Here is a 56788-nt window from a genome sequence, read left to right as displayed (position 1 = left end):
AAGCTCGACCAGGTGGGCCTCGAGGTGCTCGGCACCGCCCGCCGCGTGACGGTGGACAAGGACACCACCACGATCGTCGACGGCGGCGGCACGCAGCAGGCCATCGGCGACCGCGTCGCGCAGATCCGGCGCGAGATCGAGGACACCGACTCCGACTGGGACCGCGAGAAGCTGCAGGAGCGGCTGGCCAAGCTGGCCGGCGGCATCGGCGTCATCCGGGTCGGCGCGGCCACCGAGGTGGAGCTCAAGGAGCGCAAGCACCGCATCGAGGACGCCATCGCCGCCACCCGCGCCGCGGTGGAGGAGGGCGTCGTCCCCGGGGGTGGCTCGGCGCTCGTGCACGCCGCCGCCGCGATCGACGCGCTGGAGCTCTCCGGTGACGAGCTGACCGGCGCCCGCGCCGTGCAGCGCGCGCTGGACGCCCCGCTCGCCCGCATCGCCGACAACGCCGGCTTCGAGGGCCGCGTCGTCGTCAGCAAGGTCCGCGACCTCGGCGTCGGCCAGGGCTTCAACGCCGCCACCGGCGAGTACGGCGACCTGGCCGCCCAGGGCGTCATCGACCCGGTCAAGGTCACCAAGGCCGCGCTGGGCAACGCCGCGTCGATCGCCGCGATGGTGCTGACCACCGACTCCGCCGTCGTCGAGGCGCCGGAGGAGGAGGACCACGCGGGGGCCGGGCACCACACCCACGGCCACTCGCACGGCCACGGCCACAGCCACTGAGGTCGCCCGCGCGACGGTGACGGGACGGCCTCCCTGCAGGGTCCCGCCGCGAGCGTGCGAGCGGTGGGGGGCAGGGAGGTCCTTCCGCTGATCGTGGCGCGTCCCACCCGACGGTGCACGGTCGGGTGGGACGCGCTGCGGTGCGGGAGGACGCCTCGCGCGGTGTCGCCCGGGAGAACGCCGAGAGGGCCGGTCCAGCAGCTGCTGGACCGGCCCTCTCGGCGTCTCTGTGGTGCTCAGACCCCCGCGGCGACGGCGGCGGGCTCCGCGGCGATCAGCCGGGCCCGCTCCTCCTCGCTCATCCCGCCCCAGACCCCGTAGGGCTCGCGGACGCTGAGCGCGTGCTTGAGGCAGGCGTCGACCACCGGGCACTGGGCGCACACGGCCTTGGCGGCTGCCTGGCGGCGGGCCCGGGCCGGGCCCCGCTCGCCGTCCGGGTGGAAGAACAGGGCGGTGCTCTCACCACGGCACGCGCCGTGCAGCTGCCAGTCCCACACCTCGGCCACGGGTGTCGGCAGTCGGCGGATGTCAGCCATCTGTGTCCTCCTCGGCTCGGCGAGCCGGAGGGGGCGGTCCGGCTGCACGGGAGCCGGTGCCCGAGGGTCCCGGGGGCCAAACACAGTGGGGCCCGACATTTTCCCGCCCACCGTCTCCCCCCGCAGGGTGAGCACGGCTGTTGCCGCCCCGGGCGGTCGCTCATGGTGGCTGCAGGCCGCGCCGTTACCCGGGTCGAGTGACCCCACGCCCGCACGGCCGGGGGAGGACAGGAGCTGCAGTGATCGACGACAGGATGCGCGGTCCCGGCCACGGTGCCACGACCGTGTGGGTGTACGACGAGCGCCGCCGTGTCCGCGACGACGTCGCCGCCCGCCTGGTGGCCCTGCCGTTCGTCGGCCGGGTCGAGGTCGTCGGTGACGCCACCGCGCTGGTCCAGCGGCTGGCCACCCGCCAGCCCGACGTGCTGCTGGTCGGCACGCAGCGCGCGGTCGACACCGGGCTGACCGTGGCCACCCAGGTGCTGCGCACCCACCCGACCGTGCCGGTGCTGCTGCTCGGCGCGCCCGACGACGCCGAGACGGTGCGAGCCGCCGTCGCCGTCGGTGCCCGCGGGTACCTCCGCTGGGACGCCAGCGCCCTCGAGATGGGCCTGGGCCTGTCGCGGGTGGGGCTGCGCGCCGACGGCCGGCCCCCGCAGCCGGCCGCACCGGTGCCGCTGGCCTCGGTGGGCGCCCCGGCCCCGTCGTGGGCGGCGCCGCTCAACGGCGCGGGCCCCCGGGCGGTGAGCACGACGGTGCGCGAGAGCGCCCCGCCGGTCGCTCTGTCCATGCGCGAGATGCAGGTGCTCACCGGCATGAGCCAGGGCAAGAGCAACGCCCAGATCGGCCGCGAGCTCTACCTGTCCGAGGACACCATCAAGACCCACGCGCGCCGGCTGTTCCGCAAGCTCGGCGCCAAGGACCGCGCCGAGGCGGTGGCCACCGGCTTCCGCCGCGGCATGATGACCTGACCGACGAGAACGCGCTGAGGGGCCCCTCCCGGATCCGGGAGGGGCCCCTCAGCGCGTTCTCGCCCCGTCGACACGGACGGCACCGAGGTGCGCCGCCCCTGCTCGGGACGGCGTGGCAGGGCTCCGCGCACGCCGGGACGGCACGTGGTCGCGGTGTCGGCCGGTAGGCCGACGGGGTGCTCAGTCGTCGCGGGCGTGCCGGCCGCCGCGGGAGGCGCCGCCGGGCTCCTCGCGCTCGGCCATCGCGGCGATCCCGTCGGCGTAGCCGCTGGCGTAGTCCCAGCTGACGTAGTCGGCCGGGTCGGGGTCGAACGGCGGCTCGTGCCGGCCGGTCTGCCCCTCCTCGAGCAGCTGGCGCAGGTTGGCCTGCATCAGCGCCCAGTCGACGTGGTGCTCCTCGTCGCAGTCGGGGCAGTCGACCACGATGCCCTTGATCCCGGTGGGCTCGAGCAGGGTGCGGAAGACCTCGAGCTCGGCCAGGTCGTCCAGGACGCCGGCCCGCTCCTCCATCGACAGCGGCGGGGGCGGGTCGGACGCCCCGAAGTCGGACCCCGGGGACTCGTCGAAGGAACTCACGGGACCCTCCTCCCACGCGCCGGTGGCGCTGTCGCTGCCGTCCGGACGCACGAACCCGCGCGTCCGGGGGACCACGGTAGTCGCCCGCGCCGACCGATCCCACGCGCAGCGGAGACGGCGTCCCGGCCACCGAGGGCCCCGGCCTACGATCGAGGACGGTTCCCGCGCGCCCGGCCGGGGCTGAGCCGATGGAGAGGGTGGCGGCCACCATGCAGCCCGACGACCACGCCCCTGACGGGTACCGCCCCGAGCTGCCGGCGAAGTTCGCCCCGCTCGGCCTGACCTACGACGACGTCCTGCTCATCCCCGGGGAGTCCGACGTCGTCCCGGCCGAGGTGGACACCAGCAGCCGGCTGACCCGCGGGATCCGGATCGCCGTCCCCCTGCTGTCCAGCGCGATGGACACCGTCACCGAGGCCCGCATGGCGATCGCGATGGCGCGGGTCGGTGGCGTCGGCGTGCTGCACCGCAACCTCGCCGCCGAGGAGCAGGCCGGCCAGGTCGACCTGGTCAAGCGCTCCGAGGCCGGCATGGTCACCAACCCGGTCACCTGCTCGCCGGACAACACCCTCGCCGAGGTCGACGCGCTCTCCGGCCGCTACCGCATCTCCGGCGCCCCGGTGGTCGACGACGAGGGCGTGCTCATCGGCATCGTCACCAACCGCGACATGCGCTTCGAGACCGACCCGAACCGGCTGGTCCGCGACGTCATGACGAGGATGCCGCTGGTCACCGCCCCGGTCGGCGTCGACCCCGACACGGCGCTCCGACTGCTGTCCCAGCACAAGATCGAGAAGCTGCCGATCGTCGACGACGCCGGGCGGCTGCGCGGACTGATCACCGTCAAGGACTTCGTCAAGCGCGACCAGTACCCCGACTCCACCAAGGACGCCGACGGCCGGCTGGTCGTGGGGGCGGCGCTCGGCGTCGGCGAGGACGCCTTCAAGCGCGCCGGGCTGCTGGTCGACGCCGGCGTCGACGTGCTCGTCGTCGACACCGCGCACGGCCACCAGCGGGCGGTGCTCGACATGGTCGCGCGGGTGCGGAAGGAGTTCGGCGGCGACGGCGGCGTGCAGGTGGTCGGCGGCAACGTCGCCACCCGGGCCGGCGCGCAGGCGCTGGTCGACGCGGGCGCCGACGCGGTCAAGGTCGGCGTCGGCCCGGGCTCGATCTGCACCACCCGTGTGGTCGCCGGCGTCGGCGTCCCGCAGATCAGCGCGATCTACGAGGCGAGCCTGGCGTGCAAGCCGGCCGGCGTCCCGGTCATCGCCGACGGCGGCCTGCAGTACTCCGGTGACATCGCCAAGGCGCTGGTCGCCGGCGCCGACACGGTGATGATCGGCGGCCTGTTCGCCGGGGTCGAGGAGGCCCCGGGCGAGCTGGTGTTCATGAACGGCAAGCAGTTCAAGACCTACCGCGGCATGGGCTCGCTGGGCGCCATGCAGAAGCGCGGCAACCAGTCCTTCAGCCGCGACCGCTACTTCGCCGACGACGTCCTCTCCGACGACAAGCTCGTCCCCGAGGGCATCGAGGGCCAGGTGCCCTACCGCGGCCTGCTCGCCACCGTCGCCCACCAGCTCGTCGGCGGCCTGCGCGCGTCGATGGGCTACGCGGGTGCGGCCACGGTCGCCGACCTGCAGGAGCGCGGCCAACTGACCCGCATCACCTCCGCGGGCCTGACCGAGAGCCACCCGCACGACATCCAGATGACGGTCGAGGCCCCCAACTACCGAGGACGCTGACGATGCCCGCCCGCGACACCGTCGAGATCGGCCTCAACCGCTTCGCCCGCCGCGGCTACGACCTGGACGAGGTCTCGATCGTCCCGTCGCGCCGCACCCGCGACGTCGACGACGTCTCCACGGCCTGGCAGATCGACGCCTTCCGGTTCGACATCCCGCTGGTCACCAGCCCCAGCGACGCCGTGGTCAGCCCGGCGACGGCGATCGCCGTCGGCCAGGCCGGCGGACTCGGCGTGCTCAACGCCGAGGGGCTGTGGACCCGTTACGACGACCCGCTGCCGGTGTACCGCCGGCTGCGCGACGCCGCGGCCGAGGCGCCGCCGCCGGTGTCGCTGCTGCAGCAGGTCTACGCGCAGCCGGTGGAGCCCGACCTGATCGGCGCCCGGATCAAGGAGATGCGGGACGCCGGGGTGACGACGGCGGTGCGCGTCTCGCCGCAGCACACGCTGCAGCTGGCCCCCGCGGTGCTCGCCGCCGGGGTGGACCTGCTGGTCATCCAGGGCACCATCGTCTCCGCCGAGCACGTCACCACCCAGGGCGGGGCGCTCAACCTCAAGGAGTTCATCGCCGACCTCGACGTCCCGGTGGTCGTGGGCGGCGCGGCGAACTACCAGACGGCGCTGCACCTCATGCGCACCGGCGCGGCCGGCGTGATCGTCGGCGTGGGCGCCGACAGCTACTCCACCGGCGACGCCGTCATGGGCGTCCGGGTGCCGCTGGCCAGCGCGATCGCCGACGCCGCGGCCGCCCGCCGCGACTACCTCGACGAGACCGGCGGCCGGTACGTGCACGTCATCGCCAACGGCCGGATCGAGACCAGCGGCGCGATCGCGCGGGCGCTGGCCTGCGGCGCCGACGCGGTCCAGATCGGCGAGCCGCTGCGCGCCGCGCGGGAGGCACCGGCCGGGGGCGTCTGGTGGGACTCGGTGGCGGCCCACCCGCGGCTGCCGCGCGGCGGGACGTCGGCCCCGGTGCCGGCGGCCGGGACGCTGGAGCAGGTGCTGCTCGGCCCGGCCGAGACCGCCGACGGGCGCACCAACCTCTTCGGGGCGCTGCGCCGCACGATGGCCAAGACCGGCTACCGCGACCTCAAGGAGTTCCAGCGGGTCGACCTCGTGATCGGCGGTCGACCCGACTGATGGACTTCCCGACCGTCCTCGTCGTCGACTTCGGCGCGCAGTACGCCCAGCTCATCGCCCGGCGCATCCGCGAGGCCGGCGTCTACTCCGAGATCGTCCCGTCGTCGGTGTCCGCGGAGGAGGTCCTCGCGCGCGAGCCCGCGGCGATCGTGCTCTCCGGCGGCCCGTCCAGCGTCTACGCCGAGGACGCCCCGCAGATCGACCCGGCACTGTTCGAGGGCGGGGTACCGGCCTTCGGCATCTGCTACGGCTTCCAGGCGATGGCCGCCTCGCTCGGCGGCACGGTGGCGCGCACCGGCGACCGCGAGTACGGCGGCACGCCGCTGACGGTCACCACGGGCGGGCGGTTGTTCGGGGCGCTGCCGGTCGAGCAGTCGGTGTGGATGAGCCACGGGGACGCCGTCAGCGCGGCGCCGCCCGGGTTCACCGTCACCGCCACCTCCACCGGCGCGCCGGTCGCCGCCTTCGAGGACGTCGACCGGCGGCTGGCCGGGGTGCAGTTCCACCCCGAGGTGCGGCACACCGCCCACGGACAGACGGTGCTCGAGCACTTCCTGTTCGACATCGCCGGCCTCGAGCCCACCTGGACGATGAGCAACGTCGTCGACGAGCAGGTCGAGCGCATCCGCGAGCAGATCGGCGACCGGCGGGCGCTGTGCGCGCTGTCCGGCGGCGTCGACTCCGCGGTGGCCGCCGCGCTCGTGCAGCGGGCCATCGGCGACCGGCTGACCTGCGTGTACGTCGACCACGGGCTCATGCGCCAGGGCGAGACCGAGCAGATCGAGCGCGACTTCGCCGAGGTCACCGGCGCCGACCTGCGGGTGGTCGACGCGAGCGAGCAGTTCCTGGCGGCGCTGGCGGGCGTCAGCGACCCGGAGCAGAAGCGCAAGACCATCGGCCGCGAGTTCATCCGGGTGTTCGAGCAGGCGGCCACCGACGTCGTCGCCGACGCGCAGGCGCACGGGGAGACCGTCGACTTCCTCGTGCAGGGGACGCTCTACCCCGACGTCGTGGAGTCCGGCGGCGGCACCGGCACGGCCAACATCAAGAGCCACCACAACGTCGGCGGCCTGCCCGAGGACCTGCAGTTCACCCTCGTCGAGCCGCTGCGGACGCTGTTCAAGGACGAGGTGCGCGAGGTGGGCCGGCAGCTCGGCCTGCCCGACCGGCTCGTGCAGCGCCAGCCGTTCCCCGGCCCGGGGCTGGGCATCCGCATCGTCGGCGAGGTGACCCGCGACCGGCTCGACGTGCTGCGCCGGGCCGACGCGATCGCCCGCGAGGAGCTCAGCGCGGCGGCGCTCGACTCGGAGATCTGGCAGTGCCCGGTGGTGCTGCTGGCCGACGTCCGCTCGGTGGGCGTGCAGGGCGACGGGCGCACCTACGGCCACCCGGTGGTGCTGCGCCCGGTGTCCAGCGAGGACGCCATGACCGCCGACTGGACCCGGCTGCCCTACGACGTGCTCGCCCGGATCTCCACCCGCATCACCAACGAGGTGCCCGAGGTCAACCGGGTCGTCCTCGACGTCACGAGCAAGCCGCCCGGCACCATCGAGTGGGAGTAGGCGGGGGGACCGCCGCACGCCGGAGGGCCCGGGGAGCGTGTGCTCCCCGGGCCCTCCGCGTCTCCGCCCCCGCGGTGTCAGCCGCGCCTGCGGCGCGTCCTCCGCAGCTCGGTCACCAGCAGCGCGACGCCGGCGCCCACCAGCAGCAGCCAGAGCAGGCCGCCGTCGGCCACGAGGTCCAGCGGCAGGGCGACCCCGGCCAGGACCACCAGTGCCAGGACGACGAAGACGACGCCCGGCACGAGGGTCACCGGGTCCGGCCGGCGCCGCGGCGGCGGGGTGGGGCTGGGCTCCAGCGCGGTCGGGTAGTGCCACTGGTCGGCCAGCGCGCGCTCCTGCCAGCCGGTGGGGGTGGTGGGGAACTCGCTGTAGTCAGGCACGGGACACCTCCACGTCTCCGAAGCCGGAGTTGATGGTCAGGACGAGGTCGACGTCGCCGTCGCCGTCCTCGCCGCGGAACAGGCCGCTGTCGGACCCCTCGTCGAACAGGTCGACGTCGCCGACGCCGTGCTCGACGTCCACGCGGACGTCGAAGTCGTCGGGCACGGTCACGTCCAGGTCGCCCATGCCGTGGTCGATGCGCACCTCGAGCGGCGTGTCGACCTCGTCGACGTCGAGCCGGGAGAGGTCGAGGTCGAGGTCGCCGGCGCCGACGTGGTAGGCGCTGCGCACGTCGGCCACCGTGGTCGGCCGGTAGCTCTGGTCGCCGATGCCGCCGGTCTCGTCGTCGAACTCGGGGACGGCCGAGGAGAACAGCACCGCCAGGGACAGCACGCCGCCGACGGCGATCAGCCCGCCGCGCGGCGAGCGGCCGCGGCTGAAGCTCGAGGCGACGAGCCCCAGGCCCACGACCAGCAGGGCGGAGGCCAGGAACCCGGGTGCGCCGGGGTCGAGGTCGGTGTAGCGGGTGACCAGGACCAGCAGCCCGACGAGGATCAGCAGGCCCGCCACGGTGAACGCGGCGACGGGGGAGCGGGGGCCGGGCGGCTCGGCCGGGGCGCCGTCGGCGCGCCGGCGCGGCCCGCCGGGCATGAGCAGCCACAGCAGCGCGTAGACGATGACGCCGGAGCCGCCGGCGAGGGTGAGGGCGACGAAGCCGACCCGCCACAGCAGCGGGTCGATGCCGCTGTACTCGGCGAGCCCGCCGGCGACACCGCCGGCGATCTTGTCGGTGCGGCTGCGCCGGAGCGCGGGACGGGTGGCCGGAGGGGGGTCGGCCGGCGGGGCGGGAGGGGGTGCGGCGGTCATGGCAGGGAGCGTGCCGACCGGACCGCCCGGCCGGTATCGGGGAAGGCCCCCATCCGACCCTGGTCCGCCTCCTCCGGGGGCTTCCCGGTACCGGGACGGGGGCGCGCGGTGCGACGATCGTCGCCGTGACGAGGACGGCGACGACCCCCGAGGGCGCACCCGCGCCCCCGGCCGCACCGCCTCCGGCCGTACCAGCTCCTGCGGCCCCGGCGCCGGTCGCGGTCGCCACGGTGGAGCGGCCCCCGCTGGTCCGGCCCCGCTCGGGCCGGTTGCTGGCCGGCGTCGCGGCGGGGACGGCGGCGCACCTGCGCACCGAGCCGCTGGTCGTCCGGGTGGTCCTCGTCGCGCTGGCCACCACCGGCGTGGGCGTGGTCGTCTACGCGCTGCTGTGGTTCTTCGTCCCGCAGGGCGAGGCCGTCCCGGTGCCCGCGGACGCCCAGCCCAGCCGCCGGCAGACCATCGGCCTGGTCCTCACCGGGCTGGGCGCGCTGGTGCTGCTGGGCAACCTGGCCACCTGGGGCGGCGGCGACCTCGTCGCGCCGCTGCTGCTGCTCGGCGGCGGCCTGGCCGTCATCTGGCGCCAGCTCGACACCGACCGCACGCTGACCCGGCCCGGCGTCCCGTGGGTGCTGGCCGGCGGCGCGGTGCTCGCCGCGGCCGGCGTGGTGCTGCTGCTGGCCACCACCGGTCAGCTGGCCAACGCCCGCAACGGGTTCACCGCCACGCTGGTCATCCTCGCCGGCCTGGTGCTGGCCACCGCCCCGCTGTGGCGCCGGCTGCTGGACTCCCGCGCCGCCGAGCGCACCGCCCGCATCCGGTCGGAGGAGCGGGCCGCCGTCGCCGCGCACCTGCACGACTCGGTGCTGCAGACCCTCGCGCTCATCCAGCGGCACGCCGGCGACCAGCAGGCCGTGGCCCGGCTGGCCCGCAGCCAGGAGCGCGAGCTGCGCAGCTGGCTCTACGAGCCGGCGACCGCGGCCGGCGGCACGTGGGCGGGACTGGTGTCGCAGATGGTCGCCGAGGTCGAGGCCGACCACGCGCTGACCGTCGACCCGGTCGTGGTCGGCGACGCGCCGGTCGACGACGCGCTGGCCGCGCTCGGGGCGGCCACCCGGGAGGCGCTGGTCAACGCGGCCAAGCACGCCGGCGTGACCTCGGCCGACCTCTACACCGAGGTGACCGCGCAGTCGGTGTCGGTGTTCGTCCGCGACCGCGGTGCCGGCTTCGAGCCGGGCACGGTGCCCGGCGACCGGCGCGGGCTGCGCGACTCGGTGACCGGGCGGGTGTCCCGCATCGGCGGGACGGCGACGGTCCGGTCGGCCCCGGGCGAGGGCACCGAGGTGGAGCTGGTGCTGCCGCGCGAGGTCGCCGCGTGAGCGCTCCCGAGCGGCCCCGCGTCTACCTCGTCGACGACCACGCGATGGTCCGCGCCGGGGTGCGCTCCGAGCTGGGGGACGCGGTGACCGTGGTGGGCGAGGCCGCCGACGTCGACTCCGCCGTCGCCGGCATCCGGGCCGCCGTCCCCGACGTGGTGCTGCTCGACGTCCACCTGCCCGGCGGCGACGGGCGGGCGGTGCTCGAGGCGCTGCGGGCGGAGCTGCCCGGGACCCGCTGGCTGGCGCTGTCGGTGTCCGACGCCGCCGAGGACGTCATCGCGGTCATCCGCGCCGGCGCCCGCGGCTACGTCACCAAGACCATCTCCGGGCCGGAGCTGCGCGCCGCGGTGCAGCGGGTGGCCGAGGGTGACGTCGTCTTCAGCCCCCGGCTCGCCGGGTTCGTGCTCGACGCTTTCGCCGCCACCTCGCCGTCGGCCCCCCGGTCCGAGGACCCGGCGACCGACCCGGGCCTGGACCTGCTCAGCGCCCGCGAGCGCGAGGTCATGCAGCTGCTGGCCCGCGGCTACACCTACCGGGAGATCGGCTCGCGCCTGTTCATCTCGGTGAAGACGGTGGAGTCGCACGCCTCGAACGTGCTGCGCAAGCTGCAGCTGTCCAACCGCAACGAGCTCACCCGCTGGGCCGCCACCAACCGATTGCTCTGACGTCCTACCGGACGTCACCGCGGCCAGGTGCCGTCCCCCTGGTGCGCGGAGCCCTGCCCGTCACTCGATCGCGGAGGCCTCCGGCCCCCACTCCTCGCGACGCCTCGCAGGGCGGGGTCACCTTCCCCTCACGCCGTGAACACCACGTGGAAGGCCTCGGCGAGGCGGCCGGGGGGCAGGTCGAAGCGGCGGGCGGTCTGCGCCATCCAGCCACCGACGAACCCCTCGAGGTCGTCGACGTGGCTGACCTGCGTCACGTGGCTCTTCAGCGCGGCGAACTTCAGCTCCACGACGTCGGTGACGTCGACGGCGTGGTCGGCGCGCGGGCTGGCGCCCAGCCACACCTCGCTGACCGTCCACGCGTCGAGCCCCTCGTCGGCGAGCAGCTCGGGGAACGCGAAGGGGTTGCGGGCGTCGGGGTACACCGCCCGCAGGGTCGACTCGCCCACGGTCATGTGGTCGGGGTGGCTGGCGCCGATCCGCTCGTACCAGCGCTCCGGCGAGCTGGTGAGCACCCGCTGCGGGCGCACCTGGCGGATGACGCGGGAGATGTCGCGGCGCAGGTCGAGGGTGAGCTCGAGCCGGCCGTCGGGGTAGCCGAGGAAGCGGACGTCGGTGACGCCCACGGCGGCGGCCGCGGCGCGCTGCTCCTCCCGCCGCAGCGGGCCCATCCGGTCCCGCGGGGTCTCGTCGAAGCCGCCGGCGTCGCCGTCGGTGACGATGCAGTAGGTGACCTCGGTGCCGGCCGCCGTCCAGGTCGCCACCGTGCCCGCGCTGCCGAAGTCGACGTCGTCGGGGTGGGCGAGCACGCACAGCGCCCGCTCGACGTGCTCGGCGGGCGTGCGGGGCGGGGGCGCGGTCACCCGGCGGAGCCTAGGCGTGGGCCCGGCAGCTCACCTCCGCAGTCCGGCCAGCTTGTCGGGGTTGAGCACGACCAGCACCTGCTGCACCCGCCCGTCGGTGACCACCAGCGAGACCGCGACGTAGGGGCCCTCGTCGGTCCACGCGGCCACCCCGGGCCGGCCGTTGACCTCGGCCAGGCCGATCCGCAGCCCCGGCAGCGACGCCCCGCCGGAGACGACGGCGCTCAGGAAGCGGGCCACCTTGTCGGCCCCGGTGATCGGCCGCAGGGCCGCCTTCGCCCGCCCGCCGCCGTCGGTCACCAGCACCGCGTCCGGGGCGAGCGCGGCCACCAGCGCGTCGACGTCGCCGCCCAGGCAGGCGGCCAGGAACCGCTCGGTGACCTCCCGGTGCACCCGCCGGTCGACGACGGAGCGCGGCCGGCGGGCGGCCACGTGCTCGCGCGCCCGGTGCCCGATCTGCCGGACCGCCGCCTCCGACCGGCCCAGGACGGCGGCGACCTCCGCGGCGGGCACCCCGAACACCTCGCGCAGCACGAACACCGCCCGCTCGGCGGGGGAGAGGCTCTCCAGGACGACGAGCAGCGCCAGCGAGACCTCGTCGCCGAGCACCGCCTCGTCGGCGGGGTCGCCGCCGCGGTCGGTGAGCAGCGGCTCGGGCAGCCACGGGCCGACGTAGGTCTCCCGGCGCGCCCGCGCGGAGGTCAGCCGGTCCAGCGCCAGCCGGGTCGTCGTCCGCACCAGCCAGGCCCGGGGGTCGGCGACGTCGTCGCGGTCGGCCGCCGACCAGCGCAGCCAGGCGTCCTGCACGGCGTCCTCGGCGTCGGTGACGCTGCCCAGCATCTGGTACGCGACGGTGAACAGCAGCCGCCGGTGCGCCTCGAAGGCCGGCAGGAGCCCGGTCACGCGCGGGCCGGGAGCTCGCAGCGGTCGCGGAAGCCCTGGCTGGGCAGGCCCAGCGCGCTGTTCGTGCGGGCCCGGGCGTTCTCCACGGCGACCATGGTGGTCAGCTCGACGAGGGCGGCGTCGTCGAGGTCGCGCCGCAGCGCGGCGACCATCTCGTCGGTGACCCCCATCGGCGTGGTGCTCATCGCCTCGGCGTACTCCACGACCCGCCGCTCGAGGTCGGTGAGCACGTCGCTGTCGCGCCAGGCGGGCACGGCGCGCAGCTTGGCGGGGTCGGTGCCCTCCTGGCTGGTGACCCACCACCCGAAGTCGACGCACCAGGAGCAGCCGACGGTGACCGCCGCGGACATGACCGCCAGCGACTTCAGCGTCGGGTCGAGCCGGTCCCACCGGGCGAGCGCGCGCTCGTGGCGGAGCTGGGTGACCAGCAGCCGGGGGTGGTGGCCCATCGCGGCGGCCGGGGCGAGCGTGGCCCCGTAGACGCGGCGGGAGTAGCGGTCGACGGCGCGGGTGAGCAGGGTGCGCGGCGGGTCGAGCGGGATGCGGGCGGTGGTGGCGGTCATGGCGGCGTCCTCTCCGACGGGGTGTGTCCTGGAGACGACGCGGCCGCCCCGGACGTGACACGCGGCCCGGGGTTCCGGAGAGGACCGCTCGCGCGGACCCTGACCGTCCACGGGAGCGCGACGGGCCGGCCGGGCCCGCCGGGGGAGGAGCCGAGGTGGACCCTGCGCTGTCCCGCGCGATGGCACGGGTCGCCGACGGTCTCGCCGCGATGGGGGCCGGCGACCCCGGTCCGTACGCGAGCTGCTGGGCGGACTCGCCCGACGTCACGCTGTTCGGCGCCTGGGGCCCGGTCGAGAAGGGCCACCACGCCGTCACGAGGACCGTCGAGTGGGTGGGCAGCCGGTTCAGCGACGGCCGGCTCGTCCCGCGCTACGACGTCGTCGACGTCAGCGGGGACCTCGCCTACACCGTCGGCGTCGAGCGGGGGACCGTGCGCGTCGACGGCGGGGAGCCGCAGGAGATGACCCTCCGGGTCACGCACGTGTACCGGCGGGTCGAGGGCGACTGGTGGCTGGTGCACCGGCACGCCGACGTGCCGCCCGCCGACCCGCGGCGCTGACCTTCACAGGCGGCCGCGGCCCTGGCGGAGCAGCATCATGCCCAGCGCGGCGCCGTCGGGACCGAGCGCGTCCTGGAAGCGGGCGATGACCTGCTGCTCGCGGGCCAGCGACAGCCGGGTGCCGCCGGACTCCCGGCGCAGCCGGCCGATCTCGTGCGAGACGGCCAGCCGGCGCTGGACGAGCCGGATGAGCTCGGCGTCGCAGGCGTCGATCTCCTCGCGCAGCTCGGCGATGCGGCCGTCGGCGTCGGTGGGCGGCAGGGTGGCGGTCATCGGGTTCCTCCGGGTGGGACGGTGGCCGTCGGGACCCCGGGAACGAGAAACGCCCCGGGCTCCTCGGGCCCGGGGCGTTCGTTGCGGCGGCTGCTCAGCCAGCGGCGACGGACACCGGGACCCGGTGCCCGTAGGAAAAGCCGACGGTGGCGAGCAGCACGGCGGGGAGTCTGCCACACCGGTCCCGGAGGGCGCCACGACCGGTCCGGCGCCGGGCGGGGCCGTCGCCGGTGCGAACTACAGTGGTGTGGCTATGAGCAGCGTGCAGCAGGCCCTCCCCGGTACCGCCGCGCTCCAGCGTTCCGCTCCCGGCTCGGCCGGCCGGGAACTGGACCGCATGCTGGCCGGCCTCAACGGTCCCCAGCGTCAGGCCGTCGTCCACGAGGGCGGCCCGCTGCTCATCGTCGCCGGTGCCGGCTCGGGCAAGACCCGCGTGCTCACCCACCGCGTCGCCTACCTGCTCGGCGCCCGCGGTGTGCAGCCCGGCGAGGTCCTGGCGATCACCTTCACCAACAAGGCCGCCGGCGAGATGAAGCAGCGCGTCGCCCAGCTGGTCGGGCCGCGTGCCCGCGCGATGTGGGTGTCGACGTTCCACTCCATGTGCGTGCGCATCCTGCGCGCCGAGGCGGCCAAGCTGGGCCTGAAGTCGTCGTTCACGATCTACGACCAGGGCGACTCGGTGCGGCTGATGACGATGGTCGCCCGCGACCTCGACCTCGACGCCAAGCGCTACCCCGGCCGCAGCCTCGCCGCGCAGGTGTCGAACCTGAAGAACGAGCTGGTCGACGAGGAGTCCTACGACCCCCAGACGGCGCCTGAGAAGGTGCTCAAGGAGGCGTACACGCTCTACCAGCGGCGGCTGCGCGAGGCGCACGCGCTGGACTTCGACGACCTGATCATGACGACGGTCAACCTGCTGCAGGCCTTCCCCGACGTCGCCGAGCACTACCGCCGCCGCTTCCGGCACGTGCTGGTCGACGAGTACCAGGACACCAACCACGCGCAGTACGTGCTGGTCCGCGAGCTGGTCGGTACCGGCGAGGGGCCGGTGCCCCCGGCCGAGCTCTGCGTCGTCGGCGACGCCGACCAGTCGATCTACGCCTTCCGCGGCGCGACGATCCGCAACATCGACGAGTTCGAGCGCGACTACCCGCAGGCGACGACGATCCTGCTCGAGCAGAACTACCGCTCCACGCAGCGGATCCTCCGGGCGGCCAACACCGTCATCGCCAGGAACACCGGCCGCCGTCCCAAGGACCTGTGGACCGACGCCGGCGACGGCGAGCTGATCGAGGGCTACGTCGCCGAGAACGAGCACGACGAGGCGGCCTGGGTCGCCGAGCAGATCGACGCGCTGGTCGACGCCGGGAAGACCCGGCCCGCCGACATCGCCGTCTTCTACCGGACCAACAACGCCTCCCGCGTCTTCGAGGAGGTGTTCATCCGCGTCGGCATGCCCTACAAGGTCGTCGGCGGGGTGCGCTTCTACGAGCGCAAGGAGGTCCGCGACGCCATCGCCTACCTCAAGGTGGTGGCCAACCCCGCCGACGTGGTGAGCCTGCGCCGCGTGCTCAACACGCCCAAGCGCGGCATCGGCGACAAGGCCGAGTCCTGCATCGAGCAGTTCGCCGACCGCGAGCGGATCGCGTTCGCCTCCGCGCTGCGCCGCTGCCCGGAGATCACCACGCTCGCGCCGCGCTCGCTCAAGGCCGTGCAGGAGTTCGTGACGCTGCTCGAGGAGTTCGAGCAGCTGGTCGAGTCCGGGTCGGGTCCGGCCGCGCTGCTGGAGAGCGTCCTCGACCGCACCGGCTACCTGGCCGAGCTCGAGGCCAGCACCGACCCGCAGGACGAGGGCCGCGTCGACAACCTCAACGAGCTGATCTCGGTGGCCGCGGAGTTCGAGGCGGCCAACCCCGGCGGCACGGTGACCGACTTCCTCGAGCAGGTCTCGCTGGTGGCCGACGCCGACCAGATCCCGGTGTCCGGGGACGAGGCCGGCGTGGTCACCCTGATGACGCTGCACACCGCCAAGGGCCTGGAGTTCCCGGTGGTGTTCCTCACCGGCCTGGAGGACGGCGTCTTCCCGCACCTGCGGGCGCTGGGCGACCCGAAGGAGCTGGAGGAGGAGCGGCGGCTGGCCTACGTGGGCATCACCCGCGCCCAGCAGCGGCTGTTCCTCTCCCGCGCCACGGTGCGCACCAGCTGGGGGCAGCCGGCCTACAACCCGCCCTCGCGCTTCCTCGACGAGCTGCCCTCCGACACGGTGCACTGGGCCCGGCTCGACCCCACCCCGGCGCCGAGCACCGGCTCCTCGGCGCAGCAGCGGGTGGCGGCCACCGGGCTGTCCACCGGGGGGCTGCGCGGCGGCCGCGGCAACCGTGCGGTCATCAGCGTCGAGGTCGGCGACCGGGTCAGCCACGACGCGTTCGGCCTGGGCACGGTGGTCGAGGTCACCGGCGCCGGCGACCGCGCGCAGGCGACCGTCGACTTCGGCTCGGGCGGTACCAAGCGCCTCGTCCTGCGCTACGCCCCGCTCGTCAAGCTCTAGGGCGGTCGCCGGCGTGTCGGGCGACGGACGCCTCACGGTCGTCGCCGTCCTCGACGTGCCGCCCGGCGCGCTGGCGGCGTTCCGGCGCTACGAGGACCTCGTGCTCCCGCTGCTGGCCCGCCACGAGGGTGTGCTGGAGCGCAGGCTGCGGAGTGCGGACGGCGCGACGGAGGTGCACGTCCTGTCGTTCGCCTCCGACGCCGCCTACCGGGGCTACCTGGCAGACCCCGAGCGGCTCGCCCACCGGGCCGTGCTCGCCGGGACCCCGGTGCAGCAGCGGGTCCTCGAGGGGGTCGTCGAGGTCTCCTGACGCGGCGTGGCGCTGAGCGGGCGCCGCTCCGGGGGTGTTCCTCGTGCTCTGCGGGTGCTGCAGGACCCCAGGAGCGCGAGGAACACCCCCGGGGTGGGCGTCAGACGGCCACGCCGTGCTCGGCGAGCCACTCCTCGGGGTCCATGGGGCGGCCGGTCATGCTGCCGCGGTTGATCTGGTAGTGCAGGTGGGGGCCGGTCGACTGACCCTCGTTGCCGATCTTGGCGATCTGGTCGCCGGCGTGCACGATGTCGCCGGCCCGCACGTCGTAGTAGCGCATGTGGCCGTAGACGTGCACGTTCCCGTCGGCGTCCTGCACGTAGACGGCGTTGCCGTAGCCCGAGGCGGCCCCGGCGCGCAGCACGACGCCGTCCGTGGCCGAGTAGATCGGCGTCCCGAGCGGGCCGGCGAGGTCGATGCCGTAGTGCATCTGGCCCCAGCGCATGCAGAAGCAGGTGGTCATGCGTCCCTGCGCCGGCAGCACCACCTGCGGCTCGCGGGCGGCGCGGGAGGCGGCGAGCTCGGACAGCCGCTGCTGGGCCTCGGCCTCGGAGATGCCGCGGCGGGCCTCGGCGTCCTCCACGGCCCCGGTCAGCCCGAGGTCGGCCGCGCCGAGCCCGTAGTCGGCGGCGCTGACGGTGGTCGGCGCCGGGGTGCCCCCGGTGAAGGCCGGAACGGCGGCGACGACGGCGCCGGCGACGACCGCGGCCAGCCACAGCGGGCCGCGCCGGCCGGGCGGACGGCGGACGCTGCGGCGCGCGGCCGGCTCGGCGGCGGGGACCGCACCGGTCCCGGCGGGAGCGGGGACGTCGTCCGCGGCCGCGCGCGGGGACGGGACCAGGGGCCGCGCCGGCGCGGCAGCGACGCGCGGGAGGCCGCTCGTCGGGCGCTCGAGCAGCCCTGGAGCACTCTGCCGGGTCACGGGACACCCTTCGTCCACGCTCCCGGGCCGGCTGGAGGGAGCAGCCCGTCGGGGGAGCGACGGCGGTGGAGGCGCCCGGGGGACGCCCGCCGGTGGGTACCGGCGCCGTGATCGGACCGTAACGATCCGTCAGGCCGTTGCCGTGGAGGCGACGGTGCGTGTCGCCATGTCTGCCCTGCGTGACGAGGACTCCGCGGGTCGTGCCGGTGCGCAGCGCGGCGTGCGGGCGCGGGTGCCCAGCGTCCGGAGCGCGCCGGGGGCCCGGCCGACGCTCACGGGGTCCTGGCCGGCCTCCCCGGCTCCTGCTGCACTCGCCGGACGCGTGGTGCCGCCCGAGGAGGTCGGTGATGCCGAGGTTCGTCGTGTTCTTCGCCTACAAGCCGGAGACCTGGGCCCGCCTGGTGGACCAGCCGGGGGACCGGACCGCCGCCGTGCGGGCGACGGCCGAGGCGGCGGGCGGGCGGCTGGAGGCCCTGTACTGGATGACCGGCGGCCAGGACGGGCTGGTCATCCTCGAGGCGCCGGACGCCGAGACCGCGCTCGCCGTCGGCGTCACGTCGATGAGCAGCGGGGCGATCGAGCACGTCGCGACGCACCAGCTGCTGGACCAGGACCAGCTGCTGGCGGTCCTCGGCACGGCCAGGCGGGTCCGCGACACCTTCCGACCGCCGGGGACCTAGCGGCCGGTCAGGCGACCGCGGCCGGCGCCAGCCGGGCGGCCGGGGCGGTGCGGAGCCCGGCGAGGGTGGCGGCGACCTCGTCGACGACGCCGCGGTGGAAGGGCAGGGTCATGTGCCCGGCGCCGCGGACGAGCACGTTGCGCGCCCGGAGGTCGGGGTGGTCGCAGCGCCCCGCGCGGGTGGGGACGACGACCTGGTCGAGGTCGCTGTAGACCGCGGTCAGCGGCGTCGACCAGCCGGGTGCGGGCTCGGCGAGCTCCCGCAGCACCGCCGACCCCGGCCGCAGCTGGCGGACCATCGGGGTGGGCAGCAGGTGGGCCAGCACCGACCCGCCGTGCGGCGTGCCCAGGGTGACCAGCGACCGCACCCGCTCGCCGCCGCCCTGGCGCTGGACGTGGTAGCGGGCGATGAGCCCGCCCAGGCTGTGCCCGACGACGTGCACCTGGTCGTGCCCGGTCTGGGCGCAGAGCCGCTCGACGTGCGCGCCGAGGTCGCGGGCGCCCGTGGCGACGTCGCCGAGGAACGGGCTGTAGTTCCAGGTGCACACCTGGGCGAAGCCCCGCCGGCGCAGGCCGCGGCGCATGACGGTGAAGATCGAGCGGTTGTCGATGAGCCCGTGCACCAGCAGCACGGGGATGCGGGCGGCCAGCGGGTCGGCGGCGAACAGCGCGCGGACGGCGGGGGACTGCTCGCCCGGCCGGACGCGGGGGTCGAGCCGCAGCGCCTCGGTGCGCGCACCCAGCGGGTAGAGCAGCGCGTGGGCGCCGACCCAGGCCAGCTCGGTCAGCCCGCCGGCGACCCCGGCGGGGGAGGCCAGCGCCCGGAGCAGGTCCCGTGGCGCGCCCGGGAGGACCTCGTCGGTGTGCGACTCTGGACGGCGCCCGGCCTCGTCGGTCGCTCGCATGAGGTCCTCCCCGTTCACGGGCCGCCGTCGTGGTCCCGGGAGCCGAGAACCCGTCGGTGACCGGAGCGCCGCTGTCGTGCTCCGTTCACAGGACGGTAATGCCCACGTGTGGCGACGGTCACACGAGACGGCGCCGGATCTCGACGACATCGAGACCGGTTCGGAACACTTCTCGACGAAGGGGGACCCGTGGCCGGCCGGGACCGCTCTGTCCGCGACGACCGGGCCCGCGACGACCGGGCCCGCGACGACCGGATCCGCGGCGGCACCGCCCGGCGCACCCGTCCGGCCGCCGCGGAGGCCCGTCGCCCGGCGTCCGGCCGGCGCGGGCCGGCCACCGGAGGGCGGACGGCGACGGTGGACCGCTCCCGCGCCGCGTCCGACGGCCTGGTGGTCGGCGACGTCCCCGCGGGCGCCCGGGTCGCCGGGGTGCTCCTCGTCCTGGCCGGGCTGGCCGGCGCGGCCGCGCTGTTCCCCCGGTACCTGGTGGTCGGCGGTGAGCAGCTCACCCTCGGCGGGGGCCCCGGCGCCGTCCTGGCCGGCCTGCTCGTCCCGCTCCTCTCCGTCGCGGTGGGTGCGGGGCTGGCGGCCGGCCGCGTCCCGCGCTTCGGGCTGGCCTTCGCCGCGGTGGGCGGGGCGCTCGCACTCGGCGGGCTGCTCCTCGAGCTCTACCGGGGCAGCTCCTCGACGGTGCGCCCCGGTGTCGAGGTGCTGGCCGGCGAACCCGTGCTCACCAGCTCGGTCGAGACCGGCCCCGGGTGGCTGCTGCAGGTCGCCGCGCTGGGCCTGGCCGTGCTCGCCGGTGGCTGCGCCGCCCTGGTGTGGGGCCGCACGCGCATGGAGGACCGCGGCGCCCTCGACCCGGCGCGGCCCGGGCTCGCCGGCGCCGCGGTGCTGCTCGGCGTGCTGACCGTGCTCTGCCTGGCGCTGCCCGCCGCCGACGTCCCCGACCGGCTCGTCGCCGACCCGGCCACCGGTCTCCAGGTCGTCGTGGAGCAGGAGGGCCCGCAGGGGCTGCTCGAGCGGCCGGGGCTGGCGCTGCTCGGCGGGCTGCTGCTGGCCGGTGCGGTGCTGCTGGTCGCCGTCCTCGCGCCGTCGCTGCGCCCGCGGCTGGCCGCCGTCGGCGGGCTGCTCGCGCTCGCCGCGACCGTGCTCGCCGCCGGGCTGGGCGGCCTGCGCGACGCGGTGGCCTCCCCGGACCTGGAGTGGACCGTCCCCGGTGCCGGCCTGCTCGCCGCGGGCCTGGGCTACGCGCTGCTCACCGTGCTCACCTGGCGGCTGCGGCGGACGGTCGGCGGGTGAGCGGGGAGCGGCTGCGCGTCGTCGTGGCCGGACCCGGGGGAGCCGGCGACCCACGCGCCGTCGCGCTGGCCCGCGCGCTGCGCGACGCCGGCGCCGAGGTGGTGCTCACCGGCGTCCCGGCCTCGGCCGGCCAGCTCGCCGCGACCGTCGTCCAGGAGGACGCCGACGCCGTCGGGCTGGCCGGCGCGCCACCGGGGCTGCTCGCAGAGGTGCTCGAGCGGCTGGCCGCGGTGGGCGCGGACGACGTCGTCCCCTTCGTCCTCGGGGGTGCCGACGGCGTCCCGGACGGCGTCCGCACCTTCCCCGACGGCACCCCGCCCGAGGCCGTGGCCGCCGCGCTGCACCGTGACCAGGGCGGTCCCGGATCCGCCCGCGAGGCGGTGCGGTGACCCTCCCCACACGGCCCCCGCCGGTGACGCGGGCCCGGAACGCGGGAGCTACGGTGCTCGTTCGTGGATCTCTTCGAGTACCAGGCGCGTGACCTGCTGGCCTCGCACGGCGTGCCCGTGCTGCCCGGCGGCGTGGCCGAGACACCCGACCAGGCCGAGGCGATCGCGCGGGAGATCGGCTCGCGCGTCGTCGTCAAGGCGCAGGTGAAGACCGGTGGGCGCGGCAAGGCCGGCGGCGTGAAGCTGGCCGACGACGCCGACGAGGCGCGCGCCCGGGCCCAGGACATCCTCGGCCTGGACATCAAGGGCCACATCACCCACCGCGTCATGGTGGCCCAGGCCAGCGACATCGCCGAGGAGTACTACTTCTCCTACCTCCTCGACCGCGCCAACCGCACCTTCCTGGCCATGGCCAGCGTCGAGGGCGGCATGGAGATCGAGCAGCTCGCCGTCGAGCGCCCCGAGGCGCTGGCGCGGGTCCCGGTCGACGCCACGGTCGGCGTCGACACCGCCAAGGCCGCCGAGATCGTGGACGCCGCCGGGTTCGCCCCCGAGGTGCGCGACCAGGTCATCGCCATCGCCGTGCAGCTGTGGGACACCTTCGCCAAGGAGGACGCCACCCTCGTCGAGGTCAACCCGCTGGCCAAGGCGCCCGACGGCACCGTGCTGGCGCTCGACGCCAAGGTGACCCTCGACGAGAACGCCGCCTTCCGCCACGAGAGCCACGCGGCGCTCGAGGACTCCGCCTCCGCCGACCCGCTCGAGGCGCGCGCCAAGGAGAAGGACCTCAACTACGTCAAGCTCGACGGCGAGGTCGGCATCATCGGCAACGGCGCCGGCCTGGTCATGAGCACGCTGGACGTGGTGGCCTACGCCGGCGAGGAGTTCGGTGGCGTGAAGCCGGCCAACTTCCTCGACATCGGCGGCGGCGCCTCGGCCGAGGTCATGGCCAACGGCCTGGAGATCATCCTCTCCGACCCGGCCGTGAAGAGCGTCTTCGTCAACGTCTTCGGCGGGATCACCGCCTGCGACGCCGTCGCCAACGGCATCGTCTCCGCCCTGGGCATCCTGGGCGACGAGGCCACCAAGCCGCTGGTGGTCCGGCTCGACGGCAACAACGTCGAGGAGGGTCGCCGGATCCTCGCCGAGGCGAACCACCCGCTGGTGACCGTGGTGGACACGATGGACGGCGCCGCGCGCCGGGCCGCCGAGCTCGCCGCCCGCTGAACGCCCTCAACGACAGGACCTGAAGAGATGTCGATCTTCCTCAACGAGAACAGCAAGGTCATCGTCCAGGGCATGACCGGCTCGGAGGGGCGCAAGCACACCCAGCGCATGCTCGCCTCCGGCACGGCCATCGTCGGCGGCGTCAACCCCAAGAAGGCCGGCACGGACGTCGACTTCGAGGGTGCCAGCGTGCCGGTGTTCGGCAGCGTGTCCGAGGCGATGAAGGAGACCGGCGCCGACGTCAGCGTCATCTTCGTGCCGCCGGCCGGCGCCAGGGGCGCGGTCATCGAGGCCGTCGACGCCCAGATCGGGCTCGCCGTCGTCATCACCGAGGGCATCCCGGTGCACGACTCGACCTACTTCTGGGCGCACGCCCAGGGCGGCGCCACCCGGATCATCGGCCCGAACTGCCCCGGCCTGATCAGCCCCGGGCGCTCCAACGCCGGCATCATCCCGGCCAACATCACCCAGCAGGGCAGGATCGGGCTGGTCAGCAAGTCGGGCACGCTGACCTACCAGATGATGTACGAGCTCCGCGACATCGGCTTCTCCACCGCCATCGGCATCGGCGGCGACCCGGTCATCGGCACCACGCACATCGACGCGCTGCAGGCCTTCCAGGACGACCCGGAGACCGAGGCCATCGTGATGATCGGCGAGATCGGCGGCGACGCCGAGGAGCGGGCCGCCGACTTCATCAAGGCCAACGTCACCAAGCCCGTCGTCGGCTACGTCGCCGGGTTCACCGCGCCCGAGGGCAAGACGATGGGCCACGCCGGCGCCATCGTGTCCGGCTCGGCCGGCACCGCGCAGGCGAAGAAGGAGGCCCTCGAGGCCGCCGGCGTCCGCGTGGGCAAGACCCCGTCGGAGACCGCCCGCCTCATGCGGGAGCTCGTCGGCGCCTGAGTCCGGCACCGCCCGAGGGGGCGCCCGCCCGGTCCGCGGACCGGGCGGGCGCCCCCTCGGCGTCTCCGGGGGACGGCCAGGGCCGGTGCCGGTCCCGCCCTCCCGGGGAGGAGGCTGTGTGTCGTGGTTGCACCCCGGTGGGCCGGGGGAGAGCATCCGCGTCGCGCCGCACCGATGTGACGAGAGGTAGTCCACGCATGACGTCCAGTCAGCCGCCCTCGCAGCCCGGGGTGCCCGGGCAGCCGGACCCGGGCGGCCAGCCGGCACACGGGCAGCCTCCCGCCTCCCCGTACGGCCAGCCGCAGCCGCCTGCCCAGGACCAGCAGCCGCAGGCCCCGGGGTCGGTCTGGGGCCCGGCCCCCCACGGCGCTCCGCACGCCCAGCAGCCGCCGTCCGGCCCCGGGCCGGGGCGCCCCGGCGGTGGCTTCGACCTCAAGCGGTTGCGGATCGCCGACCACCTCGTCGCCGCGGGTGCCCTCGTCTACCTGGTGCTGGCGCTCCTGCCGTGGGTCACCTACACCAGCGACGACTTCGGCATCCCCGGCTTCGACGTGCCGACGGTGAGCTACAGCTTCACCGGCTTCGACGTCAGCGGCCTGGTGCCGTTCGCCTTCGTGCTGCTGCTGCTCGCGGCGGTGTGGTCGCTGCTGCCGGCCGTCGTCGACCTGCGGCCGGGCTTCCCGCGCAGCTGGGTGACCGTCGGCCTCGCCGGGCTCGCGACGCTGCTCACGCTCGTCGCCTGGGTGCAGGCGCTCGACCTCGAGTTCTCCCTCGTCGGGCTGCTCGCGCTGCTGGTCGCCGCCGCCGTCACCGCCGTCGCCGTCCTGCGGCTGCTGCCCGAGCTGCGCGACCGGCCCGCGCCGCCCGGCGGCCCGGTCGGTGGCGGCTGGCCGGGCCACCCCGGACAGCCGACGCCCGGCCGGCCGTGGGCCCAGCAGTACGGGCAGCCCGCCTACGGGCAGCAGCCGTACGGCCAGCCCGGCCACGACCCGCAGTACGGCCAGCAGTACGGCCAGCCCGCGTGGGGCCAGCAGTACGGGGAGCAGTACGGCGCGCAGCAGTACGGCCAGCCGCAGTACACCCAGCCGCAGTACGGCCAGCAGCCGTACGGGGAGCCCCCGTACGGTCAGCAGCCGTACGGGGAGCCCCCGTACGGTCAGCAGCCCTCCGGGGAGCAGTACGGGCAGTCGGGGCACGGCCAGTACGGCCAGCAGTACGGGCAACCGCAGTACGGCCCTGAGTACGGGCAGCCGCAGTACGGCCCTGAGTACGGGCAGCCGCAGTACGGGCAGCCGCAGTACGGGCAGCCGCCGTACGGCCAGCCGGCCACGCCGTCGCCGGCCACCGACCCCGGCGCCGAGCGTCCCGGTCCGCCCGGCGGCTCCAGCGCCTCGGGGCAGGGCTCGTCCTGACCTGACGACCACGGGCTCGGCGAGGGCCGGATGGCCGCCCGGCGCGTGCGGCGCCCGTCCGGTCCCGGGCCTTGGGAGAGTGGAGCCGTGGTCTCCCTGCTGGCGCGTCTGCCCCTCCCCGGGCAGGCCGACCCCGACGCCCGCCGGCCCTGGTACCCCGCCGCCCTCGCGGCCGCCGCCACCCTCGCGGTCAGCGTGCTCGGCCTCGTCGGCCTCGGCCTGGCCGTCGTGGTCGTGCAGGCCCTCGACCCCTCCGGCGGCCTGCCGGTCGGCGGGTCGGCGCAGGTGGCCGGCCGGCTGTGGCTGCTCGCCCAGTTCGGCGGGCTGCACCTGCCGTCCGGGCCGCTGGTGCTGGCGCCCCTCGTGCTCACCCTCGCCGTCGCGTGGGGGCTCTCGCGTGCCGCGCGCGGGGTGACGCGCGTGACCGAGCCCGGGGACGCCCGGGCGGCCGCCGTCGTCGTGGCGGCGGTCGTCGCCGTCCACGCGCTGCTCTGCGTGCTGCTCGCCTGGGCCGTCGACGGCCCGGGCGCGCGCACCGACCTGCTGCGCTGCAGCGCCGGGCCCGCGGCGCTGGCGGCGGTCGCGGCGGTCTGGGGGGTGCTGCGCGAGAGCGACCTGGCCGGCGCCGCGGGTGGCCGGCTGCCCGGGCCCGCCCGCGCCGTGCCGCCCGCCGTGCTCGCCGGCCTGCTCACCGCCCTCGGGCTGGGGCTGGCGGTCGTCGCGGTCGCCGTGGCCGCCGACGCCGCGGGCTACGCCGCCGTCTCCGGTGCGCTGGGCGGCTCGGGCGCCGGCGCGCTCGGCCTGCTGGCGCTCGGCGCGCTGCTGCTGCCCAACGCCGCCGCGGCCGCGCTCGGGGTGGCGGCCGGCCCCGGTTTCTCGCTCGGCACCGCGACCGTCGTCTCGGTGCACGGCGTGAGCCTCGGCCCGGTGCCGGCGCTGCCGCTGCTGGCCGCGCTGCCCGACACGCAGGCCGTGCCGCTGCTGGCCTTCGCCTCGCAGGTGGTGCCGGCCCTGGCGGGCCTGGTCGCGGGCACCACGCTGGGCCGCCGCCTGGCCGACGACGACGGCGGCTCGGTGGTCGCCGGCCTGTGGGGCGTGCTCACCGGCGCGCTGCTCGGGCTCGCCGCCGGGGTCGTCGTCGCCCTGGCCGGCGGGACCCTCGGCGACGGCGCCCTCGCCGACGTCGGCGCCCCGCCGCTGGCCACGGCGCTCTCGATCGGCGCCCAGGCCGGCATCGCCGCCGCGGTCGCCGCCGCCGTCGCCCGCTGGCGGTCCCGCGACTGAGGAGATGCCGGCCCGGCCGGTGCACGGGGGAGGCGGGGGGACGCGGCGGCCCTCCTAGGATCGCGGTCGTGCCCGCCGCCGCCCCGACCCCGCGGGCGCGCGTCGTCGTCCTGCTCTCGGGCACCGGGTCGCTGTGCGCCGCGCTGCTCGAGGCGGCCGAGGACCCCGGCTACCCCGCCGAGGTGGTCGCCGTCGGCGCCGACCGCGACGCGCCCGGCCTCGCGCACGCCCGCCGCCGCGGCCTGCCGACCTTCACCGTGGCCCTGCGCGACCACCCCGACCGGGCCGCCTGGGACGCCGCGCTGGCCGGCGCGATCGCCGCGCACGAGCCCGACTGGGTGGTGTCGGCCGGGTTCATGAAGATCGTCGGTCCCGCCGTCCTGGCCCGCTACGAGGGCCGGCTGGTCAACACCCACCCCGCGCTGCTGCCGGCCTTCCCCGGCGCGCACGCCGTCCGCGACGCGCTCGCCGCCGGGGTCGCGGTCACCGGCAGCACCGTGCACCTGGTCGACGCGGGCGTGGACACCGGGCCGGTGCTGGCCCGTCGCGAGGTCGCGGTGCTCCCCGGCGACGACGAGGAGCGCCTGCACGAACGGATCAAGGCCGTGGAGCGCACGCTCCTGGTGGAGACGGTGGCGCGACTCGTCACCGGGACGACGGAGGAGAGCCCCCAGTGACCGAGACCGACGCCCGCACGCCCGTCCGCAGGGCCCTGCTGGGCGTGTACGACAAGGCCGGCATCGAGGAGCTCGCCCGCGGCCTGGCCGACGCGGGCGTCGAGCTGGTCAGCACCGGCGCCACCGCCCGCCGGATCGCCGACGCCGGCGTGCCGGTGACGCCGGTGGAGCAGGTCACCGGCTTCCCCGAGTGCCTCGACGGGCGGGTCAAGACGCTGCACCCCGCCGTGCACGCCGGCATCCTCGCCGACCGGCGCAGGCCCGAGCACGTCGCGCAGCTCGACGAGCTCGGCATCGCCGCCTTCGACCTCGTGGTCGTGAACCTCTACCCGTTCACCGAGACCGTGGCCTCCGGCGCGACGCCGGACGAGTGCGTCGAGCAGATCGACATCGGCGGCCCGGCGATGGTGCGCGCGGCCGCGAAGAACCACCCGTCGGTCGCCGTCGTCGTCGACCCCGCGCGCTACGGCGAGGTGCTCGCCGCGGTCACCGCGGGCGGCTTCACCCTCGAGCAGCGGCGGTCGCTGGCCGCCGCGGCGTTCCGGCACACCGCCACCTACGACATCGCCGTCGCCTCGTGGATGGGCAACGTCCTCGCTCCCGACGACGAGTCGGGCTTCCCCACCTGGGTGGCCGCCAGCTGGGAGCGCGCCGACGTGCTGCGCTACGGGGAGAACCCGCACCAGCGGGCGGCGCTCTACCGCAGCGGCGAGCCGGGGCTGGCGCACGCCGAGCAGCTGCACGGCAAGGAGATGTCCTACAACAACTACGTCGACACCGACGCCGCCTGGCGGGCCGCGCACGACCACGCCGACCCCTGCGTGGCGATCATCAAGCACGCCAACCCGTGCGGGATCGCCGTCGGCACCGACATCGCCGCGGCCCACCGCAAGGCGCACGCCTGCGACCCGGTCTCGGCCTTCGGCGGCGTGATCGCGGCCAACCGCGAGGTGGACCTCGCGATGGCCGAGCAGGTGGCCGGGGTGTTCACCGAGGTCGTCGCCGCCCCCTCCTTCACCGAGGACGCCGTGGAGGTGCTGACGGCGAAGAAGAACATCCGGCTGCTGCGGCTGCCGCACGCCGGCCGCCCGGCGGTCGAGCTGCGCCCGGTCGGCGGCGGGCTGCTGCTGCAGAGCGCCGACCGCATCGACGCCGACGGCGACGACCCCACCACCTGGACGCTGGCCTGCGGCGAGCCCCTGGACGCCGCCGGCCTCGACGACCTGGTCTTCGCCTGGCGGGCGGTGCGCGCGGTGAAGAGCAACGCCATCCTGCTGGCCCACGACAAGGCGACCGTCGGCGTCGGCATGGGCCAGGTGAACCGGGTGGACTCCGCGCGGCTGGCGGTGGCCCGGGCGGGGGAGCGGGCCGCGGGGGCGGTGGCCGCCTCCGACGCGTTCTTCCCCTTCGCCGACGGGCTGCAGGTGCTGCTCGACGCCGGGGTGCGGGCGGTGGTGCAGCCGGGCGGCTCGGTGCGGGACGAGGAGGTCGTCGCCGCGGCCCGCGCGGCCGGCGTCCCGCTCTACCTCACCGGCACCCGCCACTTCGCGCATTGAGGGGCCGGCCGCACGTCGGCCCGCCGGGGCCGGGGGAGGAGCTCGAGGGCGCCGACCTCGCGCGGGTCGACTGGTGGGGCGCCGAGCTCGAGCGCGTCACCTTCACCCGCTGCCGCTTCGACGACGCCGACCTCACCGAGCTGGTCACCCGGCGCTGCGTGTTCGACTCCTGCGTCCTCACCGGCGTGCGGCTGAGCGGCTCGCGGCACCACGGGAGCGCCTTCCTGTCCTGCCGCTTCGACCGGGCCCGCCTCTTCGACGCGGTGTGGGACGGCTGCAAGCTCACCGGCTCGCAGTTCCCGGGCGCGGTGCTGCGGCCGCTGACCACCACCGACTCCGACTGGAGCTGGACGTCGCTGCGCGGCGTGGACCTCTCCGGCAGCGACCTGTCCGGCCAGCGGTTCCGCGAGGCCGACCTGACCGACGCGGACCTCCGCGAGTGCGACCTCACCGGCGCCGACCTCGACCGCGCCCGTGTCCAGCGCGGCACCCTGCTGCGGGGCAGCGACCTGCGCGGCGCGAGCACCGAGGCGCTGGCGTGGCGGTCGCTGGAGCTCACCGGCGTCCGCCTCGACGTCGGCCAGGCCGTCCAGGTCGCCCTCGCCCACGGCGCCCTCGTCGACGGCTGAGGCTCAGCGCCGGGCGTACCGCCGGCCGGTGAGCATCGCCTTGAGCGCGCCGAGCAGGCCCAGGACGCCGACGGCGCAGGCGAACCAGAAGCCCAGCCGGAACGCGCCGGGGTCGAAGTCCTCCGAGGCCAGCGGCACCAGCACCGCGGCGACGGCGAGGAGGCTGACGAACAGCGCCAGCACGCCCAGGGCGCGGTGCGTGCGCGCCGGCAGCCACATGAGCAGGCCCAGCAGGAGCAGCACCCCGCCACCGAGGACGACGGCCGGCGGCTGCCAGAAGCCGGAGTCGACCACCTCCCCGAAGCCGCCGCCGAGCTCGTCGAGGCCGCGGGTGAGGAGGTCCCAGCCGATGTCGCCCGGCTCGCGCAGCCAGCTCAGCGCCAGGCTCACCGCGGCGGCGATCCCGGCGAGGATGCACAGCAGGCCGCCGAGCGAGTCCGGCCCGCGGACGGCGACGGGCTCGGTCGGGTAGGTCGGCGCCGTGTAGTAGCTCTCGCCCGTGCCGGGGTAGCCGTGCCCGCCGGTCCCCGCCGGGGACGCCCCGCCACCCACCGGGGACAGGCCCGGCGTCGTGTGCTCCCGCCAGTCGGCCTGCTCGCCGGCGCCGACCTGGCGGGTGGACGGGTCGCGCTCGGTCATCTGCTCTCCTGACGTGGCCGGCGGTGCGGGGGCTCGGCTGCGAGGGTAGGGCCGGCAGGGCCGCCCCGGGCACGCCTCCGGCACACTGTCCGGGTGCCCGCGACGATCCTCGACGGCAAGGCGACCGCTGCGACCATCCGGCAGGAGCTGACCTCACGGGTCGCCGCGCTGACCGCGGCCGGCCACCGCCCGGGCCTGGGCACGCTGCTCGTCGGCGACGACCCGGGCAGCCGCTGGTACGTCGACGCCAAGCACTCCGACTGCGCCCAGGTCGGCATCGCCAGCATCCAGCGGGAGCTGCTGGCGACGGCCACGCAGGCCGACGTCCTCGAGGTCGTCGCCGAGCTCAACGCCGACCCGGCGTGCACCGGCTACATCGTCCAGCTCCCCCTACCGCGGCAGGTCGACGAGTACGCCGTCCTCGAGGCGATGGACCCGGCCAAGGACGCCGACGGCCTGCACCCGGTCAACCTCGGCCGGCTCGTCCTCGGCGTCGACGGGCCGCTGCCGTGCACCCCGGTCGGCATCGTGGAGCTGCTGCGGCGCTTCGGCGTCCCGGTCGCCGGCGCGGAGGTCGTCGTCGTCGGCCGCGGCATCACCGTGGGCCGCCCGCTGGGCCTGCTGCTCACCCGCCGCACCGAGAACGCGACGGTGACGCTGTGCCACACGGGCACCCGCGACCTGGGCGCGCACCTGCGCACCGCCGACGTCGTCGTCGCCGCGGCCGGCGTGCCGGGGCTGGTGAGCGCCGACGTGGTCAAGCCCGGTGCCGCGGTGCTCGACGTCGGCGTGAGCCGGGTGGACGGGAGGATCGCCGGCGACGTCGCGGCGGACGTCCGCGAGGTGGCCGGTTTCGTGGCGCCCAACCCGGGCGGCGTCGGGCCGATGACCCGGGCGATGCTGCTGCAGAACGTCGTCCTGGCCGCCGAGCGGGTCGCCGGCATCGAGGCGCTGTCGGCGTGAGCCGCCCGCCGCTCTACACGCGCCGGCCGTTCCTGGCCGGCCTGCTGCGCCAGCTGCCGCTGCTCGCGGTGCTGGTGGCGGTCGCGGTGGGGCTGGCGATGGTCGCGCTGGAGCACTGGCGGCGCGGGCTGCTCGTCGTCGGGCTGGCGCTGGTCGGGGCCGCGGGCCTGCGGCTGGTCCTGCCGCTGCGCCGGGTCGGCTTCCTCGCCGTCCGCAGCCGGCCGGTCGACGTCGTCCTCATGGCGGGGACCGGCGTCCTGCTGACGGCGCTGACCCTCACGGTGCGGGACAGCTGAGTGCGACCGACCGCGGAGCGCGCCGCCCGGCCCGCGGGGCTAGGTTGACGCCCATGGCAGAGCAGCCCAGGAACGGCAAGGTCACCGTCGTCGGTGCCGGCTTCTACGGCTCCACCACCGCCCTGCGACTCGCCGAGTACGACGTCTTCGAGACCGTCGTGCTCACCGACATCGTCGAGGGCAAGCCCGAGGGCCTGGCCCTCGACATGAACCAGTCCCGCCCCATCGAGGGCTTCGAGACGCGCGTCGTCGGGGTCGGCGGCGGTTCCTACGAGGGCACCGAGGGGTCCGACGTCGTGGTGATCACGGCCGGCCTGCCCCGCAAGCCCGGCATGAGCCGCATGGACCTCATCGAGACCAACGCGAAGATCGTCCGCCAGGTCGCCGAGAACGTCGCGCAGACCTCGCCGGACGCCGTCGTCATCGTGGTGTCCAACCCCCTGGACGAGATGACCGCCCTGGCGCAGCTGGCCACCGGGTTCCCGAAGAACCGGGTCATGGGCCAGGCCGGGATGCTCGACACCGCCCGGTTCACCAACAACGTCGCCGAGGAGCTCGGCGTCCCGGTGTCCTCGGTGCGCACCCTGACCCTCGGCTCGCACGGCGACACGATGGTGCCGGTGCCCTCGCGCTGCACCGTCGACGGCAAGCCGCTGGCCGACGTGCTCGCCGCCGACCGCGTCGAGCACCTCGTCGACCGCACCCGCAACGGCGGCGCCGAGGTCGTCGCGCTGCTCAAGACCGGGTCGGCGTACTACGCGCCGTCGGCGGCCGCGGCCCGCATGGCCCGCGCCGTCATCGAGGACTCCGGCGCCGTCATGCCCGTGTGCGCGTGGGTCGACGGCGAGTACGGGATCTCCGGCGTCTACCTCGGCGTGGAGGCCGAGATCGGGCGCGAGGGTGTGCGCCGGGTGGTCGAGGGGGACCTGTCCGAGAGCGAGCTGGCCGGGCTGCGCGAGGCGGCCGAGGCGGTGCGCGCCAAGCAGGCCGACGTGGCCGACCTGTGACGGCCGGCCGGTGACCGACTTCCGGCCCGACGGGCCGGAGCTGTAGAGAGGGAATGCCTGACGTGAGCAAGATCAAGGTCGAGGGCACCGTCGTCGAGCTCGACGGCGACGAGATGACCCGGATCATCTGGCAGTTCATCAAGGACCAGCTGATCCTGCCCTACCTCGACGTGGACCTGGAGTACTACGACCTGGGCATCGAGCACCGCGACGCCACCGACGACCAGGTCACCGTCGACTCCGCCAACGCCATCAAGAAGCACGGCGTGGGCGTCAAGTGCGCCACCATCACCCCGGACGAGGCGCGGGTCGAGGAGTTCGGCCTGAAGAAGATGTGGCGCTCCCCGAACGGGACGATCCGCAACATCCTCGGCGGCGTCATCTTCCGCGAGCCGATCATCATGCAGAACGTGCCGCGGCTGGTGCCCGGGTGGACCAAGCCGATCGTCGTCGGCCGTCACGCCTTCGGCGACCAGTACCGCGCCACCGACTTCAAGTTCCCCGGCGAGGGCACGCTGACGATCAGCTTCCAGCCCGCGGACGGCTCGGCGCCGATCGAGCACGAGGTCTTCCAGTCGCCCGGCGGCGGTGTCGCGATGGCGATGTACAACCTCGACGACTCGATCCGCGACTTCGCCCGCGCCTCGATGAACTACGGGCTCAACCGGCAGTACCCGGTGTACCTGTCGACCAAGAACACGATCCTCAAGGCCTACGACGGCCGGTTCAAGGACCTGTTCCAGGAGGTCTTCGAGGCCGAGTTCAAGGACAAGTTCGACTCCGCCGGCATCACCTACGAGCACCGGCTGATCGACGACATGGTCGCGGCGTCCCTGAAGTGGGAGGGCGGCTACGTCTGGGCGTGCAAGAACTACGACGGCGACGTCCAGTCCGACACCGTGGCGCAGGGCTTCGGCTCGCTCGGCCTGATGACCTCGGTGCTCATGTCGCCCGACGGCCGCACGGTCGAGGCCGAGGCCGCCCACGGCACGGTGACCCGCCACTACCGGCAGCACCAGCAGGGCAAGGAGACCTCGACCAACCCGATCGCGTCGATCTTCGCCTGGACCCGGGGCCTGGCCCACCGCGGCAAGCTCGACGGGACCCCCGAGGTCACCCGGTTCGCCGAGACCCTGGAGAAGGTCTGCATCGACACCGTCGAGGGCGGCCAGATGACCAAGGACCTCGCGCTGCTGATCAGCAAGGACCAGCCGTGGCTGACCACCCAGGACTTCCTGGCGGCCATCGACACCAACCTGCAGAAGGCCATGGCCTGACGCGATGGCCTGACGCGATGGCCTGACGCAGCGGTCTCGCGGCCCCCTCGCCCCCGGGTGAGGGGGCCGTGCTGCGTCCCGGGAGGGTGATCACGTCGGGTCCAGCGGGCCCTCGCGCGCTCTGAGGGCCCTCCCGACCCGAGGTGATCAGGCCTGTGGACGGCGGGAGCGGCGGTCGGCCGGCGACCGGCAGGCTCCCTCGGTGCCCGTCCCTCCCCACCGACCGCCGCCTCTGCACGGGCGGGTCCCCCGCGGCACCTGGGCCGTGGGCGCCGGCCTCCTCACCCGCGACCAGTTGCGCAGCAGCGCCTGGCGCCGGTTGCGTCAGGACGTCTACGCCGACGCCGCGTCCCCCGTCGACCACCGGCTCCTGGCGAGGGGCGTGAGCCTGGTGATGCCGCGGCCGGCCGCGCTGGGTGGACTCACGGCGGCCGCGCTGTGGGGCGCGGCCGCCCTGGCCAGGGCGGAGGACCCGGTGGAGGTCGTCGTCCCTCCGGGCGTGCGCTGGACCCCCGGTCCCGGCGTCGTCGTCCGCAGCGCTCCGCTGGACGGCGACGTCGTGCGGGACGGCCCCTGGCTGCGCTGGACCGGTCGCGTGCGCACGGCCGTGGACCTGGTCCGGCGTGACGGGACGGACGAGGCCGTCGTGCTGCTCGACCGCCTGGTGTGGGCGCGGGTGGTCGGCCTCGCCGCGGTGCGGTCCGCGGTCGACGCGCTGCCCAGACGCCGAGGCAGCGCCCACGCCCGCCGGGCGGCGGCGCTCGCGGACGGGCTCGCGGAGTCCCCGCCGGAGACGCGACTGCGGCTGCTGCTGCACCGGTCGGGGTTGCCGCTCCCCGTGGCCCAGTACGAGGTGCGCAGCGTCGGGGAGTTCGTGGCGCGGGTCGACTTCGCTCGGCCGGGACACCGCCTGGCGGTGGAGTACGACGGCGCCTGGCACGGGGCGCCCGGTCAGCTGGGACGGGACCGGCGGCGGCTCAACGGACTCACGGCAGCCGGGTGGCGGGTGGTCTTCGTGACCGCTGCCGACCTGGCGCGACCCGGAGGCCGTGGTCGCCCGCGTCACCCGGGCGCTCGCGCGGTGAGGCCTCAGGCGCCGAAGAGCTTGGTCCACCAGGGGCCGCGGGAGCCCTCGGCGACGCCCACGCCCAGCTTCGTCAGCGAGCAGTTCACGATGTTGGCGCGGTGCCCGGCGCTCCCCATCCACGCCGCCATCACCGCGGCCGCGTCGCTCTGCCCCTGGGCGATGTTCTCCGCCCGCGCGTAGGTCACCCCGGCGGCGCGGGCCCGGTCGAAGGGGTCGAGGCCCTCGGGGGTGTCGTGCGAGAAGTAGCCGCGGTCGCGCATGTCGGCGCTGTGCGCCCGGGCGACGGCGGCCAGCGCCGCGTCGGCCACCACGGGGGCGCACCCGGCGGCGGCACGCTCACGGTTGACCAGCGTCAGCACCGCGGCCTCCGTGGCCGACCCCGCCGGGACGGCCGCCTGCGCCACCGCACCGCCCGGCGCGGAGGGCGCGCTCGAGGTGCCCGGCGCCGCGGTGGAGCCGCCTGCCGGCGCCGCGGAGCCGCTCGACGGGGTCGACGCCGCCGTGCCGCCCGCGGCCGGCTGGGACGGGGTCCCACCGGACGGCGCGCCGGCGGCTGACGGCGACCCCGCGGACGGCGATCCCGCGGGGGAGGCGGCCGGCGCGGACCCCGCCGGTGACGACCCCGGGGTCGTCGCCGGGGCGGTGGTGTCCGGTGCCGTGGTGTCCGGCGCGGTGGCGTCTGCCGCGGCGGTGCCCGGCGCGGTCGTCCCCGCCGCGGGGGCCCCCGGTGCTGAGGCCTCGGGCGCGGTGGTCCCCGGCGCCGTGGTCCCCGGGGTGGTGGTCCCCGGCGCGGTGGTCCCCGGGGTGGTGCTCTCCGGCGCGGTCGTCTCCCCGTCGACGCCCAGCTCGACCACGCCGGTCAGCGGCTCGTCCGCGGTGGGCACCCCGGCCGAGGTCGCCGCCGACTCGGCCGCGGTCAGCCCGCCCCGGCCGGCGGCCAGCAGCGGGACGAGCAGGACGACCCCGGCGACGACCAGGACGACCAGCAGCAGTCGCCAGAGGCCGCGGCCGCGGGAGCGCCGCAGCGGGGTCGGGCGGGCGGCGCGACGGCCGGCGCGGCGGGGCGGCGGCGGGGAGACGGAGCGGTGGCGCACGAGGGGGAAGTCCTCACGGGTGTCGACAAGTCACCTTGTGTGACTTCGTGGAGACTAGCCGTAGCCGAACCGTGATCGCCAGGGTCGCGTTCCGAACCCCCTCCGCAGGCGCCGGTGTGGGCACGCCGGACCGGCCCCGGCAGCATGGACACCGGCGTCGACCCCAGGCGCCGTCCCCGAGCACCGAGGAGCACGCCGCCGGTGAGCGACGTCTGGCTCGACACCGTCATGGTCGTCGTCTTCGTCCTGGTCGGCGGGTTCTTCGCCGGCGCGGAGATCGCCCTGGTCTCGCTGCGCGAGTCGCAGGTCCGGACGCTGGCCGAGCGGGGCCGCCGGGGCCGGGCCGTGCAGCGCCTGCTCAGCGACCCCAACCGCTTCCTGTCCGCGGTCCAGGTGGGGGTCACGCTGGCCGGGTTCTTCTCCGCGGCCTTCGGTGCCAGCACCCTGTCCCAGCCGTTCGCCGACTGGCTGGTCGAGCGGGGCCTGCAGGAGGGCCTGGCCGGCACCCTGGCCTTCGTCCTGGTCACCGTCGCGATCAGCTACCTGTCGCTGGTGGTCGGCGAGCTGACCCCCAAGCGGCTGGCGCTGCAGCGCGCCGAGGGCTTCTCGCTGCTCGTGGCGCGCCCGCTGAACACCGTCGCGCGGCTCTCCCGCCCGGTCATCTGGCTGCTGTCGGCGTCGACGAACGTGCTGGTGCGCCTGCTCGGCGGCGACCCGAAGGCCAGCGGCGAGGCGATCAGCCAGGAGGAGCTGCGCGACCTGGTCGCGGCGCACGAGTCGCTGACCACCGACGAGCGCCGGCTCATCGACGAGGTCTTCCGCGCCGGCGACCGCGAGGTCCGGGAGGTGATGACCCCGCGCACCGAGGTCGAGTTCCTCGAGGCGTCGACGACGGTCAGCCGCGCGGCGCGGCAGGTCGCGGAGTCGGGCCGGTCGCGCTACCCGGTCACCGGCCGCGACCAGGACGACGTCGTCGGCTTCGTGCACGTGCGCGACCTGCTGCTGCCCGGCCACCCGGCCGGCCGCGCGGCGACGGTCGGCGACCTGGCCCGCGAGGTCAAGCGGCTCCCCGGCACCGCGGGCGTGCTCACCGCGCTCTCGGAGATGCGCCGGGAGAACCACCACCTGGCGGTCGTGGTCGACGAGTACGGCGGCACCGACGGCATCGTCACCCTCGAGGACCTCATCGAGGAGGTCATCGGGGAGATCTACGACGAGTACGACGCGGAGGTCGTCCCCGAGGGTGAGGAGGAGCCCGGCGGGCCGCACGAGGTCGACGGGCTGCTCAACCTCGACGACTTCGCCGAGGTCACCGGCGTGCGGCTGCCGGAGGGGCCCTACGAGACCGTCGCCGGGTACGTGCTCGCCGAGCTGGGCCGGCTGCCCGACGTCGGGGACGCGGTGGAGGCCGAGGGCCGCACGCTCACGGTGCAGGAGCTCGACGGACGGCGGATCGCCCGCCTCTCGGTCACCCGGGCGCCCGACCCGGAGCCGGCCGCCGCCGATCCCGAGGGCGGCTGACGGCCCCTCCGGCTCCGGCCCTACGCCTGGGCGGCGGCGCGCTGCTGGGCGACCTCCCAGGCGTCGCGCACGATGCCGGCCAGGTCGGTGTGCCGCGGCGTCCAGCCCAGGTCGGCGCGGATCCGGTCGCTGGCGGCCACCAGCTGCGCCGGGTCGCCGGCCCGCCGGGGACCGACCTCGACCGGTACCGGGTGCCCGGTCACCTCGCGGACGGCGTCGACCACCTGCTGCACGGAGAACCCGGTGCCGTTGCCCAGGTTGTAGACCCGGTGCTCGCCCGGCTCCGGGGCGGTGAGCGCCAGCAGGTGCGCGTCGGCGAGGTCGGAGACGTGGATGTAGTCGCGGATGCAGGTGCCGTCGGGGGTCGGGTAGTCCTCGCCGTAGACGGTGATCGACTCCCGCCGGCCCGCCGCGACCTGCAGCGCGATCGGGATGAGGTGGGTCTCGGTCGTGTGCCGCTCGCCGAGGCCGTGGGCGGCGCCGGCCACGTTGAAGTAGCGCAGGCTCACCGCGGCGAAGTCGTACGCCGCCGCGTAGCTGGTGAGCATGGCGTCGACGGCGAGCTTGGTGGCGCCGTAGGTGTTGGTGGGCCGGGTCGACGCGTCCTCGCGGATCGGCACCTGCTCGGGCTCGCCGTAGGTGGCCGCGGTGGAGGAGAAGACGATCCGCCGGCAGTCGACCGCCCGCATCGCCTCGAGCAGCGCCAGCGACCCGCCGACGTTGTGCTCCCAGTAGATCTCCGGCTTCACCTGCGACTCGCCGACGAGGCTCTTGGCCGCGAAGTGCAGCACCGCCTCCGGCCGGACGTCGGCCAGCACCGGCGCCGACTCCTGCAGCCTGGCCTGCACGAACCGGGCGCCGTCGGGCACCGCGTCGGCGTGCCCGGTCGACAGGTCGTCGAGCACCGTGACCTCGTGGCCGCCCTCCAGGAGGACGGCGGTGACTACGCTGCCGATGTAGCCGGCCCCACCGGCGACGAGTACGCGCACGGGGCCACCTTAGAAGTCGTCGCGCGGGAGGACCCGTCCGTGGTGAGCGCACGTCCGGCGGTGCAGGCGCTGCCGGCCTACAAGCCGGGGCGCAACCCCGCCGACCTCGCCCGCGAGCTCGGCGTCGAGCGCGCCGTGAAGCTGGCGAGCAACGAGGTGCCCTTCCCGCCGCTGCCGGCCGTCGTGCAGGCGCTGGCGGCGACGGCGGGGGAGACCCACCGCTACCCCGACAACGGCGCCGCGGTGCTCACCGCTGCCCTGGCCGAGCGCTACGGCGTCGCGCCCGAGCAGGTGGTGCCCGGCTGCGGCGCGGTGATGCTGTGCCAGCAGCTGGCCCAGTCGTTCAACGACCCCGGCACCGGGCTGGCCTTCGCCTGGCGGTCCTTCGAGATGTACCCGCTGCTCGCCCAGGTGGCCGGGGCCCGCAGCACGCAGGTGCCGCTGGTCCCCTCCACCCCCGGCGGCGCGCCCGACACGCACGACCTCGACGCGCTCGCCGCCGCCGTCGACGACACGACCCGGCTGGTCTTCGTCTGCAACCCGAACAACCCCACGGGGACGGCGGTGCGGCGGGCCGCCCTCGAGCGGTTCCTCGACCGGGTGCCCGCGACGGCGCTGGTCGTGCTCGACGAGGCCTACCGCGAGTTCGTCACCGACCCCGACGTCCCCGACGGTCTGGAGCTGATGCGCGGCCGCCCCAACGTCGCCGTGCTGCGGACGTTCTCCAAGGCGTGGGGGCTGGCCGGGCTGCGGGTGGGCTACCTGGTGACCGAGCACCCCGCCGTCGCCGACGCCGTCCGCCGCACGCACGTCCCCTTCAGCGTGTCGAGCCTCGCCCAGGCCGCCGCCGTCGCCGCGCTCGCCAGCGCCGACGAGGTCGCCCGCCGGGTCACCGCCGTCGTCACCGAGCGCGACCGGCTCACCGCCGCGCTGCGCGAGCGGGGCCTGGAGGTGCCCGACAGCCAGGCGAACTTCGTGTGGCTGCCGCTGGGGGAGGCGAGCGCGCCGACCGCCGCGGCCCTGGAGGCGCGCGGGGTGATCACCCGGCCGTTCGCCGGCGAGGGGATCCGGGTGACGGTCGGCACCCCGGAGGAGGACGACGTGTTCCTCAGCGCCCTCGACGCCGTCCTCGACGCCGCCCGCGACGACGTGCGCACCGGCACGCCGGTCGCCTGAGCCCCGCTGGTTTGATGGCCGACGTGCCTCTTCCCCGTGTGCTCTCCGGCATCCAGCCGACGGCGGGCTCGTTCCACCTCGGCAACTACCTGGGTGCGCTGCGGCAGTGGGTGGCGATGCAGGAGACCGCCGAGGCCTTCTACTGCGTGGTCGACCTGCACGCGATCACCATGGACTGGGACCCCGAGGAGCTGCGCCGCAACACCCTCACCGCGGCCGCCCAGCTGCTCGCCCTCGGCGTCGACCCCGGGCGCAGCACGCTGTTCGTGCAGAGCCACGTCCCCGAGCACGTGCGGTTGTCGTGGGTGCTCGAGTGCGTCGCGCGCTTCGGCGAGGCCAGCCGGATGACGCAGTTCAAGGACAAGAGCCAGCGCGAGGGGACGGCGGGCTCCTCGGTCGGGCTGTTCACCTACCCGGTGCTGCAGGCCGCCGACATCCTCGTCTACCAGGCCGACGAGGTCCCCGTGGGCGAGGACCAGCGCCAGCACCTCGAGCTGACGCGCGACATCGCCACCCGCTTCAACGGCCGCTTCGGCGACACCTTCACCATCCCCGCCGCCCGCATCCCCGAGGGTGCGGCGAAGGTGCTCGACCTGCAGGCGCCGGAGAAGAAGATGAGCAAGAGCCTGCCCCCGGCCGGCTGCGTGTTCCTGCTCGACGACCCGAAGGTGACGGCGAAGAAGATCCGCTCGGCGGTCACCGACACCGGCCGCGAGGTGGTGGCCGACCCGGAGGGCAAGCCCGGCGTCACCAACCTGCTCGGCATCCACAGCGCGCTGTCGGGCCGGTCGGTGGCCGAGCTCGAGCAGCACTTCGCCGGCCGCGGCTACGGCGACCTGAAGAAGGAGCTCGCCGAGGTCGTCACCGAGTTCGTCACCCCCGTCCGGGAGCGCACGCAGCAGTTGCTCGACGACCGTGCCGAGCTCGAGCGGGTGCTCGCGCGCGGTGCGGAGCGGGCCCGCGAGGTGGCCGGCCGCACGGTGCGCGAGGTGTACGACCGGGTCGGCTTCCTCCCCCCGGCGGGAGCGGGCGCGTGAACGACGACACCTTCGTCGGGCGCAGCCGGACGGCGCCGCCGGAGACGTCCGTGGTCGGGGTGCTGGTGCCCGTCCCCGAGCCGTGGGCGCAGGTGCTGGTCGACTGGCGGTCGAAGGTGGGCGACCCGCAGGCGACCCTCGTCCCGCCGCACGTCACCCTGCTGCCGCCCACCGAGGTGCCGTGCGCCGACCGGCCGGCGATCACCGAGCACCTCGCCCGCGTCGCCGCCCGCCACCCGGCCTTCGAGATGCACCTGTCGGGCACCGGCACGTTCATCCCGGTCTCCGACGTCGTCTTCGTCGCCGTCGCCAAGGGCATCGGCAACTGCGAGCTGCTCGCCTCCGACGTGCGCTCCGGCCCGCTGACCCGCGCCCTGTCCTTCCCGTACCACCCGCACGTCACCGTCGCGCACGACGTCCCCCGCGACATGCTGGACCTGGCCTACACCGGGCTGTCCGACCTGTCCGCGGAGTTCCCGGTCACCTCGTTCACCGAGTTCGAGCAGACCCCGGCCGGCGCCTGGGCCGTCGCCCGCGAGTACCCGCTCACCGGCCCGCCGTTCCGCTCCTGACCCGGCACCGCGTCGCGCGCGGCGTCCCCCGGACGGGGAGACTCGGCCGGGTGGGTGCCCCCAGCGACGACCGGCCGCGGCCCGACCCGGCACCCCGGGGCGGCGGGCTGCGCCGCCCGTGGGAGCGGGTCACCGGCCTGGGCGACCGGTTCACCGCCGTCGTCGAGGGGCAGCGCCGCCGCCGGCCGTGGCTGGACCACCTCGCCCGCGCCGGGGGCCGCTACACCCGCACCCAGGGCGACCTGATGGCCGCCGGCGTCACCTACTTCGTCTTCCTCGGGCTGTTCCCGGTGCTGCTGCTGGTCGCCTCGGTGATCGCGCTGGTGCTCTCCGGCGACGCGCTGCTGCAGCGGGAGCTGTTCACCGCCGTCCGGGAGGCGTTCCCGGGCGCCACCGGCCGGCAGATCGTCAGCGAGCTGCGCTCGGCGGTCGGCGCGGCCGGGATCACCACGCTGCTCGGCGCGGCCGGCTTCCTCTACGCCGGGCTGCGCGCCATGGACAAGCTGCGCATCGGCATGGAGCGGATCTGGAAGGGGGAGGCCGACGAGCCGGAGTTCTGGCGGGACAACCTCGCCGACCTCGTCGCGCTGGTCGCCCTGGGCGTGGCCGGGCTGGCCAGCATCGGGCTGACCGGGTTCGCCACCCAGGCCGCCTCGTGGGTGCTCGCCCAGCTGGGCGTGCAGGGCGCCCCCGGCCTGGCCGTCCTCACCGGTGCCCTGGGGCTCGCGCTGGCCTTCGCCGGCGACGTCCTGGTGTTCCTGTGGCTGCTGCGCGTGGTGCCCTCGATCTCCCACCCGCTGCGGCTGCTGCTGCCCGGCGCGCTGTTCGGCGCCGCCGGCTTCGAGGTGATGAAGCTGCTCGGCAGCCTCTACCTGTCGCTGATCTCGGGCAACGTCACCTCGTCGGCCTTCGGCGGCGCCGTCGGCACGCTGGTCTGGATCAACCTGGTGGTCCGCTTCGCGTTCTTCACCGCCGCCTGGACGGCGACCCTCCCGGCGCTCAGGCGGGCGGTCCCCGCCGTCCGGGCCGCGCCGGTGCCGGCCGCCGCCTCGCCCGCCGTCGCCCGGTGAGCGTCGCGGCGGCGACCGCGACCGCGGCCGTCCCGAGGGCCACGGCCCACCCCCCGCGGGCGGCGTCGCCGTCCTCCGCCTCCGGCGGCCCGGCGGCCACCCCGGCCGGGGCGACCGGCGACGGGGTCGCGCTCGGGACCGGGGTCGCGGTGGCCGTGGGCGTGGGCGTGGGCACCGGGACGTCGGCCGCCGAGCGCACCAGCGTGCCCACCCCACCGACCGACGGGGGGACGGCGAAGCCCCAGTCGAGCAGCAGCGCGGCCTGGTCGGCGGCCCGCAGCGGCCGGTTCTCGGTGTCCATCACGCTGGCCACCAGCCGCCGCCCGTCGCGCTCGGCCGCGGTGACGAAGGTGTGCCGCGCGGCGTCGGTGAACCCGGTCTTGCCGCCCAGCCCGCCCGGGTAGCCGGACAGCGGGTTCTCGTTCTGGATCTGGTAGCCGGGCGAGCGGCCCTCGACGGGGGGAACCTGCGCCGTCGGCGTCAGGAGGATGCCGGCGGTGAGCGGGTCGGCCACCAGGGCGCGGAAGAAGAGCGCGAGGTCGTAGGGCGAGGAGGACTGCCCGGCGACGTCGAGGCCCGACGGCGAGCCCGCGACCGTGTCGTAGGCGCCCAGCGCCTGCGCGGTGGCGTTCATCGCCGCCACGGTGGCCGCGGTCCCGCCGAACGCCCGGGCCAGCGCGTTGGCCGCGTCGTTGCCCGACTGCATGACCAGCCCCTGGAACAGCAGGGAGACCGGGTAGTGGCCGCCCGCCACGAGCCCGACCTTGCTGCCCTCCACCTGCTCGTCCTCGGCGGTGCCGTCGACCACCGTCGCGGGGTCGAGCCGGTGGGCCAGGGTGAGCAGCGTCAGCGTCTTGAGCGTGCTGGCCGGGTAGTAGCGGCCGTGCGGGTCGCGCGCGGCCAGGACGTCGCCGCTGCCGGCGTCGGCCACCAGCCAGCCGGCCGCGGCGAGTCCCTCGGGCAGCGGGGGAGCGCCCTCGACCACCACCGTGCCGCGCGTGTCCAGGCCCGCTCCGCCCACGCAGACGCCACCGGGACCCGACCCCTGCGGCGGGCCGCCGGGCAGCGGGGCGGTGGGCGTGGGGGCGGCGGGGTCGGCCGTGGGGCGCGGGTCGGCCGTCCCCGGCGCGGCGGACGCGGAGGAGGGGGACAGCACGGCGGCGAGCACGACCAGCAGCACGACCAGCAGCACGGCCGGCAGGACGGCGAGCAGCACCGGCAGCCGCCGTCCGGGTCCTCGCCGCACGGGCCGGACGCTAGTCGCGACGGCGGGCGATCCGGCCGTACGGGGCCGCGGCCAGCGTGGTCGGGACCACGACCGGGTGGGTCTTCGCAACGATCGCGTCTCGGTCCACCTCCGGGATGAGGGCGGGGACGCCACCCGCGGTTAGCGTGCGCGAGTCGCCGCCTCGCGCGTCCGGTGCGAGCCGGACCGTTCCCGGACGCGGCGCCATCGGACCCCGACGGGACACCCGGCCCGACCGGGGCGTCCCCGCAGAGAGGAGAGCGTCTTGCGCCGAGCGCGGAAGATGAAGGTCGCGGCGCTGGTGCTGGCCGCCAGCACCGCCCTGGCCGCCTGTGCCAGCGACGAGGCCAGCAGCGGCAGCGGCGGTGGCGGCTCGGAGGGCGGCAGCGACGAGCCGCGCATCGGCCTGGCCTTCGACACCGGCGGCCGCGGCGACCGCTCGTTCAACGACGCGGCCGTGGCCGGGCTCGAGACCGCCGTCGAGGAGCACGGCGGCGAGTTCCGCGACCTCAGCCCCAACGCCGACGCCTCCAACCGCGCCGACCTGCTGACCCAGCTGGCCGACGAGGGCTACAACCCGATCATCGCGGTCGGCTTCGCCTACGGTGAGGTCATCGGCGACGTCGTGGAGCAGTACCCCGACACGCAGTTCGCGATCATCGACTCCTCCGCGGAGGAGGTCGGCGCCGGCAACCTCACCGGTCTGCTCTTCGCCGAGGAGCAGGGCTCGTTCCTCGCCGGTGTCGCGGCCGCGCTGAAGTCCGAGACCGACCACATCGGCTTCGTCGGCGGTGTCGAGAGCCCGCTGATCCAGAAGTTCGAGGCCGGGTACGTGGCCGGCGCCCAGGCGGTCAACCCGCAGATCACCATCGACCGGCAGTACATCTCGCCGGCCGGTGACTTCTCCGGCTTCAACGCCCCCGACCGCGGCCTGCTGGTCGCCCAGGGCATGTACGAGGCCGGCGCCGACATCGTCTACCACGCGGCGGGCGGCTCGGGCCTGGGCGTCTTCCAGGCCGCCGCGGCGGCCGGCAAGCGCGCCATCGGCGTCGACTCCGACCAGTTCCAGACCGTCGACGACCCGGCGCTGCAGGCCGTGATCATGACCTCGATGCTCAAGCGGGTCGACAACGCGGTCTCGGCCTACATCGACTCCTACGTCGACGGCAGCATCGAGGGCGGCTCGGACATCGTCTACGACCTGGAGGCCGACGGCGTCGGCCTGTCCACCTCGGGCGGGCAGATCGACGACATCCAGGACCAGATCGACGACTACCGCCAGCAGATCGTCGACGGCGAGATCGAGGTCCCGACGACCCCGTGACGCCCGCCGGCCACCCGGCCGGCCGATCGCGCGGTCAGCACACGGCGGGCCCGGGGGAGCACACGTCCCCCGGGCCCGCCGTCGTCGCGAGGGGGGCCGTCCCGGCGTCCCCCGCACGCGGGGAGAATGCGCACCCGGTGCCGGTCGGCGACGGTCCGGCCGCGGTGCACGCCGGGGCGTGGTCGATCCCACGCCCCCGGTGCAGCAGAGTGGACGCGAGCCCGCACACCCGCGGGCCGCAAGCGACGCAGGAAGGGCCCACCATGGCCACAGCAGGCACCCCGGCCGGCGCGCCGGCCGGCCCGAGCGCGGGCGGGACCGGGGCGGGAGGCGGCGACGCCGGGGCCGCCCCGCTGGCCGTCGAGCTGCGCGGCATCACCAAGCGGTTCCCCGGGGTGGTCGCCAACAAGGACATCGAGCTGCGGGTCCGCCGGGGCGAGGTGCACGCCATCGTGGGCGAGAACGGCGCCGGCAAGTCGACGCTGATGAAGACCCTCTACGGCGAGCACCGCCCCGACGAGGGCCAGATCCTGCTCGACGGCCGCGAGGTGTCCTTCCGCAGCCCGGCCGACGCGATCGCCGCCGGGATCGGCATGGTGCACCAGCACTTCATGCTGGCCGACTACTTCACCGTCCTGGAGAACGTCGTCCTGGGCAGCGAGCCCACCCGGGGCGGGCGGCTCGACCGGGCCACTGCCCGCCGGCGGATCACCGAGATCTCCGAGCGCTACGGCCTGGGCCTGCGCCCCGACGACCTGGTGGAGGACCTCGGCGTCGGCGACCGGCAGCGCGTCGAGATCGCCAAGGTGCTCTACCGCAACGCGCGCACGCTGATCCTCGACGAGCCGACCGCCGTCCTCGTGCCGCAGGAGGTCGACGAGCTGTTCGGCAACCTCGCCGAGCTCAAGCGCGAGGGCCTCACCGTCATCTTCATCTCGCACAAGCTCGACGAGGTGCGCAAGGTCGCCGACGCGATCACCGTCATCCGCCGCGGCACCACCGTCGGCACCGCCGACCCGCGCACGACGACGGCCCGCCAGCTCGCCGAGATGATGGTCGGCACCGAGCTGCCCTCGCCGGAGATCCGCACCTCCACGGTCCGGGAGACGCCGGTGCTGCAGCTGCGGGAGGTCACCGTCGCCGCGCCCACCGGCCGCCCGCCGGTCGACGACGTCACGCTGACCGTCCGCGAGGGCGAGGTGGTGGGCATCGCCGGCGTCGAGGGCAACGGGCAGGCCGAGCTCGTCGACGCCGTCATGGGGCTGCGCCCGCTGGCCACCGGCACCGTGCGGCTCGGCGGGGACGACATCACCGCGTGGAGCACGCGGGCCCGCCGGGAGGCCGGCCTGGGCTTCATCCCCGAGGACCGGCACCGCCAGGGCATGCTGCTCGACGCACCGCTGTGGGAGAACCGGATCCTGGGCCACCAGACCCGCCCGCCGGCGGTCAAGGGGCCCTTCATCGACCGCCGCGCCGCCCGCGCCGACACCGCGCGGATCATGCGCGACTACGACGTCCGCGCCCCCGGCCCGGACACGCTGGCCGTCGCGCTCTCCGGCGGCAACCAGCAGAAGCTGATCGTCGGGCGGGAGATGAGCGCGCGGCCGCGGCTGCTGCTGGCCGCCCACCCGACCCGCGGCGTCGACGTCGGCGCGCAGGGCGCCATCTGGCGGCTGCTGGAGGAGGCCCGGGCCGAGGGGATGGGGATCCTGCTGGTCTCGGCCGACCTCGACGAGCTCATCGGCCTGTCGGACACGCTGCACGTCATGCTGCGCGGCCGGCTGGTGGCCACCCTCGACCCGTCGGCGGTCACCCCCGAGGAGCTGGGCGGGTACATGACCGGCGCGCAGACCGCGGCGGGTGCGGCGTGAGCGTCCTCCGCCGGGTCGGCCTGGCCCTGTTCGCCCCCGTCCTCGCCGTCGTCGTCGCCGTCCTCATCTCCTCGGCGGTGATGGCGGCGCTGCAGGTGGACCCGCTGCGCGCGTTCGAGGTGATGGTCGACTTCGGCGACACCCCGAGCCAGCAGGTCACCGCCCTGGTCGTGGTGCTCAACCGGGCGGTGCCGCTGTTCCTCGCCGGCCTGGCCGTGGCGATCGCCTTCCGCATGGGGCTGTTCAACATCGGCGTCGAGGGCCAGTACCGGCTGGCGACCGTCGTGGCCGCCGGCGTCGGCGCCGCCGTCGTGCTGCCCGGTCCGCTGCACGTGCTGCTGATCGTGCTGGTCGCGATGGCGGTCGCCGCGGTCTGGGCGGGCATCGTCGCGGTCCTGAAGGTGACCCGCGGCGTCAGCGAGGTCATCAGCTCGATCATGCTCAACGTCATCGCGCTGGGCATCGCGTCCTTCCTGCTCACCGGCCCGCTGCGGGGCAGCCCGGAGGGCGCCTCGATCATCAGCACCGCCGAGATCCCCGAGTCGGGCTGGGTGCCCAGCCTCAACGGCGTCCTCGGCGCGCTGGGGCTGGCCAACCCGCCGCGGCAGCTCTACGGCTTCCTGCTGGTGGCCGTCGTCGTCGGCGCGGTGATCGCGGTGCTGCTCAACCGCACCCGCTTCGGCTTCGACCTGCGCGCGGCGGGCCTGTCGCCGTCGGCGGCCAGCGCCAGCGGCGTCGACTCCCGCGGCATGGTGGTCAAGACGATGCTGCTGTCGGGCGCGGTGGCCGGGCTCATCGGGCTGCCCGACCTGCTCGGCTCCACGCACGCCTACACCACCGACTTCACCTCCGGGCTCGGCTTCCTCGGCATCGCCGTCGCCCTGCTCGGCCGCAACAAGCCGATCGGCATCGCGCTCGGTGCGCTGCTGTTCGCCTTCCTCGACCGGGCGCTGGTCCCGCTGCAGATCCAGGACTTCCCGGCCTCGGTCGTCACGATCATCCAGGGCACGATCGTGCTCGCCGTCGTCGTCGCCAACGAGGTCGCCCGCCGGGTGGCCCGCCGCTCCGCCGAGCGCGGCTCCGGCCCCGCGGCCGCGGTCGCCGGCGACGGCAGCACCGGTCCCGGCCAGAGCACCGGCGGCCCCGGGGCGGCCGGCGGCGAGGGCACCGGCGCCGGCGTCAGCCGGACCACCGGCGCGGGACAGCGCACCGACGAGCGGCAGGAGACCGGCGCATGAGCACCGTGGCGACCCCTCCGGGCAGCGGGACCCGGCCCGGCCGCGGCCCGCTGACCGACCTGCTCACCGGCGGCGGCCGGGCCCGCCGGCTGACCTGGCTGCTGCTGGGCGTCCTGCTGCTGGTCTCGGTCGTGCGGGTCGTCAGCGGCCAGGAGGCGCTGACCAGCTCCTCGACCATCGCCGCGGCGCTGCTGCTGGCCGTGCCGATCGGCCTGGCCGCGCTCGGCGGACTGTTCGCCGAGCGCGCGGGCGTGGTGAACATCGGCCTCGACGGGATGATGATCCTGGGCACCTGGGGAGCCGGGTTCGCCGGCTACCAGTGGGGCTGGGGCGCCGCCGTCGTCGGCGGGCTGCTGTTCGGCGCGATCGGCGGGCTGCTGCACGCCGTGGCCACGGTGACCTTCGGCGTCGACCACGTGGTCTCCGGCGTGGCGATCAACATCCTCGCCGGCGGCCTGGTGCGCTTCCTGTCCGAGCTGCTCTACAGCGACAACCCGGCCGGCGGCGGCGTCACCCAGTCCCCGCCGGTGAAGGGCGACCCGCCGACGTTCTCCGTCCCGGTGCTGTCCTCCGGCCCCGACCTGCTCGGCTCCCTGGAGCGGCAGCACTGGTTCCTCGTCAGCGACCTCGCCGGCGTGCTCCGCGGCCTGACCAGCGGGGTCGGCCTGCTCACCCTCATCGCGGTGCTGCTGGTGCCGGCGTCCTACCTGCTGCTGTGGCGGACGGCGTTCGGGCTGCGGCTGCGCTCCTGCGGCGAGAACCCCGCGGCGGCCGACTCCCTCGGCGTCCCGGTGTACCGGCTGAAGTACGTCGCGGTGCTCGTCTCCGGGGCGCTCGCCGGGCTGGGCGGGGTGTTCCTCGTCTTCATCGCCGGCATCTACCGCGAGGGGCAGGTCAACGGCCGCGGCTTCATCGGGCTGGCCGCGCTGATCTTCGGCAACTGGCGGCCCGGCGGACTGGCCGCGGGCGCGGCCCTGTTCGGCTTCACCGACGCCCTGCAGCTGCGCAGCCGCACGGCCGTCGTCGCGCTGTTCCTGCTCGTGGCCCTGCTGCTGGCCGCCGTCGCGGTGGTGCAGGCGCTGCGCGGCCGGCTGCTGCCGGCGGGCATCGCCGCGGTGGTCGCGGCGGCCTCGCTGGTCGGCTTCCTGACCGTCGACGAGCTGCCGCCGGGCCTGGTGTCGTTCACGCCGCACCTGACCACGCTGCTCGTGCTGTCCCTGGCCTCGCAGCGCCTGCGCATGCCCAAGGCCGACGGCCTGGTCTACCGACGAGGGGAGCACTAGTGGCGGACGGTCCGGCGGGCCGGGTGGTGGACACCGTGAACTGGGCGGCGCTGCGCGGCGCCGCCCGGGAGGCCATGGCGCGCGCCTACGCGCCGTACTCCGGCTTCCCGGTGGGCGTGGCCGGGCTGGTGGACGACGGGCGGGTGGTGACCGGCTGCAACGTCGAGAACGCCTCCTACGGGCTGGGACTGTGCGCCGAGTGCGGGATGGTCAGCGACCTGGTCCGCACCGGCGGTGGCCGGCTGGTCGCGGTGGCCTGCGTCGACCGCGGCGGGCGGCCGCTGATGCCCTGCGGCCGCTGCCGGCAGCTGCTGTGGGAGCACGGCGGTGCGGACATGCTCATCGAGACCGTGTCGCTGGGCATCGTGCCGATGCGCGAGGTGCTGCCCGACGCCTTCGGGCCCGAGGACCTGGTGGAGGGCCGGCGGTGACCTTCGACGCGATCGACGTCATCCGCACCAAGCGCGACGGCGGCCGGCTGTCCGCCGAGCAGATCCGCTGGGTGGTCGACGCGCACACCCGCGGGGTGGTGCCCGACGAGCAGGTCAGCGCGCTGCTCATGGCGGTGTTCTTCCGCGGCATGGCGCCCGACGAGCTGGCGGCCTGGACGCAGGCGATGATCGACTCAGGTGAGCGCAAGGACCTCTCGGCGCTGGGCCGCCCGACCGCCGACAAGCACTCCACCGGCGGGGTGGGCGACAAGACGACGCTGCCGCTGGCCCCGTTGGTGGCCGCGTGCGGGGTGGCGGTGCCGCAGCTGTCCGGCCGCGGGCTGGGCCACACCGGCGGCACGCTGGACAAGCTCGAGTCGATCCCCGGCTGGCGCGCCGACGTCCACGAGGAGGCCTACCTGGCGCAGCTGCGCGAGGTGGGCGCGGTCATCTGCGCCGCCGGCCACGACCTGGCGCCCGCGGACAAGAAGCTCTACGCGCTGCGCGACGTCACCGGCACCGTCGAGTCGATCCCGCTGATCGCCAGCTCGATCATGAGCAAGAAGATCGCCGAGGGCGCCGACGCGCTGGTGCTCGACGTCAAGACCGGGTCGGGCGCGTTCATGAAGGACCCGGCGTCCTCCCGGGAGCTCGCCCGCACCATGGTCGGCCTCGGCGAGGCGGCCGGGGTGCGCACGGTGGCCCTGGTGACGGCCATGGACCGGCCGCTGGGCCGCGCGGCGGGCAACGCCGTCGAGGTGGCCGAGTCGGTGGAGGTGCTCGCCGGCGGCGGTCCCGCCGACCTGGTCGAGCTCACCCTCGCGCTGGCGCGGGAGATGCTCGCCGGCGTCGGCCGGGACGACGTCGACCCCGCCGACGCGCTGCGCGACGGCCGCGCGATGGACGTGTGGCGGCGGATGGTCGCGGCGCAGGGCGGCGACCCCGACGCGCCGCTGCCGCAGCCGGCCGAGCGGCACGTGGTGACCGCCCCGGCCACCGGGACGCTGACCCGGCTGGACGCCTACGCGCTCGGCGTGGCCACCTGGCGCCTCGGTGCCGGGCGGGCGCGCAAGGAGGACCCGGTGTCGGCCGCGGCCGGCATCACCTGGACGGCGACCGTGGGGGAGCGGGTCACCGAGGGCCAACCGCTGCTGGAGCTGCAGACCGACGACGCCGCCCGCATCCCGCGGGCGCTGGAGGCGCTGGCCGGCGCGATCGGCGTCGACACCCCCGACGAGCCGCTGCCCCTCGTCCTGGAGCGGATCACCGCCTGAGGAAGGACCCTCCTGCCCCCCTACCGCTCGCAGGCTCGCGGCGGGCCCCTGCAGGAGGGCCGGAGGCGGGCGGCGCGGGACCGGGTGCGGAGGGGAGACTGTTCCCTCGTGACCCGTCCGCCCGCACCCGTGGTGGCTGACGGCCGGCCGCGGCCCGGCGACCCGCTCGACCCGGACGCCGCGATCTCCGTCCGCGGCCTGGTCAAGCGCTACGGCGACCGCACCGCCGTCGACGGGCTCGACCTCGACATCCGCCGCGGCGAGATCTTCGCCCTGCTCGGGCCCAACGGCGCCGGCAAGACCACGACCGTGGAGGTCCTCGAGGGCTACCGGCGGCGCGACGGCGGCGAGGTGCGGGTGCTCGGCGTCGACCCCGCCCGGGGCGGGCGCCGGTGGAAGGCCGAGCTGGGCATCGTGCTGCAGTCCGGCGCGGGGGACAGCCAGCTGTCGGTGCGCGAGCTGCTCGAGGCCCGGGCCTCCTACTACGCCGACCCGCGCGACCCCGGCGAGGTGCTCGAGCTGGTCGGGCTCACGGAGCGGGCCGGCGCCCGCGGCCGCACCCTGTCGGGCGGGCAGCGCCGTCGCCTCGACGTCGCGCTCGGCATCGTCGGCCGGCCGCGGCTGCTCTTCCTCGACGAGCCGACCACCGGCTTCGACCCCGAGGCCCGGCGGCAGTTCTGGGCGCTCATCCGCTCGCTGCGCGACCTGGGCACCACGATGCTGCTCACCACGCACTACCTCGACGAGGCCGAGGCGCTGGCCGACCGGGTGGGCGTCCTCGCCCGCGGGCAGCTCGCCGAGGTCGCCGTCCCCACGGCGCTGGGCGGGCGCGGCTCGGCGCCGGCCGTGGTCAGCTGGACCGAGGACGGCGCCCGGCGGACCGCCGAGACCGCGACGCCGACGGCCTTCGTGCGCGACCTCGCCGCCCGCTTCCCCGGTGAGGTGCCCGACCTCGCGGTCAGCCGGCCCACGCTCGAGGACGTCTACCTCAAGATGATCGGAGGGCCGGACGAGTGAGCGCCCCCGCCCTGCCGTCGCTGACGCGCGTCTACGGCACCCGCGCGCGGGTGGAGCTCCGGGAGTTCTTCCGGCAGCGCGAGTCGGTGGTCTTCACCCTCGCCTTCCCGGTCCTCCTGCTGCTGGCGCTCGGCGCGGTCCTCGACTACGACCTCGGCGCCGGCGTCGGCTTCCCGCAGTACTTCATGGCCGGGGTGATCACGGCCGGCATCGTGGGCGCCAGCCTGCAGAACATGGCCATCCACATCGCCGGGGAGCGCTCCGACGGGACGCTGAAGAGCCTGGCCGGGACGCCGATGCCGGCCAGCGCCTACTTCGCCGGCAAGGTCGTGCAGGTGCTGGCCGTCGCGGTGGCCACGATCGTGCTGCTGCTCGGCGTCGGCGTGCTCGTGTACGGCATCGACCTGCCCTCGGGCGGTGACTGGCTGACCTTCGCCTGGGTGTCGGTGCTCGGCGCCGCGGCCTGCACGCTGCTGGGGATCGCCGTGTCGACGCTGTGCCGCACCGGCCGGTCGGCGTCGGCGACCGTCACCCCCATCGCGCTGGTGCTGGAGTTCGTGTCCGGCGTCTTCCTGCCCTTCGACCAGGTGCCCGGCTGGCTGCAGGACGTCGCCGCCGTCTTCCCGGTCAAGTGGCTGGCCCAGGGCCTGCGCTCGGTGTTCCTGCCCGACGCGCTCGCCGCCCAGGAACCCGCCGGCTCGTGGGAGCTCGGCCGGGTGGCGCTGGTGCTCGGCGCCTGGTGCGTGCTCGGACTCGTGCTCTGCGTCCTGACCTTCCGCTGGCAGGACCGCGACACCCGGTAACGTCCAGGGGTGCCTGCACCGCTCGACGCCGACTCGATCCGCCGCGCCCCCAAGGTCCTCCTGCACGACCACCTCGACGGCGGGCTGCGGCCGCAGACGGTGCTCGAGCTGGCCGACGAGACCGGCTACCGCGACCTGCCCGCCGGCGACGCGGGGGACCTGGGCCGGTGGTTCCGCCAGGCCGCGGACTCGGGCTCGCTGGTGCGCTACCTGGAGACCTTCGCGCACACCGTCGGCGTGATGCAGCGCCCGGAGGCCGTGCGGCGGGTGGCCCGCGAGTGCGCGCTCGACCTGGCCGCCGACGGCGTCGTCCACGCCGAGGTCCGCATGGCGCCGGAGCTGCTCACCGCGGGCGGCACGCCGATCGAGGAGGCCGTGGAGGCGATCCTCGACGGCTTCGCGCAGGGCAGCGCCGACGCCGCCGCGGCCGGGACGCCGATCACCGTGGGCGCGCTGCTGTGCGCGATGCGGCAGGCCGACCGCTGGGCGGAGGTCGCGGACCTCGTGGTGCGGTACCGGGACGCCGGCGTCGTCGGCTTCGACCTGGCCGGCCCGGAGATCGGCTTCCCGCCCGACCGGCACCCCGAGGCCATCACGCTACTGGACCGCGCGGGTGCGCACCGCACGATCCACGCCGGTGAGGCGGCCGGCGTCGACAGCATCCGCGCCGCCCTGGACGGGGCCCGCGCCGAGCGCCTCGGCCACGGCGTGCGCATCGCCGACGAGGTGCCGGGCGAGGCCCCGCTCGGGCCGCTGGCGCGGCGGGTGCTGGAGGAGCAGGTGCCGCTGGAGGTCGCGCCGTCGTCGAACGTGCAGACCGGCGCCTACCCGTCGATCGCGGCGCACCCCGTCGGGCGGCTGCACCGGCTGGGCTTCGCGGTCACGGTGAACACCGACAACCGGCTGATGAGCGGGGTCTCGACCACCAGCGAGCTGGCCGACGTCGCGGCGGCCCACGGCTGGGGCTGGGACGACGTCCAGAGGGTGACCGAGCGGGCGCTCGGCGCGGCCTTCCTCGACGACGCCGTGCGGGTGCGGCTGCTCACCGACGTCGTCCGGCCGGGCTTCGCGGCACTGCGCGCCTGAGCTGCGGTGACCACGGCCACCGTGCTCGCCGGAATCCCCGGCTGATCACCGCTGCTACCGTGGGTGTGCCGGCACTCGCCGGACATCCTCCCGGACGGTCCGTCCGGGCATGAGCGCATCCGTGCAGATCCGCCGCGTCGACGACGCCCGCGATCGCCAGTGAGGACGCCGAGCCCCGTCGCCGGGGTGGCGCCCGCGCCACCACGGGACGCGCCCGAGCTGTATCGGAGTCCCCACCCCCGCATGACCACGTCCGACACCGTCGACGTCCCGAACACCCCCGACACCCCCGTCGAGAGCGGCCCGACCTTCGGCCGGCTGGGCCTGCCCCAGCAGCTGGTCACCGCCCTCGAGCGCCGCGACATCCGCAGCCCCTTCGCCATCCAGGCCACCGTCCTGCCCGACGCCCTGGCCGGGCGCGACGTGCTGGGCAAGGCCGCCACCGGCTCGGGCAAGACCCTCGCGTTCGGCCTGCCGATGCTGGCCCGCCTGGGCCTCACCGCCCGCCGCGGCCCGCGTGCCCCGCGCGCGCTGGTGCTCGTGCCCACCCGCGAGCTCGCCCAGCAGGTGTCCGACAACCTCGCCCCGCTCGGGCAGGCCGTCGGTGCCCAGTTCGCCACCGTCTACGGCGGCGCCTCGATGGGCCGCCAGATCAGCCAGCTGCGCCGCGGCGTCGACGTCGTCGTCGCCACCCCCGGCCGGCTGCAGGACCTCATCAGCCAGCGCGAGGTCACCCTCGCCGAGGTCGAGGTCAGCGTCGTGGACGAGGCCGACTTCATGTCCGACCTCGGTTTCCTGCCCGTCGTGCAGGAGCTGCTCGACCAGACCCGCCCCGACGCCCAGCGGCTGCTGTTCTCGGCCACGCTGGACGGCGAGGTGGACACCCTCGTCCGCCGCTACCTCAAGGACCCGGCCCGGCACGAGGTCAAGCGGCCCGGTGACGACGCCCCGCCGGCCGAGCACCTGGCCTACAGCGTGGCCTTCCGCGACAAGGTGCCGCTCACCCAGGAGCTGGCCGCCCGCCCCGGCCGGACCATCGTGTTCGCCCGCACCCAGCTCGGCGTGGACCGGCTGACGGAGAACCTCCAGGCGGTCGGCATCAAGGCCGAGGCGATCCACGGTGGCCTGCCGCAGTCGGCCCGCCGCCGGGCGCTCGAGGCGTTCACCGACGCCCGCAGCCCGGTCCTGGTGGCCACCGACGTCGCCGCCCGCGGCATCCACGTCGACGACGTGTCCCTGGTGCTGCACTACGACCCGCCGGCCGACCACAAGACCTACCTGCACCGCTCCGGCCGCACCGCGCGCGCCGGCGCCGCCGGTGTGGTCGTCTCGCTGCTGCTGCCCGACCAGGTGGGCCAGGCCAAGCGCCGGTTCCGCCAGGCCAAGGTCGACCCGCAGGTCAGCCGCGTCCGGCCGGGCGACGCCCCGATCGCCGAGCTGGTGGCCAGCGGCGTGCCGGTGGAGCCGGTCGAGCGGCCGGCCCGCGAGTCGCGCCGTCCGCACGGCGGCCCCGGCGGCCGGCGTCCGCGCCGCGACGGCGACCGCCCGCGCCGGGACGGCGACCGTCCGCGCCGCTCGTTCGGCGAGGGCGACCGCGGTCGCCGCGACGACCGTCCGCGCCGCCCCGCCGGGGAGCGCGACCGGTACCGCGGGCCCGGCGAGGGCTCGCGCGGCGGACGGTCCGACCGTCCGGCGCCCGCGCGCGACTGAACGGCTCACCGGCGGCCGGTCCCGGGACCTCCCGGGGCCGGCCGCCGTGCTGTTCCGGGCCCGTCGTGCTCTGACCACCGGTGTGGGCAGAGCACGACCTGCCGCCAGGTGACCCGTGCCGGGTCCCGCGCGCGGTGGGTGGACGGGCTCCCTCAGTGCCGGAAGACCAGCGCCCCGCTGACCTGGGCGACGACCTCGTCCCACGCCGTCCGCAGCGCCGCGGCGTCCTCCGCCGGCAGCGGCGCCTCCGGCTCCCGCTCCGCGCGGGCCACCGCCCGGCCCAGCGGGGCGCCCGGGGCGAGCAGCTCGTCGACGCGGGACAGCCCGGCGTACTCGGCGACGTCGCGCACGCCCTCCACCGGCTGCACGACCACCGTGTGGTCGACCAGCCCCGCCGCCCCCCCGGCCACCTCGCCGAGCACCTCGGACAGCTCGGTGAGGTCGTAGCGGTCCTGCTCGGCCGGCAGCGGGAGCGTGTCGGTGTCGGCCACCTCCGGCCACGACGCGATCTCGGTGAGGTCGTGCTGCTCGTCCCCGGCGCAGAAGCGGGCCAGGTCGGCCGGGGTGTCGAACAGGTAGACCTCGCCGTCGCGGCCGAGGAAGCGGGCCACGTCCTCCACGTAGCAGCGCAGCGTGACGCCCGCGCCCTCGGGGACGACGAGCTCCACCGGCAGGATGCCCACGGCCTCCCAGAACTCCGCGGCCGCCGCGACCGCCGCCGGGGTGGCGCTGACCCGGCCGCCGCCGCGGATCGTGCTCGTCCCGGCGGTAGCGGCCTCCGCGGGCGCGGCGGCCGTCGAGCCGGCCGCGGGCCGCTCGCCCGAGCCGTCCGAGCCCCGCGCCACCGTCCGCTCCGGCGCCCGGGCCGCACCGCCGGCCGCCCGAGCCGGGGTCGCAGCGGCGGCGCCGGTGGCCCCGGTGTCGTCGACCTCGTCGACCTCGTCGAGCTCGTCCTCGTCCTCGTCGGCCGACGGGTAGGCGTCGAGGGTGGTGGTGCCGGCGCCGGTCCAGTCCAGGTGCGCGGACAGCTCCTCGACCACGTCCTCCCACAGCTCGTCGAGCGCCCCGCCGACGCCGACCCAGGCGTCCTCACCGGAGCGGCCGACGAACGCCTCCACGCCGAGGCCGAGCGAGCCGATCTCCGGGCGGGCGACCAGCTCGGCCAGCGCCGGGAACTCGGTCTCGTCCTCGTCGTCCTCGGGCGCGTCCTCGGTGTCGTCGTCGGTGTCGTCGTCGGTGTCGTCGTCGGTCGGGGAGGTGGGCCGACGGCGGGCCACCGGCTCCTCGTCGTCCTCGTCGGCGCCGGCGGTGTCCAGGCACTCGGCCAGCCGGCTGACGATGTCGATGGTGGCCGCCAGCTCCTCCACGGCCCACCGGTCGGGGTTCTCCGCGGCGATGTCGTACACGCCGTCGAGGTCGTAGCGGTGGTCGTCGTCAGGGGTCAGGTCCTCGGCGCCCAGGCCGGTGACCACCGGCCACACCGGGTGGTCGGCGAGGTCGTGGTCGGTGCTGGTCCGGCAGAACGCGGCGAGCGCGGCCGGGGTGGGGAACAGGTGCACCGTGGCGGTGTCGGTCTCGGAGGTGCCGAGGAAGGCCTGCCACTCCTCGCCGTCCTCCTCCCACGGCGGCGCCCACAGGGTGTAGCCGGTGCGGTCGTCGAGGGTGAGGGCGATCGGGACGATGCTGGGCCTGGCCACGGAGCCCATCCTGCCGGGTCCGCTCCGGACCGCACCCGGGGGATCAGACGCCCTTCGGGTGCCACACCGTCTTGGTCTCGAGGAACGGGGTCATGCGGGACAGCCCCGGGTCGGCGCTCCAGTCCGGCTCCTCGGCCGGCGGGCGCAGCACCCGCTTGATGCTGCCGGCCGCCAGCCGCTCGAGCTCCATCGCCTGCGCCGGCGGGGCGCCGGTCAGGTCGATCGCGTCGACGTCGTCGTGCTCGGCCAGCCAGGGGCCGATCTCGCCGGCGTCGCCCGTGAGCAGGTTGACCACCCCGCCGGGGACGTCGCTGGTGGCCAGCACCTCGCCGAGCGTCACCGCCGGCAGTGGCCGGTCCCGCGAGGTGACGACGACGGCGGTGTTGCCGCAGGCGAGCACCGGGGCCAGCACGCTGACCAGCCCGAGCAGCGACGACCGCTGCGGTGCCAGGACGGCGACCACGCCGGTCGGCTCGGGTGTGGAGAAGCCGAAGAACGGCCCGGCGACCGGGTTGGCGCTGCCCAGCACCGACGCCAGCTTGTCGGTCCAGCCGGCGTACCAGACCCACCGGTCGACGGCGGCGTCGACGACGGCGCGGGCGCGGCCGGCCGACAGCCCCTCGCCGGCGGCCAC

Annotated in this window: 55 protein-coding genes (2 of these 55 running past the window's edge); 39 read left to right on the top strand and 16 right to left on the bottom strand. The window is 75.7% G+C overall.

The genetic code is table 11. The features are described from left to right. Positions 1 to 723, top strand: the 3' end of a protein-coding gene (gene groL, locus BLQ97_RS02435) for a chaperonin GroEL (protein ID WP_091362882.1). 918 nt of this gene lie to the left of the window's left edge; 723 of the gene's 1641 nt are visible here — the last part of the coding sequence; the start codon falls outside the window, past its left edge; the stop codon is at positions 721 to 723. A 236-nt stretch (positions 724 to 959) separates the two neighbouring features. On the opposite strand, the gene BLQ97_RS02430 is transcribed toward groL, so the two are convergent. After that, positions 960 to 1259, bottom strand: a complete 300-nt coding sequence (locus tag BLQ97_RS02430; protein ID WP_091362880.1) for a WhiB family transcriptional regulator — start codon at positions 1257 to 1259, stop codon at positions 960 to 962. A 239-nt stretch (positions 1260 to 1498) separates the two neighbouring features. Here BLQ97_RS02430 and BLQ97_RS02425 point away from each other — a divergent pair, with 239 nt between their 5' ends. Further along, positions 1499 to 2230 carry a response regulator transcription factor gene (locus tag BLQ97_RS02425; protein ID WP_091362877.1) on the top strand — a complete coding sequence of 244 codons (732 nt, stop codon included), beginning with the start codon at positions 1499 to 1501 and terminating at the stop codon, positions 2228 to 2230. A gap of 180 nt (positions 2231 to 2410) precedes the next feature. On the opposite strand, the gene BLQ97_RS02420 is transcribed toward BLQ97_RS02425, so the two are convergent. After that, positions 2411 to 2806, bottom strand: a complete 396-nt coding sequence (locus tag BLQ97_RS02420; protein WP_091363849.1) for a DUF5319 family protein — start codon at positions 2804 to 2806, stop codon at positions 2411 to 2413. A gap of 188 nt (positions 2807 to 2994) precedes the next feature. On the opposite strand from BLQ97_RS02420, the gene guaB reads away from it, so the two are divergent. From guaB to guaA, 3 genes are read left to right on the top strand one after another with little or no spacing between them, the layout of a single operon-like run. Further along, positions 2995 to 4548, top strand: a complete 1554-nt coding sequence (gene guaB / locus BLQ97_RS02415) for an IMP dehydrogenase (protein WP_091362875.1) — start codon at positions 2995 to 2997, stop codon at positions 4546 to 4548. A 2-nt stretch (positions 4549 to 4550) separates the two neighbouring features. Next, complete coding sequence (locus BLQ97_RS02410; RefSeq protein ID WP_091362872.1) at positions 4551 to 5687, top strand: GuaB3 family IMP dehydrogenase-related protein; 1137 nt, start codon at positions 4551 to 4553, stop codon at positions 5685 to 5687. Beyond that, positions 5687 to 7249, top strand: coding sequence for a glutamine-hydrolyzing GMP synthase (gene guaA, locus BLQ97_RS02405; RefSeq protein ID WP_091362870.1), 1563 nt, complete (start codon positions 5687 to 5689; stop codon positions 7247 to 7249). The genes BLQ97_RS02410 and guaA overlap by 1 nt, the downstream gene beginning before the upstream one ends. A 77-nt stretch (positions 7250 to 7326) precedes the next feature. Here guaA and BLQ97_RS02400 read toward each other — a convergent pair whose 3' ends face one another. Continuing rightward, on the bottom strand, positions 7327 to 7629 hold the full coding sequence (locus BLQ97_RS02400; protein WP_091362869.1) for a hypothetical protein: 303 nt from the start codon (positions 7627 to 7629) through the stop codon (positions 7327 to 7329). Next, complete coding sequence (locus BLQ97_RS02395) at positions 7622 to 8497, bottom strand: PspC domain-containing protein (protein WP_091362867.1); 876 nt, start codon at positions 8495 to 8497, stop codon at positions 7622 to 7624. Before BLQ97_RS02395 ends, BLQ97_RS02400 begins: the two co-directional genes overlap by 8 nt. Before the next feature lie 230 nt (positions 8498 to 8727). On the opposite strand from BLQ97_RS02395, the gene BLQ97_RS02390 reads away from it, so the two are divergent. Further along, positions 8728 to 9873, top strand: a complete 1146-nt coding sequence (locus BLQ97_RS02390; RefSeq protein WP_091362865.1) for an ATP-binding protein — start codon at positions 8728 to 8730, stop codon at positions 9871 to 9873. Continuing rightward, positions 9870 to 10538, top strand: coding sequence for a response regulator (locus tag BLQ97_RS02385; RefSeq protein ID WP_091362863.1), 669 nt, complete (start codon positions 9870 to 9872; stop codon positions 10536 to 10538). The genes BLQ97_RS02390 and BLQ97_RS02385 overlap by 4 nt, the downstream gene beginning before the upstream one ends. A 128-nt stretch (positions 10539 to 10666) precedes the next feature. Here the strand turns inward: BLQ97_RS02385 and BLQ97_RS02380 are convergent, their stop codons facing one another. From BLQ97_RS02380 to BLQ97_RS02370, 3 genes are read right to left on the bottom strand one after another with little or no spacing between them, the layout of a single operon-like run. Then, positions 10667 to 11401, bottom strand: coding sequence for a PIG-L deacetylase family protein (locus tag BLQ97_RS02380; protein ID WP_091362862.1), 735 nt, complete (start codon positions 11399 to 11401; stop codon positions 10667 to 10669). Positions 11402 to 11431: 30 nt separating this feature from the next. Beyond that, positions 11432 to 12304: an RNA polymerase sigma-70 factor gene (locus BLQ97_RS02375; protein ID WP_245691740.1), complete on the bottom strand. Its 873-nt coding sequence runs from the start codon at positions 12302 to 12304 to the stop codon at positions 11432 to 11434. Next, positions 12301 to 12867, bottom strand: a complete 567-nt coding sequence (locus BLQ97_RS02370; protein WP_091362860.1) for a carboxymuconolactone decarboxylase family protein — start codon at positions 12865 to 12867, stop codon at positions 12301 to 12303. The genes BLQ97_RS02375 and BLQ97_RS02370 overlap by 4 nt, the downstream gene beginning before the upstream one ends. Before the next feature lie 155 nt (positions 12868 to 13022). Here BLQ97_RS02370 and BLQ97_RS02365 point away from each other — a divergent pair, with 155 nt between their 5' ends. Then, positions 13023 to 13427: a YybH family protein gene (locus tag BLQ97_RS02365; protein WP_139173423.1), complete on the top strand. Its 405-nt coding sequence runs from the start codon at positions 13023 to 13025 to the stop codon at positions 13425 to 13427. Between the two features lie 3 nt (positions 13428 to 13430). On the opposite strand, the gene BLQ97_RS02360 is transcribed toward BLQ97_RS02365, so the two are convergent. After that, the gene (locus BLQ97_RS02360) at positions 13431 to 13700 is read right to left on the bottom strand and encodes a chorismate mutase (RefSeq protein WP_091362858.1); all 270 of its coding nucleotides are present in this window, start codon (positions 13698 to 13700) and stop codon (positions 13431 to 13433) included. Between the two features lie 253 nt (positions 13701 to 13953). On the opposite strand from BLQ97_RS02360, the gene pcrA reads away from it, so the two are divergent. After that, the gene (gene pcrA / locus BLQ97_RS02355) at positions 13954 to 16248 is read left to right on the top strand and encodes a DNA helicase PcrA (protein WP_091362857.1); all 2295 of its coding nucleotides are present in this window, start codon (positions 13954 to 13956) and stop codon (positions 16246 to 16248) included. 13 nt (positions 16249 to 16261) lie between these two features. Continuing rightward, positions 16262 to 16558, top strand: a complete 297-nt coding sequence (locus tag BLQ97_RS02350) for an antibiotic biosynthesis monooxygenase family protein (RefSeq protein ID WP_091362855.1) — start codon at positions 16262 to 16264, stop codon at positions 16556 to 16558. Positions 16559 to 16658: 100 nt separating this feature from the next. Here BLQ97_RS02350 and BLQ97_RS02345 read toward each other — a convergent pair whose 3' ends face one another. Further along, positions 16659 to 17480, bottom strand: coding sequence for a M23 family metallopeptidase (locus BLQ97_RS02345; protein WP_245691739.1), 822 nt, complete (start codon positions 17478 to 17480; stop codon positions 16659 to 16661). 347 nt (positions 17481 to 17827) lie between these two features. On the opposite strand from BLQ97_RS02345, the gene BLQ97_RS02340 reads away from it, so the two are divergent. Further along, positions 17828 to 18160 carry a GYD domain-containing protein gene (locus tag BLQ97_RS02340; RefSeq protein ID WP_139173422.1) on the top strand — a complete coding sequence of 111 codons (333 nt, stop codon included), beginning with the start codon at positions 17828 to 17830 and terminating at the stop codon, positions 18158 to 18160. 7 nt (positions 18161 to 18167) lie between these two features. On the opposite strand, the gene BLQ97_RS02335 is transcribed toward BLQ97_RS02340, so the two are convergent. Further along, positions 18168 to 19064, bottom strand: a complete 897-nt coding sequence (locus BLQ97_RS02335) for an esterase/lipase family protein (protein ID WP_091363838.1) — start codon at positions 19062 to 19064, stop codon at positions 18168 to 18170. A 189-nt stretch (positions 19065 to 19253) separates the two neighbouring features. Here BLQ97_RS02335 and BLQ97_RS02330 point away from each other — a divergent pair, with 189 nt between their 5' ends. The 9 genes from BLQ97_RS02330 (at position 19254) to BLQ97_RS02290 (ending at position 28446) form a co-directional block, all read left to right on the top strand. Continuing rightward, on the top strand, positions 19254 to 20366 hold the full coding sequence (locus tag BLQ97_RS02330) for a hypothetical protein (protein WP_245691738.1): 1113 nt from the start codon (positions 19254 to 19256) through the stop codon (positions 20364 to 20366). Beyond that, on the top strand, positions 20363 to 20755 hold the full coding sequence (locus BLQ97_RS02325) for a cobalamin B12-binding domain-containing protein (RefSeq protein ID WP_091362851.1): 393 nt from the start codon (positions 20363 to 20365) through the stop codon (positions 20753 to 20755). The genes BLQ97_RS02330 and BLQ97_RS02325 overlap by 4 nt, the downstream gene beginning before the upstream one ends. Positions 20756 to 20818: 63 nt before the next feature. After that, the gene (sucC, locus tag BLQ97_RS02320) at positions 20819 to 21982 is read left to right on the top strand and encodes an ADP-forming succinate--CoA ligase subunit beta (RefSeq protein WP_091362849.1); all 1164 of its coding nucleotides are present in this window, start codon (positions 20819 to 20821) and stop codon (positions 21980 to 21982) included. 27 nt (positions 21983 to 22009) lie between these two features. Continuing rightward, positions 22010 to 22888 carry a succinate--CoA ligase subunit alpha gene (gene sucD / locus BLQ97_RS02315; protein ID WP_091362847.1) on the top strand — a complete coding sequence of 293 codons (879 nt, stop codon included), beginning with the start codon at positions 22010 to 22012 and terminating at the stop codon, positions 22886 to 22888. A gap of 197 nt (positions 22889 to 23085) precedes the next feature. After that, complete coding sequence (locus tag BLQ97_RS24125) at positions 23086 to 24300, top strand: hypothetical protein (protein WP_175471558.1); 1215 nt, start codon at positions 23086 to 23088, stop codon at positions 24298 to 24300. An 87-nt stretch (positions 24301 to 24387) separates the two neighbouring features. Next, positions 24388 to 25584 carry a cell division protein PerM gene (locus BLQ97_RS02305; protein WP_091362846.1) on the top strand — a complete coding sequence of 399 codons (1197 nt, stop codon included), beginning with the start codon at positions 24388 to 24390 and terminating at the stop codon, positions 25582 to 25584. Positions 25585 to 25652: 68 nt separating this feature from the next. Continuing rightward, complete coding sequence (purN, locus tag BLQ97_RS02300; protein ID WP_091362844.1) at positions 25653 to 26261, top strand: phosphoribosylglycinamide formyltransferase; 609 nt, start codon at positions 25653 to 25655, stop codon at positions 26259 to 26261. Further along, positions 26258 to 27817, top strand: a complete 1560-nt coding sequence (gene purH, locus BLQ97_RS02295) for a bifunctional phosphoribosylaminoimidazolecarboxamide formyltransferase/IMP cyclohydrolase (protein WP_091362843.1) — start codon at positions 26258 to 26260, stop codon at positions 27815 to 27817. The genes purN and purH overlap by 4 nt, the downstream gene beginning before the upstream one ends. Next, positions 27814 to 28446 (top strand): pentapeptide repeat-containing protein, encoded by a 633-nt coding sequence (locus BLQ97_RS02290; RefSeq protein WP_091362841.1) that lies wholly within the window; start codon positions 27814 to 27816, stop codon positions 28444 to 28446. The genes purH and BLQ97_RS02290 overlap by 4 nt, the downstream gene beginning before the upstream one ends. A 3-nt stretch (positions 28447 to 28449) precedes the next feature. On the opposite strand, the gene BLQ97_RS02285 is transcribed toward BLQ97_RS02290, so the two are convergent. Next, positions 28450 to 29085 (bottom strand): hypothetical protein, encoded by a 636-nt coding sequence (locus BLQ97_RS02285; protein ID WP_091362839.1) that lies wholly within the window; start codon positions 29083 to 29085, stop codon positions 28450 to 28452. A 93-nt stretch (positions 29086 to 29178) separates the two neighbouring features. Between BLQ97_RS02285 and BLQ97_RS02280 the strand changes: the two genes are divergently transcribed. From BLQ97_RS02280 to BLQ97_RS02265, 4 genes are all read left to right on the top strand, one after another. Further along, positions 29179 to 30048, top strand: coding sequence for a bifunctional methylenetetrahydrofolate dehydrogenase/methenyltetrahydrofolate cyclohydrolase (locus BLQ97_RS02280; protein ID WP_091362838.1), 870 nt, complete (start codon positions 29179 to 29181; stop codon positions 30046 to 30048). Continuing rightward, entirely contained in the window at positions 30045 to 30344 is a 300-nt protein-coding gene (locus tag BLQ97_RS02275; protein ID WP_091362836.1) for a DUF3017 domain-containing protein, read from the top strand. Before BLQ97_RS02280 ends, BLQ97_RS02275 begins: the two co-directional genes overlap by 4 nt. Positions 30345 to 30397: 53 nt before the next feature. Beyond that, on the top strand, positions 30398 to 31351 hold the full coding sequence (mdh, locus tag BLQ97_RS02270; RefSeq protein ID WP_091362835.1) for a malate dehydrogenase: 954 nt from the start codon (positions 30398 to 30400) through the stop codon (positions 31349 to 31351). 62 nt (positions 31352 to 31413) lie between these two features. Next, the gene (locus BLQ97_RS02265) at positions 31414 to 32628 is read left to right on the top strand and encodes an NADP-dependent isocitrate dehydrogenase (RefSeq protein ID WP_091362833.1); all 1215 of its coding nucleotides are present in this window, start codon (positions 31414 to 31416) and stop codon (positions 32626 to 32628) included. 1089 nt (positions 32629 to 33717) lie between these two features. Here the strand turns inward: BLQ97_RS02265 and BLQ97_RS23750 are convergent. Beyond that, the gene (locus BLQ97_RS23750) at positions 33718 to 34809 is read right to left on the bottom strand and encodes a CAP domain-containing protein (RefSeq protein WP_245691737.1); all 1092 of its coding nucleotides are present in this window, start codon (positions 34807 to 34809) and stop codon (positions 33718 to 33720) included. 201 nt (positions 34810 to 35010) lie between these two features. On the opposite strand from BLQ97_RS23750, the gene BLQ97_RS02250 reads away from it, so the two are divergent. Further along, positions 35011 to 36330, top strand: coding sequence for a hemolysin family protein (locus BLQ97_RS02250; protein ID WP_091362831.1), 1320 nt, complete (start codon positions 35011 to 35013; stop codon positions 36328 to 36330). Between the two features lie 20 nt (positions 36331 to 36350). Here BLQ97_RS02250 and galE read toward each other — a convergent pair whose 3' ends face one another. Beyond that, the gene (gene galE, locus BLQ97_RS02245) at positions 36351 to 37319 is read right to left on the bottom strand and encodes a UDP-glucose 4-epimerase GalE (RefSeq protein ID WP_091362829.1); all 969 of its coding nucleotides are present in this window, start codon (positions 37317 to 37319) and stop codon (positions 36351 to 36353) included. Between the two features lie 42 nt (positions 37320 to 37361). On the opposite strand from galE, the gene hisC reads away from it, so the two are divergent. From hisC to BLQ97_RS02225, 4 genes are read left to right on the top strand one after another with little or no spacing between them, the layout of a single operon-like run. Further along, complete coding sequence (gene hisC / locus BLQ97_RS02240; protein ID WP_245691735.1) at positions 37362 to 38495, top strand: histidinol-phosphate transaminase; 1134 nt, start codon at positions 37362 to 37364, stop codon at positions 38493 to 38495. Between the two features lie 14 nt (positions 38496 to 38509). Next, entirely contained in the window at positions 38510 to 39532 is a 1023-nt protein-coding gene (gene trpS, locus BLQ97_RS02235; RefSeq protein WP_091362825.1) for a tryptophan--tRNA ligase, read from the top strand. Further along, positions 39529 to 40104, top strand: coding sequence for a 2'-5' RNA ligase family protein (locus BLQ97_RS02230; protein WP_091362823.1), 576 nt, complete (start codon positions 39529 to 39531; stop codon positions 40102 to 40104). Before trpS ends, BLQ97_RS02230 begins: the two co-directional genes overlap by 4 nt. Positions 40105 to 40154: 50 nt before the next feature. Next, complete coding sequence (locus tag BLQ97_RS02225) at positions 40155 to 41174, top strand: YihY/virulence factor BrkB family protein (RefSeq protein ID WP_245691733.1); 1020 nt, start codon at positions 40155 to 40157, stop codon at positions 41172 to 41174. Here the strand turns inward: BLQ97_RS02225 and BLQ97_RS02220 are convergent. Further along, entirely contained in the window at positions 41104 to 42420 is a 1317-nt protein-coding gene (locus BLQ97_RS02220; protein WP_245691731.1) for a D-alanyl-D-alanine carboxypeptidase family protein, read from the bottom strand. The genes BLQ97_RS02225 and BLQ97_RS02220 overlap by 71 nt on opposite strands. 265 nt (positions 42421 to 42685) lie before the next feature. Between BLQ97_RS02220 and BLQ97_RS02210 the strand changes: the two genes are divergently transcribed. The 10 genes from BLQ97_RS02210 to BLQ97_RS02165 all read left to right on the top strand — a co-directional run bounded on the left by BLQ97_RS02210 (position 42686) and on the right by BLQ97_RS02165 (position 54457). Then, positions 42686 to 43744 (top strand): BMP family lipoprotein, encoded by a 1059-nt coding sequence (locus BLQ97_RS02210; RefSeq protein ID WP_245691729.1) that lies wholly within the window; start codon positions 42686 to 42688, stop codon positions 43742 to 43744. A 263-nt stretch (positions 43745 to 44007) separates the two neighbouring features. Further along, on the top strand, positions 44008 to 45615 hold the full coding sequence (locus BLQ97_RS02205) for an ABC transporter ATP-binding protein (RefSeq protein WP_091362818.1): 1608 nt from the start codon (positions 44008 to 44010) through the stop codon (positions 45613 to 45615). Then, the gene (locus BLQ97_RS02200) at positions 45612 to 46853 is read left to right on the top strand and encodes an ABC transporter permease (RefSeq protein ID WP_091362816.1); all 1242 of its coding nucleotides are present in this window, start codon (positions 45612 to 45614) and stop codon (positions 46851 to 46853) included. Before BLQ97_RS02205 ends, BLQ97_RS02200 begins: the two co-directional genes overlap by 4 nt. Next, positions 46850 to 48136, top strand: coding sequence for an ABC transporter permease (locus BLQ97_RS02195; protein ID WP_091362814.1), 1287 nt, complete (start codon positions 46850 to 46852; stop codon positions 48134 to 48136). The genes BLQ97_RS02200 and BLQ97_RS02195 overlap by 4 nt, the downstream gene beginning before the upstream one ends. Further along, positions 48136 to 48567, top strand: coding sequence for a cytidine deaminase (locus BLQ97_RS02190; protein ID WP_281181357.1), 432 nt, complete (start codon positions 48136 to 48138; stop codon positions 48565 to 48567). The genes BLQ97_RS02195 and BLQ97_RS02190 overlap by 1 nt, the downstream gene beginning before the upstream one ends. After that, complete coding sequence (locus tag BLQ97_RS02185) at positions 48564 to 49841, top strand: thymidine phosphorylase (protein WP_091362813.1); 1278 nt, start codon at positions 48564 to 48566, stop codon at positions 49839 to 49841. Before BLQ97_RS02190 ends, BLQ97_RS02185 begins: the two co-directional genes overlap by 4 nt. Before the next feature lie 108 nt (positions 49842 to 49949). Continuing rightward, entirely contained in the window at positions 49950 to 50858 is a 909-nt protein-coding gene (locus BLQ97_RS02180; RefSeq protein WP_091362811.1) for an ABC transporter ATP-binding protein, read from the top strand. Continuing rightward, positions 50855 to 51661: an ABC transporter permease gene (locus BLQ97_RS02175; RefSeq protein WP_091362809.1), complete on the top strand. Its 807-nt coding sequence runs from the start codon at positions 50855 to 50857 to the stop codon at positions 51659 to 51661. Before BLQ97_RS02180 ends, BLQ97_RS02175 begins: the two co-directional genes overlap by 4 nt. Positions 51662 to 51670: 9 nt before the next feature. Then, positions 51671 to 52747 carry an adenosine deaminase gene (locus tag BLQ97_RS02170; RefSeq protein ID WP_091362806.1) on the top strand — a complete coding sequence of 359 codons (1077 nt, stop codon included), beginning with the start codon at positions 51671 to 51673 and terminating at the stop codon, positions 52745 to 52747. Positions 52748 to 52990: 243 nt separating this feature from the next. Further along, a complete protein-coding gene (locus tag BLQ97_RS02165) occupies positions 52991 to 54457 on the top strand; it encodes a DEAD/DEAH box helicase (protein ID WP_091362804.1) in 1467 nt (488 codons plus the stop codon). A 152-nt stretch (positions 54458 to 54609) separates the two neighbouring features. Here BLQ97_RS02165 and BLQ97_RS23195 read toward each other — a convergent pair whose 3' ends face one another. Next, on the bottom strand, positions 54610 to 56154 hold the full coding sequence (locus BLQ97_RS23195) for a hypothetical protein (protein WP_091363825.1): 1545 nt from the start codon (positions 56152 to 56154) through the stop codon (positions 54610 to 54612). A 43-nt stretch (positions 56155 to 56197) separates the two neighbouring features. After that, on the bottom strand, positions 56198 to 56788 hold the 3' portion of the coding sequence (locus BLQ97_RS02155) for an aldehyde dehydrogenase family protein (protein WP_091362803.1). Its footprint extends 276 nt past the window's final position; only the last 591 of its 867 coding nucleotides appear in the window; its start codon lies off the right edge, out of view; its stop codon occupies positions 56198 to 56200.

This window comes from Geodermatophilus telluris (assembly GCF_900102745.1).
GTDB lineage: Bacteria > Actinomycetota > Actinomycetes > Mycobacteriales > Geodermatophilaceae > Geodermatophilus > Geodermatophilus telluris.
Note: the sequence above shows the minus strand (reverse complement) of the source record. Positions and strands in the feature narration are given on the sequence as shown.

Excerpts from the sequence above, each read along its gene's own strand:
- BLQ97_RS02430 (WP_091362880.1), bottom strand. The coding sequence starts at position 1,259 with ATGGCTGACATCCGCCGACTGCCGACACCCGTGGCCGAGGTGTGGGAC.
- guaB (WP_091362875.1), top strand. The coding sequence starts at position 2,995 with ATGGAGAGGGTGGCGGCCACCATGCAGCCCGACGACCACGCCCCTGAC.
- BLQ97_RS02410 (WP_091362872.1), top strand. The coding sequence starts at position 4,551 with ATGCCCGCCCGCGACACCGTCGAGATCGGCCTCAACCGCTTCGCCCGC.
- guaA (WP_091362870.1), top strand. The coding sequence starts at position 5,687 with ATGGACTTCCCGACCGTCCTCGTCGTCGACTTCGGCGCGCAGTACGCC.
- BLQ97_RS02395 (WP_091362867.1), bottom strand. The coding sequence starts at position 8,497 with ATGACCGCCGCACCCCCTCCCGCCCCGCCGGCCGACCCCCCTCCGGCC.
- BLQ97_RS02370 (WP_091362860.1), bottom strand. The coding sequence starts at position 12,867 with ATGACCGCCACCACCGCCCGCATCCCGCTCGACCCGCCGCGCACCCTG.
- BLQ97_RS02360 (WP_091362858.1), bottom strand. The coding sequence starts at position 13,700 with ATGACCGCCACCCTGCCGCCCACCGACGCCGACGGCCGCATCGCCGAG.
- pcrA (WP_091362857.1), top strand. The coding sequence starts at position 13,954 with ATGAGCAGCGTGCAGCAGGCCCTCCCCGGTACCGCCGCGCTCCAGCGT.
- BLQ97_RS02340 (WP_139173422.1), top strand. The coding sequence starts at position 17,828 with ATGCCGAGGTTCGTCGTGTTCTTCGCCTACAAGCCGGAGACCTGGGCC.
- BLQ97_RS02335 (WP_091363838.1), bottom strand. The coding sequence starts at position 19,064 with ATGCGAGCGACCGACGAGGCCGGGCGCCGTCCAGAGTCGCACACCGAC.
- sucD (WP_091362847.1), top strand. The coding sequence starts at position 22,010 with ATGTCGATCTTCCTCAACGAGAACAGCAAGGTCATCGTCCAGGGCATG.
- BLQ97_RS24125 (WP_175471558.1), top strand. The coding sequence starts at position 23,086 with ATGACGTCCAGTCAGCCGCCCTCGCAGCCCGGGGTGCCCGGGCAGCCG.
- BLQ97_RS02285 (WP_091362839.1), bottom strand. The coding sequence starts at position 29,085 with ATGACCGAGCGCGACCCGTCCACCCGCCAGGTCGGCGCCGGCGAGCAG.
- mdh (WP_091362835.1), top strand. The coding sequence starts at position 30,398 with ATGGCAGAGCAGCCCAGGAACGGCAAGGTCACCGTCGTCGGTGCCGGC.
- trpS (WP_091362825.1), top strand. The coding sequence starts at position 38,510 with ATGGCCGACGTGCCTCTTCCCCGTGTGCTCTCCGGCATCCAGCCGACG.
- BLQ97_RS02205 (WP_091362818.1), top strand. The coding sequence starts at position 44,008 with ATGGCCACAGCAGGCACCCCGGCCGGCGCGCCGGCCGGCCCGAGCGCG.
- BLQ97_RS02195 (WP_091362814.1), top strand. The coding sequence starts at position 46,850 with ATGAGCACCGTGGCGACCCCTCCGGGCAGCGGGACCCGGCCCGGCCGC.
- BLQ97_RS02165 (WP_091362804.1), top strand. The coding sequence starts at position 52,991 with ATGACCACGTCCGACACCGTCGACGTCCCGAACACCCCCGACACCCCC.